The sequence below is a fragment of the Arachidicoccus terrestris genome (genome assembly GCF_020042345.1).
Taxonomy (GTDB): Bacteria; Bacteroidota; Bacteroidia; order Chitinophagales; family Chitinophagaceae; genus Arachidicoccus; species Arachidicoccus terrestris.
On record NZ_CP083387.1, the window covers coordinates 3,114,262 to 3,171,932 of the forward strand.

At 43.7% G+C, this 57,671-nt stretch carries 40 protein-coding genes and 1 tRNA gene (1 of these 41 running past the window's edge); 23 read left to right on the top strand and 18 right to left on the bottom strand.

The window, feature by feature from the left end; all coding sequences use genetic code 11:
- Positions 1–837 precede the first annotated feature (837 nt).
- Positions 838–1,923: a heparan-alpha-glucosaminide N-acetyltransferase domain-containing protein gene (locus K9M52_RS12110; protein WP_224068687.1), complete on the top strand. Its 1,086-nt coding sequence runs from the start codon at positions 838–840 to the stop codon at positions 1,921–1,923.
- 53 nt (positions 1,924–1,976) lie between these two features.
- Here the strand turns inward: K9M52_RS12110 and K9M52_RS12115 are convergent.
- Positions 1,977–2,050, bottom strand: a tRNA-Val gene (locus tag K9M52_RS12115).
- Positions 2,051–2,113: 63 nt separating this feature from the next.
- Here K9M52_RS12115 and K9M52_RS12120 point away from each other — a divergent pair.
- Positions 2,114–2,263 (top strand): hypothetical protein, encoded by a 150-nt coding sequence (locus K9M52_RS12120; RefSeq protein WP_224068688.1) that lies wholly within the window; start codon positions 2,114–2,116, stop codon positions 2,261–2,263.
- Positions 2,264–2,346: 83 nt separating this feature from the next.
- Positions 2,347–4,566, top strand: a complete 2,220-nt coding sequence (locus K9M52_RS12125) for an alpha-galactosidase (protein WP_224068689.1) — start codon at positions 2,347–2,349, stop codon at positions 4,564–4,566.
- A 75-nt stretch (positions 4,567–4,641) separates the two neighbouring features.
- Here the strand turns inward: K9M52_RS12125 and K9M52_RS12130 are convergent, their stop codons facing one another.
- The 4 genes from K9M52_RS12130 to K9M52_RS12145 form a co-directional block, all read right to left on the bottom strand.
- On the bottom strand, positions 4,642–5,865 hold the full coding sequence (locus K9M52_RS12130; RefSeq protein WP_224068690.1) for a glycoside hydrolase family 27 protein: 1,224 nt from the start codon (positions 5,863–5,865) through the stop codon (positions 4,642–4,644).
- A gap of 217 nt (positions 5,866–6,082) precedes the next feature.
- On the bottom strand, positions 6,083–8,239 hold the full coding sequence (gene dcp / locus K9M52_RS12135; protein ID WP_224068691.1) for a peptidyl-dipeptidase Dcp: 2,157 nt from the start codon (positions 8,237–8,239) through the stop codon (positions 6,083–6,085).
- A gap of 82 nt (positions 8,240–8,321) precedes the next feature.
- Positions 8,322–9,134 carry a DUF2490 domain-containing protein gene (locus K9M52_RS12140; RefSeq protein WP_224068692.1) on the bottom strand — a complete coding sequence of 271 codons (813 nt, stop codon included), beginning with the start codon at positions 9,132–9,134 and terminating at the stop codon, positions 8,322–8,324.
- A 155-nt stretch (positions 9,135–9,289) separates the two neighbouring features.
- Positions 9,290–10,129: a DUF1266 domain-containing protein gene (locus K9M52_RS12145; protein WP_224068693.1), complete on the bottom strand. Its 840-nt coding sequence runs from the start codon at positions 10,127–10,129 to the stop codon at positions 9,290–9,292.
- 308 nt (positions 10,130–10,437) lie between these two features.
- Here K9M52_RS12145 and K9M52_RS12150 point away from each other — a divergent pair, with 308 nt between their 5' ends.
- The 11 genes from K9M52_RS12150 to K9M52_RS12200 all read left to right on the top strand — a co-directional run bounded on the left by K9M52_RS12150 (position 10,438) and on the right by K9M52_RS12200 (position 28,344).
- A complete protein-coding gene (locus tag K9M52_RS12150; protein WP_224068694.1) occupies positions 10,438–11,523 on the top strand; it encodes a lactonase family protein in 1,086 nt (361 codons plus the stop codon).
- Between the two features lie 67 nt (positions 11,524–11,590).
- Positions 11,591–12,157, top strand: coding sequence for a hypothetical protein (locus K9M52_RS12155; RefSeq protein ID WP_224068695.1), 567 nt, complete (start codon positions 11,591–11,593; stop codon positions 12,155–12,157).
- Positions 12,158–12,371: 214 nt separating this feature from the next.
- Positions 12,372–13,205 carry a polysaccharide deacetylase family protein gene (locus tag K9M52_RS12160; RefSeq protein WP_224068696.1) on the top strand — a complete coding sequence of 278 codons (834 nt, stop codon included), beginning with the start codon at positions 12,372–12,374 and terminating at the stop codon, positions 13,203–13,205.
- Positions 13,206–14,063: 858 nt separating this feature from the next.
- Positions 14,064–16,988, top strand: coding sequence for a SusC/RagA family TonB-linked outer membrane protein (locus tag K9M52_RS12165; RefSeq protein WP_224068697.1), 2,925 nt, complete (start codon positions 14,064–14,066; stop codon positions 16,986–16,988).
- A gap of 19 nt (positions 16,989–17,007) precedes the next feature.
- The gene (locus K9M52_RS12170) at positions 17,008–18,501 is read left to right on the top strand and encodes a RagB/SusD family nutrient uptake outer membrane protein (RefSeq protein WP_224068698.1); all 1,494 of its coding nucleotides are present in this window, start codon (positions 17,008–17,010) and stop codon (positions 18,499–18,501) included.
- A gap of 16 nt (positions 18,502–18,517) precedes the next feature.
- The gene (locus K9M52_RS12175; RefSeq protein ID WP_224068699.1) at positions 18,518–20,134 is read left to right on the top strand and encodes a carbohydrate-binding protein; all 1,617 of its coding nucleotides are present in this window, start codon (positions 18,518–18,520) and stop codon (positions 20,132–20,134) included.
- 24 nt (positions 20,135–20,158) lie between these two features.
- Positions 20,159–21,208 carry a DUF5007 domain-containing protein gene (locus K9M52_RS12180; protein ID WP_224068700.1) on the top strand — a complete coding sequence of 350 codons (1,050 nt, stop codon included), beginning with the start codon at positions 20,159–20,161 and terminating at the stop codon, positions 21,206–21,208.
- Between the two features lie 33 nt (positions 21,209–21,241).
- Entirely contained in the window at positions 21,242–24,463 is a 3,222-nt protein-coding gene (locus tag K9M52_RS12185) for a SusC/RagA family TonB-linked outer membrane protein (RefSeq protein ID WP_224068701.1), read from the top strand.
- A gap of 18 nt (positions 24,464–24,481) precedes the next feature.
- Complete coding sequence (locus tag K9M52_RS12190; RefSeq protein WP_224068702.1) at positions 24,482–25,969, top strand: RagB/SusD family nutrient uptake outer membrane protein; 1,488 nt, start codon at positions 24,482–24,484, stop codon at positions 25,967–25,969.
- A gap of 33 nt (positions 25,970–26,002) precedes the next feature.
- Positions 26,003–26,716, top strand: coding sequence for a fasciclin domain-containing protein (locus K9M52_RS12195; protein WP_224068703.1), 714 nt, complete (start codon positions 26,003–26,005; stop codon positions 26,714–26,716).
- Positions 26,717–26,730: 14 nt separating this feature from the next.
- Positions 26,731–28,344 (top strand): DUF5008 domain-containing protein, encoded by a 1,614-nt coding sequence (locus tag K9M52_RS12200; protein WP_224068704.1) that lies wholly within the window; start codon positions 26,731–26,733, stop codon positions 28,342–28,344.
- Between the two features lie 13 nt (positions 28,345–28,357).
- On the opposite strand, the gene K9M52_RS12205 is transcribed toward K9M52_RS12200, so the two are convergent.
- The 4 genes from K9M52_RS12205 to K9M52_RS12220 all read right to left on the bottom strand — a co-directional run bounded on the left by K9M52_RS12205 (position 28,358) and on the right by K9M52_RS12220 (position 32,655).
- Positions 28,358–29,284 (bottom strand): alpha/beta hydrolase, encoded by a 927-nt coding sequence (locus K9M52_RS12205; RefSeq protein WP_224068705.1) that lies wholly within the window; start codon positions 29,282–29,284, stop codon positions 28,358–28,360.
- Positions 29,285–29,323: 39 nt separating this feature from the next.
- On the bottom strand, positions 29,324–30,298 hold the full coding sequence (locus K9M52_RS12210) for an alpha/beta hydrolase (protein WP_224068706.1): 975 nt from the start codon (positions 30,296–30,298) through the stop codon (positions 29,324–29,326).
- Between the two features lie 383 nt (positions 30,299–30,681).
- Positions 30,682–31,590, bottom strand: a complete 909-nt coding sequence (locus K9M52_RS12215) for a S66 peptidase family protein (protein WP_224068707.1) — start codon at positions 31,588–31,590, stop codon at positions 30,682–30,684.
- 15 nt (positions 31,591–31,605) lie between these two features.
- Positions 31,606–32,655, bottom strand: a complete 1,050-nt coding sequence (locus tag K9M52_RS12220; protein WP_224068708.1) for a S66 peptidase family protein — start codon at positions 32,653–32,655, stop codon at positions 31,606–31,608.
- 226 nt (positions 32,656–32,881) lie between these two features.
- On the opposite strand from K9M52_RS12220, the gene K9M52_RS12225 reads away from it, so the two are divergent.
- Complete coding sequence (locus K9M52_RS12225) at positions 32,882–33,892, top strand: LacI family DNA-binding transcriptional regulator (protein WP_224068709.1); 1,011 nt, start codon at positions 32,882–32,884, stop codon at positions 33,890–33,892.
- A gap of 76 nt (positions 33,893–33,968) precedes the next feature.
- Here the strand turns inward: K9M52_RS12225 and K9M52_RS12230 are convergent, their stop codons facing one another.
- From K9M52_RS12230 to K9M52_RS12250, 5 genes are all read right to left on the bottom strand, one after another.
- Complete coding sequence (locus K9M52_RS12230) at positions 33,969–36,359, bottom strand: ATP-dependent helicase (protein WP_224068710.1); 2,391 nt, start codon at positions 36,357–36,359, stop codon at positions 33,969–33,971.
- A gap of 225 nt (positions 36,360–36,584) precedes the next feature.
- Positions 36,585–37,049, bottom strand: coding sequence for a hypothetical protein (locus K9M52_RS12235; RefSeq protein ID WP_224068711.1), 465 nt, complete (start codon positions 37,047–37,049; stop codon positions 36,585–36,587).
- Complete coding sequence (locus K9M52_RS12240) at positions 37,042–37,401, bottom strand: phage holin family protein (protein ID WP_224068712.1); 360 nt, start codon at positions 37,399–37,401, stop codon at positions 37,042–37,044. The genes K9M52_RS12235 and K9M52_RS12240 overlap by 8 nt, the downstream gene beginning before the upstream one ends.
- 12 nt (positions 37,402–37,413) lie before the next feature.
- Positions 37,414–37,686, bottom strand: a complete 273-nt coding sequence (locus K9M52_RS12245) for a YtxH domain-containing protein (protein ID WP_224068713.1) — start codon at positions 37,684–37,686, stop codon at positions 37,414–37,416.
- Positions 37,687–37,836: 150 nt separating this feature from the next.
- On the bottom strand, positions 37,837–38,826 hold the full coding sequence (locus K9M52_RS12250; RefSeq protein WP_224068714.1) for a beta-ketoacyl-ACP synthase III: 990 nt from the start codon (positions 38,824–38,826) through the stop codon (positions 37,837–37,839).
- Between the two features lie 206 nt (positions 38,827–39,032).
- On the opposite strand from K9M52_RS12250, the gene ruvA reads away from it, so the two are divergent.
- Both ruvA and sov read left to right on the top strand, forming a co-directional pair.
- A complete protein-coding gene (gene ruvA, locus K9M52_RS12255; protein WP_224068715.1) occupies positions 39,033–39,626 on the top strand; it encodes a Holliday junction branch migration protein RuvA in 594 nt (197 codons plus the stop codon).
- Between the two features lie 105 nt (positions 39,627–39,731).
- Complete coding sequence (sov, locus tag K9M52_RS12260; RefSeq protein ID WP_224068716.1) at positions 39,732–47,039, top strand: T9SS outer membrane translocon Sov/SprA; 7,308 nt, start codon at positions 39,732–39,734, stop codon at positions 47,037–47,039.
- A 15-nt stretch (positions 47,040–47,054) separates the two neighbouring features.
- On the opposite strand, the gene K9M52_RS12265 is transcribed toward sov, so the two are convergent.
- Positions 47,055–48,035 (bottom strand): DMT family transporter, encoded by a 981-nt coding sequence (locus tag K9M52_RS12265; RefSeq protein WP_224068717.1) that lies wholly within the window; start codon positions 48,033–48,035, stop codon positions 47,055–47,057.
- 109 nt (positions 48,036–48,144) lie between these two features.
- On the opposite strand from K9M52_RS12265, the gene K9M52_RS12270 reads away from it, so the two are divergent.
- A complete protein-coding gene (locus K9M52_RS12270; protein WP_224068718.1) occupies positions 48,145–48,597 on the top strand; it encodes an Lrp/AsnC family transcriptional regulator in 453 nt (150 codons plus the stop codon).
- Between the two features lie 363 nt (positions 48,598–48,960).
- On the opposite strand, the gene K9M52_RS12275 is transcribed toward K9M52_RS12270, so the two are convergent.
- Both K9M52_RS12275 and K9M52_RS12280 read right to left on the bottom strand, forming a co-directional pair.
- On the bottom strand, positions 48,961–49,599 hold the full coding sequence (locus K9M52_RS12275) for a response regulator transcription factor (RefSeq protein ID WP_224068719.1): 639 nt from the start codon (positions 49,597–49,599) through the stop codon (positions 48,961–48,963).
- Positions 49,592–51,532, bottom strand: a complete 1,941-nt coding sequence (locus K9M52_RS12280) for a sensor histidine kinase (RefSeq protein WP_224068720.1) — start codon at positions 51,530–51,532, stop codon at positions 49,592–49,594. The genes K9M52_RS12275 and K9M52_RS12280 overlap by 8 nt, the downstream gene beginning before the upstream one ends.
- A 350-nt stretch (positions 51,533–51,882) precedes the next feature.
- Here K9M52_RS12280 and K9M52_RS12285 point away from each other — a divergent pair, with 350 nt between their 5' ends.
- Positions 51,883–52,515 carry a hypothetical protein gene (locus K9M52_RS12285; RefSeq protein WP_224068721.1) on the top strand — a complete coding sequence of 211 codons (633 nt, stop codon included), beginning with the start codon at positions 51,883–51,885 and terminating at the stop codon, positions 52,513–52,515.
- Positions 52,516–52,821: 306 nt separating this feature from the next.
- Here K9M52_RS12285 and K9M52_RS12290 read toward each other — a convergent pair whose 3' ends face one another.
- Positions 52,822–53,292, bottom strand: a complete 471-nt coding sequence (locus K9M52_RS12290) for an Lrp/AsnC family transcriptional regulator (protein WP_224068722.1) — start codon at positions 53,290–53,292, stop codon at positions 52,822–52,824.
- 185 nt (positions 53,293–53,477) lie between these two features.
- Here K9M52_RS12290 and K9M52_RS12295 point away from each other — a divergent pair, with 185 nt between their 5' ends.
- The 4 genes from K9M52_RS12295 to K9M52_RS12310 form a co-directional block, all read left to right on the top strand.
- Positions 53,478–54,527, top strand: coding sequence for a PLP-dependent cysteine synthase family protein (locus tag K9M52_RS12295; protein WP_224068723.1), 1,050 nt, complete (start codon positions 53,478–53,480; stop codon positions 54,525–54,527).
- Positions 54,528–54,559: 32 nt separating this feature from the next.
- A complete protein-coding gene (locus tag K9M52_RS12300; RefSeq protein WP_224068724.1) occupies positions 54,560–55,015 on the top strand; it encodes a protein-disulfide reductase DsbD domain-containing protein in 456 nt (151 codons plus the stop codon).
- Positions 55,016–55,038: 23 nt separating this feature from the next.
- The gene (locus K9M52_RS12305; protein ID WP_224068725.1) at positions 55,039–57,063 is read left to right on the top strand and encodes a protein-disulfide reductase DsbD family protein; all 2,025 of its coding nucleotides are present in this window, start codon (positions 55,039–55,041) and stop codon (positions 57,061–57,063) included.
- A 256-nt stretch (positions 57,064–57,319) separates the two neighbouring features.
- Positions 57,320–57,671, top strand: the start of a protein-coding gene (locus K9M52_RS12310) for a mechanosensitive ion channel family protein (protein ID WP_224068726.1). 587 nt of this gene lie beyond the right edge of the window; only the first 352 of its 939 coding nucleotides appear in the window; its start codon is at positions 57,320–57,322; its stop codon lies off the right edge, out of view.

Below are 57,671 nucleotides of genomic sequence, written 5' to 3' on the forward strand. Positions count from 1 at the left end.
ATAATTTTTGAATTTGCCGGAAAATAACGATGGGTTGGAGTTGCTTGCCAGCTGCTATTTCTGCTAAATGCCTTATGACAGCGTGGTATCTTCTTGGGAAGTAACCTGATTTTCAGTTGAATAATCTATATGTGTCTTCTTTGAATTGCTCCAGAAGAGTGGGGTTTAAATCAAAGCTTTTTTTCAGGCTAAATAAAGTAAATAGATCTCGAGAGTAGCGTATTAGAAGTGTATTCACAGGAATGTCGATCGTGTCGATAGGCTTGTTTTTAGTCAATGAGAACCTGCAGGTGAATGAATCCAGTGTTTCTGGCGTATATGCTATCTCGGTTGGTATACCGGCGGAATTTAGGTCTATTTCTAGTTCAATTGGAAAATCAGGCTCCTTACCGATTTCCAGTTTTGACCTCTCTGCATTGGTGCCTCTATATAAGATTTGAAAGCTAAATTTTGCATTTGGGGGATTGATGTAGCTATTAGACATAATCTGACTTGTTTTTATAAAATAAATAATTGATTACAAATCGAATGTTCATTCGTTATGTTGTCAATAGGATATGTTATAAATGGAACAGGCCGATATTCTCATAATATCAATATTTCAAATAAAAATGATAGATGTCAAGTGTAAGCCCTATTTTTTATGCATTATTGCAGGATTAATAGTGGTACTAAGGTAATAGTTTTTTCTTAACTGGAACTTTTTTGTGGATGTCTAATTTGCTTTGATCATTTCAACTTTGGTTAATCCGACGTCTGTTGGAAGTGGTGTTAAGCATCTATGTTTATTTATTGATTACAAGTTCATACAATTTATTCACGTTAAAGATTCAGCTAATGAAACCAAGAAATTTAACCATAGATATAGCCAAAGGCCTTGTTGTTTTGATTATACCGGCTACACATGTTATACTGTATTATAGTACACAGGCCGTCCGGCAGGGGGTGTTGGGCAGTGTTTTAAGATGTTTTTCAGAAGGTGTAGGAGCGCAGGTATTGATGTTTTTGCTAGGGTTTTCCTTTTTTTTGGGGCGAGATAAATCGGTAAAGTTTATCTTTAAAAGATCAATATCTATATTTCTGCTGGCATACTTATTGAATTTTATTGGGTTCGTGTTACCTACAGCCTTTGGCTTAATGCCCGATTCTTTTTTTAGTTACTATAGATTGCAAACAGGGGTATTCGGGGTGATCGACCTATTAATGGTTGGTGCCATATTTCAATTTGCTGCGATTAGTTATTTAGTCTGCGGTATTTTACATCATTTTCGAGTCAGATTCGGTTTTGTGTCATTTTTCACAATGATCGTTTTGGCCATATCTCCAATGGCCTGGGGGATTCGGTTGGACAACTTCTTACTTGATTATGTACTGAAATTATTGAATGGCTGCCCTCCGGCTGTATTTTTTCCCTTCTTTCCCTGGGGGGTATATCCATTATTGGGCTATATATTTGGAATATTATTTAAGAATATGCCGACAGAGCAGTTTTATAGAACAACCATGATCACTGGAGTTGTTTGTGTCATCATTGGCATTTCAGGCGTTCAAATAGAACCCAGGTTCTTTAATATGACATTTTATCGCCTTGGGCCGGCCGGTACCCTCTTGCATTGCGGTCTGGTATTACTTTGGCTGAATATGTCCCATTTTCTTGCAGCTAAATTGAGGAAAGGAAGGTATTTTCTGTTTGTTGTCTATTGGTGCAGTACTCATATTACGGCTATTTATCTTATTCAGTGGGTATTAATATGCTGGCTATTCCCGTTTTATGGATTTATGAAGTTGGATTCAATAGAAACTTTGAAAGCGATCATTGTTATTTCCGGGTTGACCGTTTTATTGGTCGCAGCTGCGGAGTTTTATAAAAGAAGTAAGACTGGACGCAAACGGGAGAATATTGCATCCACGCCAGTTTATTAGGTTGCGGTAAGATTCACAATAAAAAACCCATGCATCGCATGGGTTTTTTATTGTGAATCTTACTGGATTCGAACCAGTGACCTCTACCATGTCAAGGTAGCGCTCTAACCAACTGAGCTAAAGATTCTTGAGATTGCAAATGTAGGGTAATTATTATGAAAAAGATCATTTACATTCAATAAAATTTAATTTGAGTTTTATAGAACAGCATGGCTATTTATTGGAGACCGGGATGAATGATGTACCTGGCTATGGTGGGAAGGTTTATAGTGTGATTTTACTATATTACTATGGATCGGGTGGAGATGGCATATCAAGGGCATTTCTTTTTATATTTTAGAAAAGTGGAAAGAAAATGTATCTATTGAGGATTATCCATTAATTTAGTAAATTCATATATTTTGTTAATATAATATGTTTGTTATGATCAACATTCCTTCAGGCAAGGGTACAAAGCTTCGTATGTTTGTGTTCCTGTCGGTTCTAATCTCAATATTTTTTTATTCAACCACTAAGGCTCAGGTAATACCCATAGAAACCGACAGTTCGGCAATGGTATTATTTGTTACGAAAAACAAGGAGGTAAGGCTACGTTATTTTGGACAAAAGCTTAATGATGTAAAAGAGTATGAACAATTCACTGGCCAGTTACATCAGGCATCTGATCCCAGTGGCGTAGCTGACGCGGTATATTCTTCTGCGGGTTCGCGTAATTTTTTTGAGCCGGCAATAAGTGTCATTCACGCCGATGGAAATACCTCACTTGCACTAAGGTATGTTTCAAGTGACGTTAAAAGGATATCAGCAGATATTGAGGAAACGCAGCTCCTTCTCAAAGATCCTGTATATGATTTTAATGTTAAGCTGGTATTTAGAGCCTACCGGAAAGATAATGTGGTCGAGCAATGGTCCGAAATTACGCAAAATGAAAACGGTGCCGTTAGGTTGAACAAATTTGCTTCTGCCAATTTGTACTGGTACGGATCATCTTTCTGGCTAAAACAATATCATGGGGATTGGGCAAGGGAAATGCAGCCGGAGGTCACAAAGTTATCTCACGGCATTAAAACACTGGATACCAAATTAGGTACAAGAGCAGACCTGTTTCAGCCACCCGTATTTATTATTTCAGCTGATCATAAACCGATGGAAGATCAAGGGGAAGTTATGTTGGGATCAATTGAGTGGAGTGGTAATTACAGGGTAGACCTGGAGGTCGATAACAGGAATAATCTTCGCATTATCGCGGGAATGAACAATGCGTCATCTTCTTATGAGCTGCAACCTGGAAAAACCTTCAGAACTCCCAGATTTTTATACACTCTTTCCCAGCAGGGAACAGGTCAGGCTAGCAGAAACCTGCAATCCTGGGCCAGAAAATATAGGATATTAGATGGAGAGGGAGGCCGCCTGACATTACTGAATAACTGGGAATCCACTTATTTTGATTTTAATGAAGAGAAACTGAAGAATCTTTTAGGAGATACAAAGAAGCTGGGCGTTGACCTCTTTTTATTAGATGATGGATGGTTTGCCAATAAGTATCCCCGAAATGACGATCATGCAGGATTAGGTGATTGGCAGCCCAACAGAAAGAAGTTACCTAACGGGATTCAGGCTGTTGTGAAAGACGCAGACAAAAAAGGCGTTAAATTCGGCATTTGGATTGAGCCGGAAATGGTCAACCCCAAAAGCGAATTATATGAAAAACATCCTGACTGGGTCATTAAGCAACCTGACCGGCCAGAGTATTATTTCCGCAATCAGTTGGTACTCGATTTGAGTAACCCCAAAGTCCAGGATTTTGTTTTCGGTATTGTAGATTCATTATTTATCAAAAACCCATCGTTAGCTTATATTAAGTGGGACTGTAACTCTGTTATTTATAACGCGTATTCCGCTCATCTGAATCATCAGTCGGAGTTGTATATAGCGTATGTTCGGGGCCTGTATAAGGTACTGGAAAGAATTCGAGCAAAGTATCCTCAAGTTCCTATGATGCTTTGTTCCGGCGGTGGGGGAAGAGTTGACTATGCAGCGCTGAAGTATTTTACAGAGTTTTGGCCAAGCGATAACACTGATCCGCTTGAACGTGTATTTATGCAATGGGAGTATTCTTATTTTTACCCAGCCATTAGCATGGCTGCGCATGTCACTAATTGGGGCCGCCAACCGATAAAATATAAAGTGGATGTAGCCATGATGGGAAAGTTAGGATTTGACATACCAGTTAGTAAACTAAAACCCGAGGAACTCAGCTTTTGCCAACAGGCTGTTCAGCAATACAATAAAGTAAAGGATGTCATCTGGCATGGAGATCAATATCGGCTGATAAGCCCCTGGAATCATGACTTCGCCTCCCTTATGTATGTCGACAGAAAAAAGGATAAAGCCGTGATATTTAGTTATCTGGTGTCTAATCGTTATGATGCGGGGAGTGAGCTTCCGGTTAAATTCAAAGGCCTTAACCCCGATCAACGATATAAAATTGAGGAAGTCAATTTGTATAATGGTGCGAAGTCCTCTATTAACGATAAAAAAGATAATACTTACTCGGGTTCTTTTCTAATGAAGGCCGGGTTCAATCCAGTTGTAAACTCCAGAAGGGCAAGCGTCGTACTTGTAGCAACTGCCGTCAATTAATAATCAAAGACATATTGTGAAACAAATGAGCCGGTTAGGGAATTTCTAGCCGGCTCATTTACTTGGCAGAAGAGACTATTTTGTCAATTTTAGAACAATTGTCTCGTGTGGTTTTATCTCATAAGAAAGCCTTGACTGGTTTTTCTTTACTTCACCGGTCCAGACGTTTAAGGTTCCATATTTGCCCGCTAATCCGATTTGTTCCAGGCTGAGTTTATATTTTCTGGTAGTGGAATCGGTGTTTAGAATACCTAGCGCATACGCCCCATCAGTCAATGGTTTTAAATATACCTGCCAACCTTCTTTATTGATCTTCCTTTCGGCTTGTTTGCCGAGAGGATCTTGATCAATGGCAAGAATTTCCTTATTGGTTAGGATTCTTTTCGTAGCAGCGTTCATATTAGTGACATCACAGGTAATCATTAATGGTGCAGCCTGCAGGCACCAAAGTGACATTTGCGATTGATATTCGATATCGTTACAACCGACCCCGCCTAAATCTCCCGAAGGGCCCTTACGACCATATAAGCCAACAACCAGCATATCAGGATCATTCCATGCACCCGGATGGGCGTATCCGGCCAGGTCCGCATTTCTCTGCGCTGCATCCAGAATGCCGATGCCACCCTTAGGAGTGCCCGGCGCATCATTGGCGGCTGCCCATTTATCCCGGATATCCCCGTCTATTCTCCACAGGTTACCTCCGACACTTGAGGCCCATGTCCAGGGTTGTCTGCCACCCCATTCACAGATACCGAATACGATATCCCTACCTGAGTTAGTAAGAGCATCAGCCATTTTCTTATAGCGTTTTCGAGCTGTTTCTTTATCAGGAGGTGCTCCGCAGTAGTCGTATTTAAGATAATCAATTCCCCACGAAGCAAAAGTTTTAGCATCCTGTTCTTCAAAATGAAGGCTTGCGGTATAACCGGCACAGGTAAGCGGTGCAGCGTCAGAGTATATCCCTAGCTTAATGCCTTTGCTATGGACATAATCTGCCAGTGATTTAATTCCGGAAGGGAATTTTTTAGGATCAGGAATAATATTATTTCTATTATCCCTGCCGCCTTGCCAGCCATCATCAATAAAAATATAATTGTATCCTAACTGAACCAGGCCATTTGCCACCATTGCGTCAGCAATGGAACGGACATCGTGCTCCGTAATATTATCCGCATAAAAATTCCAGGTCATATAGCCCATTGGCGGGGTAGGTGCAAGTTTTGACCGTTGGCCGAATCCAATAAGACTGATACAGGACAGCATGAGTCCAAGTAGCAGCACTTTCGTTTTTTGCATTGTTTTGAGTTGAAATGATGAGTTGAATATTAGATTAACAGGTAAGACATAAAGTTATTTATTTTTCCTTACAATGCGGCCTTAAATCCAAAATATCAGTTGCAACGTCTTACAATAAATACGTTTCGGTATTTGTTCTCATTGATTGTATTGACGAAAAAGAGGAGCCATGTTGATTTAACTGCTCCTCTTTTTTTAGCGCTCTTTGTGTCAACCGCTATTCCAATAATCCTCTGTTTGCTTCCATGGGTTTGATGCTGGGTGCCTGGCCTCTGAAATCGCGATACAGCTTTTCCAGATCTTCGGTATTGCCCTTGGAAAGGATCATATCCCTAAAACGCTGGCCATTTGCCCTGGTCAGACCGCCGTGCTCTTTAAACCATTCAAATGCATCATCATCCAGCATTTCTGTCCACAGATAAGCATAATAGCTGGCAGCGTAACCATTGCCCCAAATATGTAGAAAATAGCTGGACCGGTAACGGGGTGGTACTTGCTGCATATACAAGCCAGTTTTCTGTAAAGCATGTACTTCAAAACTGTCTACATTCTGCAAAGGGGCGTCGGCTTTTAATTTGTGCCATTGCAGATCTAACGCGGCAGCAGCTAACAGTTCGGTTAGCATATAACCCTGGTTGAAAGTACTGGCCTTTTTGATTTTATCCACCAAGGCCTGTGGAATGGTCTGCCCGGTTTTGTAATGCACCGCATAGTGCTTAAGTATAGATGGCTCCAATGCCCAATGTTCATTAAACTGAGACGGAAATTCGACAAAGTCCCGGGCTACATTTGTCCCTGAAAGACTGGGGTATTGCTGGTCCGCAAAAAATCCGTGTAATGCGTGTCCAAATTCATGGAACATTGTAATCACATCATCGAAGCTAATTAGTGCCGGTTGACCAGGCGCTGGTTTGGTAAAATTGCCCACATTATAAATAACCGGTTTGGTGCCGAGTAATTTTGACTGTGTAACCAGATTGTCCATCCATGCACCCCCGGATTTATTGTCTCTTTTAAAGTAATCACAGTAGAACAGGCCCATCGGTGTTTTATCTTTGTCAAACAGCTCAAATACCCGCACATCTTTTTGATAGACCGGTAAGTCCTTTCTTTCTTTGAAAGTAATGCCATAGAGCTGAGTGGCTGCATAGAATACGCCGTCTTCCAGTACCTTATTGAGCTCGAAATATGGCTTGACTTCATTTTCATCCAAATCATATCTTGCCTTTCTGACTTGGTCGGCATAAAAATCCCAATCATAGGGCGTCAGTTGAAAGCCTCCATGCGTGGAGTCTATGACTTTTTGAATATCGGCAGCTTCTTGCTGAGCTTTTTTAACGGAGGCGGGAACCAGACTGGCGAAAAACTCATCTACTGCTGCTGGGGTTTTAGCCATCTGATCTTGTAATTTCCAGGCTGCATAACTAGGGTAACCCATTAAAGCTGCCTTTTTTGCCCGGATTTGGGCAATGGTGGCGATGGTTTTACGGGTGTCATTACTGTCGTTTTTCTCTGCCCGGTTCCAGGAAAGTTCAAAAAGTCTTTCTCTCGTGGACCGGTTCGTCAATGAACTCAACGCAGGTTGCTGTGTTGTGTTTTGCAAAGGCAACAGCCATTTGCCATCCAGATCGGCTGCCTTGGCATCTTCTGCCGCGGCGGCAATAGCTCCATCAGACAATCCGGCTAATTCATCTTTGCTATTGGCTATGTAAGCGCCTGCTTTGCCTGCGGCTAGTAATTGATTGGTAAACTTGGCACTGAGAGAAGCCTCCTGTTCATTGTATTGTTTGAGCTGAGTTTTATCCGCCTCAGATAACTTGGCTCCTGCCAAGACAAACTCCTGATAATAATAATCTACTAATCTTTTCGACTCGGCATCCAGATTTGACCGATCCAGATGGTCATGCACTGTGGAAATTCTATCAAATAATGCCTTGTTCAAATAAATAGCATCTTGATGGGCTGCTTGCAGCGGCGCCAACTCTTCCTGGGTTTTCTGTAGGTAATCATTAGTGTTTGCGCCTGTAAGAAGATTAAATATATTCTTGGCCCTTTCCAGTAATTTGCCACTTTGCTCCAGAGGAACGAGGGTATTTAAAAACGTGGCGGAATCGGGATTGTCGGTGATTTTTTTGATTTCCTCCAACTGCCTTTTCATACCCTCAATGATGGCTGGCTTAAAATCTCCATCTTTGATTTTTGAAAAGTCCGGTGTCTGATAGGCGAGTGTGCTGGCCTGTAAAAAAGGATTGTCTTTTGTTAATGTGTCCACTATAGGCTTATTTTTTGTTCGCTGGCTATTGTTTCCGCAGGCGCTCACTAGCAATATGGCTGCCGCCAGAGGTGCCATTGAGATCTTAGTTATTTTATTCATGCAATTGGATTTTGCTTTTCTTAGAAAGGATGAAAATACAACATTTGCAGTAAATAATAACAGCTGTTTGTTTTCAGATGCTTTAGAAAATATCTTTGAAGACGATATCGAGTCCGATATGGTGCATGGAGTAGGTGGGGTTTTTCTCTGTCAGGTTATTCATATATCCGATTTCGGCATACAGAGGCCAATTGTCCGGCGCGTATCGGTAATAAGCGCAAAATCTGCTGTCGTCATAGAAAAAGCCAGTCCATTTCGAATGGCCATTGGGCTGCGTTCTTTCATTCTGAAAAAGGCTTTCTGCAGAAAGAATCAGAAAATGCTCTTTATTGGAGGATAGAGGTACTGTAGATTTAAGTTTAAATCTGGCTCTCAAGGCATGTCTTGTATCATCTGAAGCATATACAGGTAAAAAGAATTTTCTGAACTCTGGCCGAAAATCCAGGTTCCACTTAGTTTTACCTGTTTTCCAGCCATAAGCAAACTTGCCATAGAGCCTGATCTCCCTTTTTGCACTTGGGTCAGCTTTGTGATAAGGAGCACCGTCTGTATAGAGATATTGCTCCCTGTAACTGAGTGCGCCGGTTATACTAAAATGGTCAGATAGTTTCCTTTTCATCTCTTCATTTAAAATTAGCATGGAAGGTTTTTCAAAAAGAGAATAACTGCCATGAGGGTTACTCATAAAACCATAACCCACATAAGAGACAGACTGCCAGGCTTTGTTTTTTCCAAAGGATTGATCCAGGCCTATTGCCATCCAGGATGCCAGCCGGGTATCACTTAGCCCTGGAGGAGAAATCTGTGCGCCAGCTTTTTCAGACATACAAAGCCCGATAAGGAAAAGTGCAATAAATCGCGAAAGGAGATTGTCTTTTTTAATTAATATTTCCATATTGTTTTAAATAATACATGTGCGGGTATTTTCCGGAGCGGTAAAAATAAGCAATTCTCTGCAGAGAAGCTGATGACTCAGGTATAAAACAAATCCGGCTTTCAATTTTAAAAAACCGGATTCTGAAAAATGTTTACTGCTGCTTATGGCGGTAATCAGAGTGGCATGTAAGAATACATGCTATAATGTCCCTGCAGCATGCCTTTGATGGCTGTTCTGTATACCTCATTCTCGGATTTTGCAACACCTGAAAACTCACGACCCAGCATAAAATCACTAAAATATGTCGTCCAGTTTTTATAGTGCTCTTCCGCGATCTTAAGCTGCTCCATGATCAGGGATTTGCCATTGACTGCATCCACGTATTCTGCTGAATATCCCAGATTAACAATATACACATATAACCCGATGTTCCAGGCTTTGATGCCTGCCGGAGAGAATTCTTCATAATGATCCTTGACAAATTGTAGCAGGACATCACTGCCTTCCGGTAGGTTGTTGGCTTTCAGGTTGATGGATTTAACATTGGCATTTTTGCCTCCGTTGGCGTCCAGGGCTTTTTTACATATTTCGAAATGGGCCTGGAAGCCGCTATCTTTTAAATTATTTAAAAAGAGGAAAAAGTCGTGCTGGCTATTAATCTGGAACCAGTTGGAAAGCGTGTTTCTGGAATCCACCTTTTCATTTGCCGAGCGGGCAAACGGGAAAACCATCGTTTTGTGATAAGCACTGTCAAGCAATGTGAGAAACGGTGCCTTGGAATGATCCTGATTAATCAACGTTTTAAGTTTTGTCTCAAACTTCTCCGGACCTCCGTAACCTTGCACGAAGTACACCCCTGAAAGCATAAAGCCCTTTAAGGTGTCGTCTTTAATCTGGATGTGGGTGGTCTGCGTGCTTTGGTCCTGAGAATCCGTATGTTGGTCATCTGGCCCACAGCTGATAAAAGCCGCCAGTATGGAGAATCCCCATAAACAAATGATAAGATGTCGCATAGAAATAAAATTAATGTCTGTCAAATGTGGCAAATATCCCTCTTCAAGGGCATATAAAACGGCAAAATATGTTATTGTTTTTTTAATGTGATTAATGCTTGCAGTTCTTACATTTCATCTTTTGATTAAGTATCAAATAGATAGACTTTTGCAACGTACCAATTATCTTAATTATTTGCACCGAATACAACTGAAAAAGGATAATTTTGATGCCTATTTAAATCATTTCATTTATGTGGAAGCTTTTTAAAATTTGTTGTTTAGCGGTGATCGCTATGATCACTTTACAACGTTGTCAATCCAAGGAGATGAGAGAAAACAAGTTTTTTTTATTGGTAGGGACCTATACAAACGGAAATGCGAGTGAAGGAATATATGTATACGACTTTGATGACACAAGCGGCCGGATGACAGAAGTGTCACATACCAACCACGTAGCGAATCCATCCTATATGGCATTATCTGCCAATGGTAAATATCTCTACGCAGTTAACGAGAATACAGATGAAAGTTCAAAAGGAATGATCTCTGCATTTTCATTTAATGATAAGACCGGACAGTTAGATTTTTTAAATACTCAGCCGACCAATGGGGATGCACCATGTTATGTGTCGATTGATTCATTGGGGAAAAACGTAGCTGAAGCCAATTATAACGGCGGTAATTTTTCTATTTATAAAACAGATACCAGCGGCAAGCTCTGGCCTGCTACTCAGATTATTGCTCACAAGGGTACGAGTGCCAATAAAAAAATACAAACACAGTCTCATGTTCATTCTACTATATTTTCTCCTGACCAGAAATATTTATTTGTCTGTGATTTAGGTAATGACACGCTGTATCAATATCCTTTTCAAATCAACAATCTCTTACCTGTAGATGAAGCGGGTGCTGTTAAGTATAAAATTCCTGCCGGATATGGACCAAGACATATTGCCTTTTCTCCGAATGGTAAGTCTGCCTACCTTTTAAATGAATTAGATGCCCAGCTCATGGTTTATCGGTGGGAGAATGATTCTCTGACCTATTTACAGACACTTGCCTCCACGACCGTTGAGGATACGGCAAATGCAGATAAAGGCTCCTCTGCTATTCGCGTTTCTCCGGACGGCAGATTCGTTTATACCTCTAATCGGGGAAAAGCCAATGATCTGGCCATATTTGCTGTGCAGCCGGACGGTTTATTGAAAGAAGTCGCTCATCAGGCGACCGGTCCTCATCCCAGAGACTTCATTCTTGACCCTACTGGGCATTTTTTACTCGTCGCTTCAAGGGATGATAATACAGTTAGAGTATATAAAAGAAATGTTGAAACTGGACTTCTTACACAGACACCACAAATGATCACACTGCCTAAGCCGGTCGCCCTGCTATTTGCTAAAAAAAATAAGTAGCATTAGGAAAAAATAATGTACTTTGAAAGGTAGAATTTCAATTGTTCACTTTTAATTCTTTAAAACAATGTTAGATGAAATTGTAAACCTGATCAAAAACGCCACGGGTGAAGCAGTACAGGCGAACCAGGACGTTCCGAATGAAAAAGCTGGTGCGATAGCAGAAGAGGCTTCTCATTCTATTCTTGGAGACCTTGAAAACGGGCTGAAAGGAGGAGGGGTATCCGATATACTTGGGATGCTCAGTGGGAAAAAAACTGACGTAGCAGGTAACGCGACTACTCAACAGATGTCAGGCAACCTGACCAGTAAATTAACTGAAAAACTGGGCCTTAGCCCTTCTGCCGCCAGTTCTTTAGGCGCTTCTATCATTCCAAGTGTTCTGAGTAAGCTGACAGGTAAGATCAATGATCCAAATGATAGCAGCCTGGATCTGCAGGGTATTGTCAATCAACTGACGGGTGGCAAGACCGCAGGCATTGATTTAAAAAGCATGCTGGATAAGAACGGTGATGGCGAGATAAATCTGGGCGATGCCATGTCCCTTTTTACCGGAGGCAGCAGTAACGCAGCCGGCCAACAGGAAAGCGGCGGCGGAATTCTGGGTAAGCTAAAAGGAATGTTTGGAGCTTAAATAAAATAAGCTTCTGGAACAACCCTACCAATAATACTGGTCCGGTATCGGAAATAACAATCTAAAAATTTTGTTATGGAAGTGCCGGATTTTCTATTTGTGCCCTCAGAAAATGGATATCTGTAAAATATTTCAAAGAATTTTAGGGGGTTTGTAAATTAACTTATAGCTTTAAGCCAATAATTAAAACATCTAATATTTAAAGGACATGCGCATGGTAATGAGTCATCTGCTGGCGAAAGCAGCACTTACACTCTCAGTAGTAGCCGTCTTTGCAAGTTGTAAAGGCGATGGGGCAAAAGAAAAAAAAGAAGCACCTGTTAAGGACAGTGTCCCCACAGTTTTGGCACCTGGATCTTCTATTAAACTCGATCCGGCAAAAAAATATATTTTCCTTACCTGGGATGATGGCCCTCAGCCTCCCGGAACCATTAATTGCGAGGAGATATTCAGAGAGGAAGGAGTAAAGGCGACCTTTTTTATGGTAGGGTTGCATCAGTTCAGCGCGTCAAGAGCAAGAATTGTGGACACCATCCGTAACAGCTATCCGCAATTTCTCCTGGCGAACCACAGCCATTCTCATGGCTTCAGAGATCATTACCGAGAGTTTTACTCCCATCCCGATAGTGCAATGCAGGATATTTATACAGCTGAAAAAGAGTTGAAAGTACCGGTAAAAATTGTCCGCCTTCCTGGCATGAACTCTTGGGTTGAGAATGGTAAGATACAGGGACCGAACTCCTCACTGGAAGTATGTAAAAGACTGGGAAGTGCAGGTTATAATGCAGTTGGCTGGGATGTAGAGTGGCGTTTTGGAAGACACTCTGTTCCCGTTCAGGGCGCTGAACAAATGGCTCATGAAGTCGAAGAAAAGTTTGCCAACGGAACGACTTATGCTGCCAACGCAGTGGTTATTCTGGCACACGATCGAATGTTCCGGGATCAATATAAGGACAGCCTGCGTAAGTTTGTCCAGATACTGAAACAGAATCCGGATTATGTATTTGAGACTATTGATCATTACCCGCTGATCCAAAAGGGTAAGTAATTGTATGCTTCAACCCCTGAGTAAGATTTAACAACGACCGGGAAAATCATATATAAAGGCATATGCTCTAAACAAATAGAAGGCATATGCCTTTTCTTTATACAGCTGCTTCTGACCCGGCGGTTTATGGAAGACGTCATTGCCGCCCTTGGCATTTAGAATCCGGTGTCTATTGCTTATGGATGAATATCTCCTCTTTTATCATCTTCGAATTGTGCTTCCAGTTCTATGCTTTTATGTAGTTTTGCACATTTATGGAAACTAAACGAAACTTTAATGTAATGATTACTACCTATCAGATTTCAGTTTTTAATTACCTGTAACATTATATATTGTAAATACTTAATTACCATGTAATTATATGTATCTGTATTAAATTGTCATATATACACATATCGAAAGATAAAATAACAAATAATTCATAAATTGATCCTCCAAATTGCGGATTGCGTATCACCATATCTGACGGGTGTAATAAGTATCTTCGATTAAGCTTATTTTATACTAATAAGTATTTGATATACAATATATTTTTTAATTCTATCTCCCTGAAATTAAATTATACAAGCTCGCAGGGCAGTTCCCTACACCTTCACCCATTTACAATTGGTTCCGTTTAGTAAAATTTTAATAAAAGCTTACGTAATATAACCTAAAAGTAATAATAAGTTAAGGCTATATTAATAATAATTAAATTTTTTTGTAAAATTTTTCGAAATACGACACATATATTGTTATATTTGTTTTTCGATGCTTTCGATTTGTTATTTTTTTAATCAAAATTCGACTACTATGAGTCAAAGGTGTTTTCGATTTCTCCGGGCTATAGGCTTCTTCCTAATTTTTATTGTTTGCACATTGAACAGCAGTAAAGGGCAGGTTTTGTTTACACACAATGACAGCGCTAAAAGTGATTTTGACAGCACAGTCTGGCTAAAATATTATAAACTGAGTGCAAGGGATACTGTCGGCTTTTTTCCCAATAACGAACTTTATCTCTTAGAAGGGGGCGCATCCTCTAAAGTTGATATGCGCGCGTTAGGCGCTGTACCCTACAGTGATATCAATCAAATGCTGGACGGGCGCGCAACGGGTATCAGCGTAATGATCCCCACAGCAGAACAAGGCAAACGCAACGGGGCACTGATAAGGGGATATTCCAACCTGTTATTAAATAACGGGGATGTGATGACTGCCCAACCCACTTATTTATTGAATGGAGTTCCAATTTTACTTGACCATCCTTTTGCTTTTGATATACAGCGCTTTGATAATAACAGACTAGGAACGGAAAATAATTTGTTATCCTTAATCAATCAACAGGATATTAAAAGTATTACAGTACTAAAAGATTTTGAAGCCACCGCTAAATACGGCCCATTGGCCGCTGCGGGTGTTGTTAATATCGAAACCTATGGACCTCGTTCCGGCTCATTGCAAGTAGACGTAAATGCGCACATGTCTTATTCCCAGGCGCCGGATATCCAGACGGTCGGCGGTGCCTATGTAAGAGATTTTTTAAACCCCTTCTATGAGAAATATGCCGGAATTCAGCAGTTGCAGAATTTTCCGGCTTATCTGGCGGACTCAGCCAGGTCCGAATATTATGGTCCGTCAAACTGGGACGATCTGTATTTTAAAGATAGCTGGAGCGATGGGATACAGGCGGCCATTTCAGGCGGATCCAGGCTCGCCAACTTCCGGTTTTCTGTAGGGCAGACTTCATATCAGGGCGTCAGAGACGCAACAGGGTTCAATCGCTACACAGTAAACTTTGGCATTAATATTATGCCCCTCCATAATCTGCTTATCACAACTTATTTGTCTGGCGCGACAATGGGGCGAAAAAGAAACCGTTTCATTCGGGACCGGATTGTAGATGAGGATTATGTATTGAACCTGGAAGCCCCGCCTTCGCCCAACAGTAGTTATCTCAGCAATTATTATTTTAATTTAAACCAGTCCATCGACAATAACAGAAACAATAGCATTAATGTCCTGGCCAACGTGCAATACAGCTTTAGCAACAGTATAAGAGTGAATTCTCGTATGGGGATCAATTATATACAAAATTTCCGGGATCTTTTTATTCCCTCAACAGTCAATGACGGCAATAATTTTTCTTCCAATTTTGACGGCTTCAATAAGGCGATCGTCTGGGACAATTCTGTGAACTTCGATAAGATCTATAAGAATAGGCATCACTTGACAGCCGCCTTGGGTATGTATACAGAATGGGACAAATGGGATTACAAGTATGGCAAAGCTTACAAAGGTAAAAGTGATTATATAAAAATCTACCAGCCGGGTGATGATGACAATCATGAAAGCACTTCAAATAATTTTCGACTAACCGCTAATGCCATAGATCGCATACAATCGAATCTGGCATCACTGTATGGCAATTTCAAGTACAGCTATGACAGTAAATACGAAGTTGGGGTGTATCTGAGACGCGACGGCAGTTCGAATATTCCCGCGGCAAACCGTTGGCTACTCTCTCCGACGGTCAGTGCTGCCTGGGTATTGTCAAATGAAGACTGGCTCAAAAGCGCTGCACTTTCTTTATTAAAACTTCGGGCCAGTATGGGAAGAGTCGGTAAATTATTAGCCTATGACTATTATAAAGCAGGGCCGATTTACGATGTGGAGATAGGCTGGAATGGCAATCCCAACCTTTCTACATATAATGCCTTTCCCGTATTGAACGGCTCTTATGAATTGGGGTATGTTTCCCGGGACATTGAATGGCCTTATGTTGATCAGTTGAATGTCGGTGCAGATATCGGCTTTTTAGAAGACCGGCTGAACATTTCTCTGGATTTTTATAATAAGTCATTTAAGAACTTACTGCTAAAAATGCCCGTGATGGAGGAGAAAGGTTATACCGGTGTCGTCAAAAATGGCCTTCAGATAGATAATAAGGGGGTCGAAATTACGATTGATGCCAAGATCATTGACCAGCGTCATTTTGCCTGGCAGTCCACCTTTGGAGCTTCTTCCAATAAAAATAAACTGGGTGCATTACCCAATCATTACCGGGAAATCATTATCGGTGATCGCTATTTTAAAGTCGGGCAGCCTGTGGATGCCTATTGGTTGTTGCAAAACAAAGGTATTTATGCAGAGGAAGGTGAAGTCCCAGTAGATCCGAAGACGCATCAGAAACTATCTTATCAGGGCTTACCTATTCATGCCGGTGACCCCAAATGGATCGACACGAATGGCGATTATGTTATAGATGATCATGACAGAGCGCTGAAAGGCTCCCCTTCGCCGGATATATTTGGCTCTTTCTCCAATAGGCTTCGATATAAAAAAATAAGCCTGGAATTCCTATTTAAATATTCCTTCGGTGCTGAATTGATGGATGAAGCGCAGGCGTCGGCTTTTGATTTTGCTAATAGGGATGGCTCAGATAATCTGGAGGGAGTTAAAGAGATTAATTTCTGGCAGGTACATAAGGGCAATTACGGCGAAATTCCCTTATACAATCCCTGGAGCACAGTCAATCCTTATCAGGTTAATCAAGATCTGTTTTTAAAAGACGCCTCTTTTATCAAATTGAAAACAGTGACACTTACCTATCAGTTTAGTCCAAAAGCATTACAAAAGCTGGCTATTAAAAACTTAGATGTTTATGTGACTGCTCAAAACCTATGGATGTGGTCACCCTATAAGGGCGGGGATCCGGAAGCGGTAAGCTATTTTGGATATACGAACGGGTACTATAACTGGTCCTATCCAAAGACCTTCACACTGGGCTTTAATTTAAAATTTTAATCTAAATAAATTGACTGATATGCCTGGAAAATATATTTATAGATTACTGATGGCTGTCGCTGTGGTTGTTTGCCTGGGATCCTGCAAGAAAATGCTGGACGTGGAAAGTCATCGTGCTGTCGCAGAAGAAAATATGTGGCAAACGAAAAATGATGCCTGGGCCGGAAGTTTTGCCTGTTACGGTTTAGTGAGAGCCGCGCTGGTAAATGAAAATGCCTATTGGGTTTACGGGGACCTGCGGGGCGGTGATTTTACAATCACTAAAAGAGGTGATTTGCAAGCGGTAACCGAAAGTAAACTGACTTCCAATTATACAACAATGGACCAGTGGCGGGACTGGAGGCGGTTCTATGCGGCCATCGATCAGTGTAATGTGTCTATTGAGAATCTGCCTAAAGTACCACAGCGAGATTACAGGTACTCCAAAAGTGAAATGAAACTGGATTTGGCGCAGGTGCGGGTATTAAGGGCGTTTCTCTATTTCTATATGGTGCGGGTATGGGGGAACGTCCCTTTCTTAATCCAGTCAGGGGATAGCGACTTTCAGAATATTGCCAAAGCAGATCAGAAGACCATCTTGGACTTTTGCGTTAGTGAAACGTTGGCAGCTTATAAGGATTTACCCTGGCGTTATAACGGAGAATTCCCGGAGGCACCTGGTGATTACAGAGGACAGGGAGAATCGCATTTTGCAAGTATTGCTGTAACTAAAGGAATTGCCCTGACTTTAATAGCGCATATTTACGCCTGGCAGCATAACTATGAACAGGCAGCTGTTTATTGTGATCAGGTTGTCGATAATCAGAAGAATACTACGTATGCATTTGTAACAACAGATGTGCTTACCAAGTTAGACGGTGTTTTCAGGGGCCGTGGAAGCGCGCATAATATTTTTCAGCTGGATTTTAATGTGGACCATGCCGAATACTCAACCACCGGCCAGTTGGAGGACTGGACTTTAAGGGAGCCGCATATACCAAAGAAAGAGTCAGAGATCTATGTCTCCAAGGATTCCATCATAGATATTTTCAATGAATCTGGTGATAACAGAGAGGACTATTATTTTACCAGAATGGATGAGGAGCATCCTGAATTTTATAAACTCAAACAAATCAATTCGATAATGACGAATCCGCCGCTCAGGTTCTATACATCGGCAGTCGTAGTTTTCCGGTATGAAGAACTGTTTTTATTGAGAGCGGAAGCGCGTACAGCACTTGGTAGAATCGACGATGCCATTGCTGACTTAAACCTCGTCCGTGCACAAAGGGGCCTACAGCCATTGGCAAGCCCTCAGTCTAAAGAAGATCTTGTTAATTATATCCTTCAGGAAAGAAGAAGGGAGCTTATGGGGGAAGGATGGCGCTGGTTTGATTTGGTCAGAATGGGTAAAGTGAAGGATTTTACCAGTCTGACCCAGGAAGATATTGACAACGGCGCGGCGTATTGGCCGGTATCTAAGTCAGCCCTTCAACAAAATGGTTTATTGGAACAGTTAAATTATTGGAAATAAGCTAAAGGCTTTTAAGATGAAAAGATTAAACAACAAATGGGTCTTATGCGTTTTATTGTTCGGCCTGGCCTGTGGATGGGGCGCCTGCAGAAAGGATTTGAACCCATATGAAAACGGGGAGCTCTCTAAAAGCGTGGATCTAACGACCTATGACTTTTTGAAGTCACAGAATGGACTTTATGATAGTCTCTTACATATCGTCGATCTGATTGGGTTGAGAGATACTTTGCAGAAAGCTGAAGTTACATTCTTCGCACCGCAGGATTACAGTATCATTAATGCGATGCATAATCTGAATATTGCCCGAAAGCTAAATGGTGAAAATGGGAACTGGACAATTGACAGTGTTCGAAAGGGCACGTGGGATACCCTGCTTCATAGATATCTGGTCAAAGGAATCGTTGATCTGGATTCCTTGGATTATGCAGATGGAGTGAACCTGATTACGCCATACGGCTATCAGATGAATGGCAAAACGGTTACGCTGAATGCGTCAGGCATTGTTGGCGGAGGTTCCAAGGAAATTCAGTTGAGTGATAAGAATAACTCCAGATTCGTTAAAGACTGGGTGAGTGCAGTGACCCGAACTGTGAACCTGAAGACAAAAAATGGCTTGTTGCATGTACTCAATACCCGACATGTATTTGGCTTTTCCTCTTTTGTGGACAGTGTTTATCCGGTTTTGAGAAGGCCTTTTCTTGGTGTGTATCAGGTAATCCCGGGAAAGATAGAAATGGGGTATTATGATGAGGGCGGTGAAGGTATCGCGTATCATGATGCGGATCCTGCCAATAAGGGAAAGGTGAACTTCAGAACCAGTGAGGGCGTTGATCTGGATAATTGCAGTGATGGATTGTACAACATCGGATATAGTACACCGGGGGAATGGCTTAAGTTCTCCGTTAAAGTATTGAAGACCCAATCCTATATATTAAAGCTTTCTTTGGCATCTCCACATTCGGATGGTTTCGTTCGGATCGAAATGGATGACCAGCCTCTCAGTGGCTCTGTCGCTGTGCCCAAGACAGGTGGATATCAGACTTGGGAAACGGTCGTGGTGGATCAGCCTTTTGAATTGAAGGAAGGTATTCATACCATGGAGTTCTATCTGGAGGCAGGCGCTTATAATGCGGCCAGGTTCGGTTTTGTACCTGCTCAGCAATCCCCTTATTACGATGACCCACTCGAAATCCCAGGTACAATTAAATGTCATGAGTTTGATAACGGAGGGGAAGGAACCGGCTATCATGATAATGATCCCAGAAACAGGGGAAGTGCCAGGCTTGATATCCGGTTTTTCGAAGGTGTTGATATGGAAAAATGTGTAGAGGGAGGATATGACATCGGGTATACTGCTGCAGACGAATGGATTGCTTATAGTGTAGATATTAAAAAAGCAGGACGGTATCTGGTTAAAACAAGAGTGGCATCTCCTAAATCTACAGGCTCCTTCCATCTGTCCCTGGACGGAAACGACTTGACTGATGAGTTAATGATCCCCAATACAGGCGGCTACCAGAATTGGGACAATGTGGAAGCTGAAGTGTCACTTCCTGCCGGGCGGCATGTATTGAAGTTCCATTGTGATAATTCGGGTTTTAATTTCCAGAAACTGGAACTCTCTGCACTTTAACATTAAAAAAGATAATTGAGTAATATGAAATCATCAAACCGAATCCATTTTACCTGTCTGGCTTTGCTGGTTCTCTTTATAGGGATGACGGCTAGCTGCTATAAGCGTGGCCTGCCGGAAGTAAAGGATTACATGAGTAAGGATATGACATTTAAACAGACATCCTTTTTTGTTAACCTGGGAAGATCGAATGTTTTTACACAGGTGTTCAATGCAGACTATTCTACCGAACCACTAACCTTTAAGATTCAGAATGTCCGCCATTTTGACGGCAGCCCCGCTCCTGAACTTTCCGCCTTTTCCAAGGCCATGTATTGGGATGATTATTTTACCGGTAAGGAAAATTCCATTGCGGAAATTGACAAGAAGCGACACGCTGAAAATCGCCCGTTGCTGGATATACGTGAACATTCAGGCGAAGTATTTTTCTGGAATACGGATTCAACTAAAGTAAAACCCGGCATATATTTCTTTGACGTCAACGTATCCAATGAGGCAGGGTCTCATCTTTTCGAAAAACTGATTTTGAACGTACGGTTACCACATCCTTATGAGCCATTTGAGTTTGATGACTCTACCGGGCTCAGGCTTCCGGATGCGGAAGGCGGTATTGTTCATCCCTCCACAATGAATGGTGCGGTGGATGAGCTTGAGCGCAGCTTACCTGCTGATAGCGTGAATGTGTATTTTCATAAGAAAGGCACTCAGAAAAATTCGGTCACCTTTAAGTTTTATGACCAGGATTCTTTACCCATCTCTCTGGCCAATTATAATATGACTGAGTGGGATAGTCTGCGTTTTACCAGCGCCACGACGGGCGACTTCGTGTTCCCTTTTGCATTTAACCGTCAGTTCTCTGCTGATAGCATGTCTGTGACCTATGATGTGACCAATCCATTTCCGGTATTGGCAGATGTCGGATCGGATAAGGCCAGTATAAGCTTTAAATATAATCGCGTCTCTTTTGGCCAACGCGTCAATTCTTCCATCGGGCTGACTTTTGCGCTCTTCGAGCCCGGGCAGTGGGAGATCGTGTTTAAGTATAAGCTCAATCCAAAATTTGAAGACGATTAGAAAATAAAGATGAAACCACATTGAACTGTTACTATGAAAAGAATGAAAAATATATTGATGGCCTGTTGTAGTTTGCTGATGCTGATCAGCTATAGCCAGCTTTGTGCTCAATCCTCAGAAATGGAGTTGTCGGGCACCGTCCTGGACGGCGAAAAGCATGAGGTACTTGGTGGCGTCAGCATTGTGAACGTCACTACGAAGAAAACAATTGGTTTAACAACCGATAAGGGCGCCTTTACTGTCAAAGTGAAGGAAGGTGAGCAGATCCGTTTCAGTTTTATCGGCTTTATGGATAATATTATTACGGTTGAGAAAAATAATATAACCGTCCTTTTACAGCCATCCAGTAATGCGATCAAAAATGACGTTGTAGTCGTGGGGTATCAGACAAGAACCAAGGAAACCGTAACAGGAGCGGTTTCTATTATCTCCGGTAAAGATTTACAAGATGTGCCGGTGGCCAATGTGGAGCAACTCTTACAGGGTAAAGTAGCCGGTATGAATGTTCAGAATCTGACGGGTGCTCCGGGCTTCAGCGGCTCCGTCTCTATCAGAGGAATCTCACAACTAAGTATTTCAGGCAGCGGAGACCAGGCCCAGCTGGCCAGCAACAACCCGTTGCTCGTCATAGACAATGTGCCTATTGATTATGATGGAGGTGTGACGCAATCTATGTTACAACCGGGGGCGGCGACCGGTCCTCTGGCCCTTATTCCACCGGAAGATATACAGTCCATTGAGGTATTTAAAGACGCCCAGGCAGCCTCACTATATGGATCCAGAGGGGCTAACGGCGTAATTGTCATTACAACCAAGCAGGGAAATTCGCCTACCCCGGTCATTAATGTAAATAGCAGCGTCTTTGTCAATTTACCACCTCAACTCAGGCCCACCTGGGGTGGAAGTATGGAGCGCGATTACCGGCTTTATTCGATACTCAATTATAGCAGGGATGAACAAACCGTCAGGGATCTATTGGATAGTTACCAGTTTCTGACCGATAGTTTAAACCCTTTTTATAATAATTCAACTGACTGGCAGCGTTATTTTTACCAAACAACCATGAATACAAATCACAACGTGCAGGTCAGCGGGGGTAATTCAAAACTGAACTACAAGACCAATTTGGCTTATCAATTGAACCAGGGCGTTTTAAAAAATACCGGCTTTGAGAAATATAGTCTGAATATGCAGCTGAACTTTATGCCGACGGAGAAATTACGGGTGGGTGCGCAGCTATTTGGTGCGTTGGGGCAGAAGCAAAGAGGCAACGGAGGTGGCTTGACCAATAATGGGGCAGGAGACGCCTTTACCTCTTCTTTATATCCTTCTCCGTCTCATTTTATCGGTATACCCAGGTTAGAGGGATACGAAAATAATACAGATGATAACAGCACCATAAATCTGAGGGCCTATTTAAAAGTTGATTATGAGATAATCCATAACCTCCGGTTAAGTTCCACAACGTCTTATGATTATTATACAGATACCCGTGACCGGTTTAAACAGGCCTTTACCAACAGTAACCAAACCATGCTATATGGTTACATCGGTAGAAGAGATGAGCTGAATACCCGTAATGGGATTAATTACAGCTTCAATACTGACCCTGAGGACATGAGTAATGGCCATAACTTTTATATCAGTGCCTATAATGAAGCCAATATAAGAACCAATAATATTCATATCAGAGATGTCCGCAATGGCCCCAGTGATTTTTATTGGGGCCCCAGGGGATATTCGCCGCGTTTTTACCCGGGGAACCACTATAACGATGCAGATGGCATCAATGACAATGGTACACATGCATCCATGCTCTATCACGCCTTATCCTGGGCCGGCGTATTCTCTTATAATTATAAAACGAAGTACGTTGCGGATTTATCCTACCGCATGGATGGTAACTCTGACGCAGGCGTGAATAAACGCTATTCTTCCAATCCTGCCATTGGTTTACGCTGGAATATTGAAAAGGAGCCTTGGATGCAAAAGCTGGATTGGCTGGATTACGGATCTCTCAGAGCGACTTATGGTATTAATAACCGTTCGACTGCCACTGTATTAAACACCCTGGGATTCTATCAGATCTATGCGGATTATAATAATCAGGCCGCAATTGGCCCCGATTTCAGCATTTTACCTAATCCCTATCTGGAACCGGAAAAATCTTATCAGTTTGATATCGGAGGAGATGTAGGCCTACTGGACGGTCGTATCACAATGACTTACGATACTTATTATAAAAAGTCATATAATATTGTCCGGGACTTCTATCTGCCGGATATTACGGGCTATGATAAGGTGCAGGTCAATGGTGGCAGCCTGGTCAATTACGGTCATGAACTGGTACTGAATTTCCGGCCTTTTGTCTCCAAGACACTGGAAGGATTTCAATGGTCGATCAGTCTGAATGGGGCCATGAATCATGGCGTTTTAACAGGGCTGCCAGGTGATATAACGCTTTATCGCCAGCATGACGAGACCTATAATCAGGACTTTATGCTGCAGGTAGGCCGTAACCCGATCAGTAATTACCTCTATCAGTTTGAGGGCGTTTTTCAGAACATCTCAGATGTACCTGTTGATCCTGTTACCGGTAAACGGATCAGATGGCAATCCGGAGGGATTCATTATTTCCAGGCAGGAGATCCGATCTGGACGGATGTGAATGGAGATTATGTGATCAGTAGCGGTGATGACAAGTTCATCGTAGGAAATCCTGATCCGATATTTACCGGTGGTATTTCCAATACCGTCAGTTATAAGAATTTTTCGCTGAATATCTATATGTCTTATCTGGCAGACAGGACCTTACTCAATAATGCGATGGCCAAACGGCTGTTTGACCTGAGGTATCCGGGTCTGGACGCAGATGATTTAATGGGTAACTTATATAATTTAAGCTTATTGGATATCTGGAGTGTTTCCAATCCCAATGGTACGTATCCTGGCATCATAGATTACTATCACAACAGGGAATCCGATGGTTACCTGCCTGATCAGACCTTGTTCTCTGAAGATGGGTCTTATTTTAAAATCAACCAGATCACACTTTCCTATCGCTTTCAGGGATTCAGGTTTATGAAAAAAGCCGGTTTACATGCATTGAGTGCTTACACGACTTTATATAATGTCGGTATTTTCTCCGGGTATTCGGGCCCCAATCCTGAAACTGTCAGCAGATTGGGCAGGGATGATATAAACGGATATCCTGCCGCATTAAGCTTTACGGTAGGGATACGGGCACAGTTTTAATTCGCTAAAAAGATGATTATGAAACGAATATTTTTATATCTGAGTATCGTTTTCTGTATAGGGCTTACGGCCGCATGTACAAAGTTTCTGGAGGTAAAGCCGATCGATAAGTTTTCCGGTGAGGAATTCTGGCGTAACCAGGCGGATGCCGAGAAAGCCGTGAATAGCTGCTATGCCTTACTCTATAAGAAGATGAACGCTTCACCGTTATATAACAGCCCGGATATCCGGCCGGGCAACTGGTTTTTGGGAAAGAAGTATAATTTTATTGCTTTTGCTACGAATCATTTGAATAGCACGGACCTGAATTATCAGGACAATTTCGCGGATCCGCGAAGCAGCTGGAAAACATTCTACGAATGTATCGCTGCCTGTAATCTTTGTATTAGCAGAATTCCGGAAATTGAGGATGGTGGCTTTAGTCAGGACGCCAGAAAGTCTTTAATCGCTGAAGCCCGCTTTGTGCGCAGCTTTGTTTATTTTGAACTGGTCCGCCTTTATGGAGACGTGCCATTGCACAATGATGCTTATGCTATGGATAATACGCCAAGAGTGAGCATGGTCCGGGTATTAGATACTTGTATCGCCGATCTGGAACTGGCAGCGCCAAATTTGCCGATCGCATACGCTGATCCAACCAATAGAGCAGTGAAGGCGACCCGGGGTGCTGCCTATACCTTGATGGCCAATATGAATATGTGGCAGGCCGGCTTTGATAAATCAAATGAAAAAAAATATTGGAAAAATGCGGTTGAAGCGACAAAGCGTGTAATGGATCTGAATGTTTACACGCTGGTTCCATATGACGAGATGACCAGTACTACTTTGTTCAAGGGGCGCTCAGAAGAAGGGATTTTTGAAATATCTATGAATGCCAATTATGGTAATACAGCCACCCGCATTATCGCTCAGTGGACACTGCACCGCCCTGTGCTTCCGACCTCTACCACGCTGTATGGCGGCTTGGGCAGTGAAATTGTCTATACCAGGGAATTTCTGGATAAGCTCTTTCCGTCTGGCCAGTCAGATCTGCGTTTTACGCTCTGGTTCGATGATCCATATTGTACTCTGAATCCACAGTCTGCTATGTTCATGAAGTTTATGCCGATTGACGGGGAAAGGAATTTTGATAATAATTATATCATATTCAGGTATGCAGGGTTACTGTTACTCAGAGCAGAGGCGCTGGCAAAGCTGGGCGGGAAGGACCAGGAAGCGATAGAACTGCTCAACAGGATTAGGGACAGGGCAGAGACTCAACTATATACCGGAGGTGGCGGGCCCGCATTGGTGGATGCGATTTTCCTGGAGCGGGAAAAAGAGCTGCTATGCGAAGGACATAGATGGTACGATCTGGTACGGACAGGTAGAGTCCTTGACGCCTCGCAGTGTGAGAACCACCTGACCAAAGCTGATTTTGACCAGGGTGCCTGGACCTGGCCGATACCGGCAAGTGCTATTAAAAGCAATCCGATGATCACCCAGAACCTTTACTGGAATAAATAAAAGCGATATCAATATTAATATAAAGAAGGTAGTATGAAACATAATTATAAGTGGCTTTTCTTCATCTTTTTCCCTGCTTTTGTGGCCATAGTGTTTACCGCATGCAAAAAGGACTATTATGTAGATGGAGGATTGGCCGAGGCGCACTATGACGGATCCATTTATGACTATCTGGTCTCCAAGCCATATCTTTTTGACAGTGTTGTCCAGATCATTGATCTGGCTGGCTTGAAAGACGTCCTATCCAGCGACACTGTTACGTTCTTTAGCCCGACGGATGAGTCGATCGGAGAGGCGATGGAGGCACTCAATAAATACAGATATTCAATCGTAGAAGATTCCGTTCATATGGAAGATATCTCTCCCGAGGTCTGGAAGAAGTTCCTTTCAATGTACATTCTGGAAGGGAAGTATACCGCCGCTACTTTCCCAAGGGTGGATCCTGATAATATCTTTTCCTTTCCGGGCATCAATTACGTTATGCTCAACGGATATGTACTCAATATAGGTCTGATCTATAATGATTATGGAGGAGCAGAGGCCGTCGGCGCCCGTATCCTTAATCTTACAGACATTACCTACAATCCTAACGATTATAAAGAAGATCCCCGTATACAGGTAATGACCTCTGACATACAGCCCAATAATGGCGTCCTGCATGTACTAAAAAGCAAACACTTACTTGGGTTTAGAGGCGGGGAGTTTACCCGGGTGGCTGAACAGTATTTATTGATGGAAGGTAAATAATGAAAATCAAGACAATGAAGAGATTAAAGATACATAAACTGGTGATCTGGTCTGTTATTTCTATAGTTACTTATAGTGCCTGTACAAAAGATGTGGGCAGTTCCAGTGGTGAAGACCCGTATAAAGAAGTGATTCTTCCCGATATATCATTTGTAGAGGACGGGGTCAGTCCCGCCCAGGGAAATATTGGTGATACCATTCGGCTGGCAGGAGCTGGCTTTTTGGAACACCAAAAAGACCTGACGATACTTTTTAATGGTGAACCGGGTATTATCAGTAGTGCCACGGATAGTACGGTAGATGTAATTATCCCGGAAATGGCCGCCACCGGGGCGATCACTGCCAAGGTGAAACAGCAATATTTTTTCGGCCCTTTCTTCAGGGTCAATGGTGCCCTGCAGATGGATACCATATTTCCCGGTTTCAGGGGCGGCAAAGGGGTCATCAGAACTATTATTCCTGTCGATGATGATAAATTTTTGATCGCCGGCCGTTTTACGGATTATGACAATTCCAATATCGCCGGAGGGGTTAACAGAGTGGCATTGATCAATAGGGATGGTACGCTCAATAAGAATTTCAAGTATGGTTATGCAACAGGTGCTTCTTCGGCTGTCTATACGGCGGTGCGCATTGAAGAAGATGCAAAGTACCTGGTGGCAGGTGGCTTTAGCAAGTATGGGGATATTACCAATATGAACAGCATCGCCAGGCTTAATTTTGACGGGAGCGTGGATTCTTTACCAAGGCCTGTCCCTTCAGGGGATATCGTATGGGCATCGGCTTTAAGAGGTGGCGTGGACAAATCTATTACTCAGCTGCATTTATTGCCGGACAAGAAATTTATAGCACTCGGAAATTTTAGATATTATGTGGAGATGAATTACAATCTGACATCAACAGATGGATTTGATTCCACCCATCTGGACTCTACCCTGGTCAATTATATTGCCCGTTTTAACGAGGACGGCTCCTTAGATACAACTTACCATTTTAACCAGGAAAAGCACTACGGCATGGAAACTGTTAATGGTACGATCTCCGGATCCATACTACTGCCGGACCAAAAGCTGCTCATCGTGGGAAATTTTACAAAATATGATGGCAAGACCGTCAACCGTGTCGCAAGGCTGAATCCGGATGGTTCGCTGGACGAAACTTTCCATTATGGTAGTGGAGCAGACAGGTCGGTTACTGCCATTACCGCTTTGAAGGATGGCGGATACCTGTTACTGGGAACCTTTAATAATTATGACGGGCATCAGGTCGCCCATGCTGTAAAAATAAATGATCAAGGTAAATATGACCCATCCTTCGATATTGGTAAAGGAGCCGATGGGTTCATTTACAGGGCATTTGAACTAAGCAATAATGCAATTCTTATCTCGGGTACTTTCCGGCTATTTGATGACCGGATCTGTAATAATTTTGTAGTTCTCAATGCTGATGGCAGTTTCCATAAATCTTTGAATTCTACCGGAGGATTTAACATCGGCATGGATGCGGTGTCTGGGGCGATCTCCGATGTCGTTGAATTAAAAGATGAGAAAAGCATCATTATCGTTGGCAATTTTGGGGAGTTTGATTATCGTGCAACCAACAATATAGTTAAGTTGAATTATGAGTAGGGGAATAGAGTAACTATTTTGTCAAAGACCGGATGATGCCCATTTCTGTCAGCCACGCTTCGCAAAGGCTGGTCCATAAGTTAGTTGAACCAGGATTATTTCTCAGTGCGATACTATGCCCGCCGCTTGGGAACGCGTGAAAGCTCACAGCAACGTGCTTTTGAAGAAGTGCTTCATAATATAGAAGACTGTTTATGGGATTGACGGTCTTGTCATTTACGGCATCAACGATAAAACAGGGTGGAGTGGTCTGTTTTACTTGTAGCTGGAGGGAGAATGCTTTCTGAAGACTGTCCGGTGGATTTGGCCCCAGAAGATTGCGGATGCTACCCTTATGGGCATATGATGTACTCATGTCTATTACGGGAGAGACCAGTACTGTAAAATCTGGTTTAAACGGATATGCATCCAGCGAGTCATTGATCTTAGATACATCTCTTTCCAGCGTACTTGCGGCAGCTGCCAGATGGCCTCCTGAGGAGCAGCCCATAATACCTACTTTATGTGGATCTATGCCCCATTTGGGCGCGTGGGCTCTGACGAATCTGATGGCACGTTGCGCGTCCATTAACGGGGCAGTTTCTCTTTGAATCAGATCGGGCGAGTTGGGTAGACGGTAATTGAGTACAAAGGCGGTAATGCCCATGGTATTGAACCATTTCGCCAGTTGAAGGCCACTGATCACATAGGCTAAGTGGGAATATCCTCCGCCGGGACAGATGACTATGGCTGCCCCCTGATTCTCCTGACTGCCAGGGAAAAACCCATACAGGCCGGGCGTCATGACGCGATATACACGCTCATTGGCAATACTGTCTTTAAGTGGTAAATGCTTTGAATTCGGAATTTTTCCATGCGGCCATATTTCAAAAAATTGCTGGCCGTTTACGGTGTGGCCGAAAATTAAAAGAACAAGCGTGATGAGAAATGATCGTTTCATTGGATGATATTAATGAGATAGGCAGGTGATTAACCGGCACTATTCAGCGTAGATATTATGTAAAAAAGTGGTGACATCAGTTACGACTTTTGAAAACCACGGCCTATACAGGCAAAAGGAATGCGGCGTATTGGGAAATTCAATGATCTGTACGGCAACTCCCTTTTTATCCATTAGCGCTTTAAAATCATCTCTGCCCGCATGCATTCGCTGTACTGCACTGTTTAGGAATAAGAAAGGGACGGTGTTGTTGTCAGCATAGCTTAGCGGTGATGCTGCCGTCCAAAGATCCAGGCGCTCCGTCCTTGGATAACCCAGCCACCAGGCAGAAGCGCCTATTTTTTCCGGATGTTTTGTTTCTGAGGCTTCCGGGTGCACAAATGACAGGGTTCCGTCAATATTGATCACCGCATTTACTTTGCTGGACATACCCGGATTGCCTTGCGTCCCTTCGAACTTTTCCAGCCCGCCGGTCATTCCGATAAAGGCCGCCAGTTCGCCGCCAGCAGAGAATCCAAGAACACTGAGTTTGCCCGTATCAATGTGGAACTGGTCTGCTCCGGCTCTTAGCCAACGAATAGCTGCCTTCAGGTCGTAAACAGCTGCAGGAAAAAAAGCTTCAGTCGATAATCTGTATTCTACGGTAAAACATGCGAACCCTTTTGCGGCCAGATGCTGGGCCAATGCAATGTGCTGCGATCTGTCGCCAGAACGCCAGCCTCCGCCATGTATAATTAAAATGGCCGGGTTAGGCCTGTTTCTGGTCGTGCCAGGTAAAAATGCATCGATGTGTAGCTTTCTGTCGCCAAGACTTGCATAGACGAGATTTCTGGATTCAGCGACCCCTTCGATACTGGAGTCTGGGACCAACTGTATAAAAGGGTAGTGTTTTAGGTTTTTGATATAGTCTGAGTGGCTGGAATACGATGAATCTTTTATGCCCGTCAGCCATTCCTTATGTTGCTGCTGTGCCTGGAGACAGGGTATATGCAGGCAACTAAGAAAAGTAAGCATAATAAGCCGGATATTGCATTTTAACATCATGATCAATGGTTTCAGCATAGAAATTCGCTAACTGCCAGGCGGCGACTAATACAATGTAGGGCTTTTTGAGGATAAGTATCCGTAAAACGCACGGGATGTACAGTCTTTTCTCTGAAAATGCAAAAATCTGCCAATGACCAGGAAAATAATTATATGGACGGTTCAGTCCGCATTTTGTTTGGAGAGGTTTCTTTTCAGCAGAGCTGCATTTTAGTAATGCTCAACGGGCCTTTGATTAAAAGCAAAGGCTTGCCACTGCACCGGATTTGTCAGACAATACGGCCATGCGCTCCTTGAGGTATTTAGGGCGAACGATTTACAGTAGTATAGTAATAAGTTTTGTCCGTTTACGATCACCTGATTTCTGTTAAAGCTACCAGGTTTCCGGTGATATTTAAATGATGCTTCACCCCACACTTAAAAGTAACATTAGCACCCTGGTGGCCCACGGGAATATTAAAGGCAACCGGCAGTCCTTTGGGAATGACATTTTTGATCATCTTTTCTAATGTCTGGCCAAAGGGACGCGTGGTATCTTTGGTAGAAGAAAAATCCCCTACCAGCAAGCCACAGATTTTGTCAAACCATCCTGCCCTTTTCAGTTGCCATAGATACCGGTCTATTGTATAGAAATGCTCGCCGACGTCTTCCATAAACAGGATTTTACCCTTCATGTCAGTTGTAGAGCGCGAGCCAAGACTATGCGCCAGTAAACACAGATTACCGCCGATAAGTTCCCCGGCAGCACTGCCCGTTATATTGGCCCGACCCGGAGCAAACCGGTAGTTGGAGATATTTCCCTTAAGGGCCTTTCTTAAATAAGTAAGATAACTGGCATCTTCCTCTTTCATGAAAGCGGCTGCCATAGGTGCATGTAGGGAAGCTGCCTTGACCTTAGCTTGCAAATGCAGATGCAACAGTGTAATATCGCTATAGCCAATGATCCATTTTGGATGCTTCTTAAAAAGCTTAAAATCCAACATGTCGATGATCCGGCTCATTCCATAACCCCCTCTTGCGCAAAGTATGGCATTGACTTCTTTACTATCCAGCGCTGCCTGTAAGGATGCAGCACGCTGCAGGTCTGAACCTGCGAAATAGGTGCCCGTATCAAAGCCTACAGTAGCCGGGTCCGCGTTGACCTTGTAACCCCAATCTTTGAGTGTCTTTATGCAGTCTGTTGTTTTGTCTATATCGATATAACCTGAAGGGCCTACTATGGCGATCAGATCATTTTTTCTAAGTGGAGGAGGGATTAACATACAGTGTTTTTTTAATCAGGATTCGGTGAGCGTGGTGCCGACGGTCGTCACATCGAGCCTGTGAGGTACGCCACATTTGAGGGCGTAGTTTTCTACAATATGACCTACCGGAAAATCAAACGTTACAGGGAAAGAATAGTCTTTCACCTTTTCCATGACCAATTCGTAGATAGACTTATTGAGTTCATCGCTGGGGTTGCGTTGCGGTGTGCGGATCATGGCTCCGATAATAAGTGCTTTCAGATGTTTTAACGCTCCGGTACGACTCAGGTTCCACAACATTCTGTCCATATTATACAGGTATTCATGCGTTTCCTCCAGAAATAGAATTTTGCCTGCCGCGTTTAAAGCAGATTGTGTACCGGACAGGTTCTCAATGGTGCGCATATTGCCGCCGATCAGTTCGCCTTCTGCTCTACCGGTGCGGTTCATCGGATTGACAATACTTTGATAACGCATCTTCCTGGTATGCATAAGGGCATGCCGTATGGAATCAATAGTAGCTTTCTGTTGCTCAGTTGCTTTATCCCAGTGGTCAGGGAAGCTGTTGCACATTTTGGAATGCAGTGAAGCCATATTGTAATTGCGGGCAATATGGCAGTGAAAAACCGTTGCATCACTAAACCCGATGATCCATTTGGGATTTTTGACCAGTCCTGAAAAGTCGATCCGGTCGATAATTCTTACAGCTCCGTAGCCACCGCGGGCGCATAATATAGCCTTAATGGACGGATCGTCGATCATTTGCTGGAAATCAGCCGCCCGCTGTATATCGGTTCCTCCGAATGTCCCGTCTTTGAGTCCAATGGTGTGGCCGGTTTTATAGGTGAGTCCCCAGGATTTGAGTTGAAAGATACAAGGTAGCAATTCTTTATAGCGTATATGACCAGAAGGACTGGTAATACCGATACAATCTCCCGGTTTAAGATAGGGTGGAACAATAGACGGGGTGTCGGGGGAACTGCTGCTCAAAGAGATGTTGTTGGCGGCGAATAAAGCTTTCCTGCTCAATAAAGAAAAAGGCAATAAGGTCCCCGTGGTCCGTAGAAATTTAGATCTGTCCATGAATTGACTTAACTTTTCTGTTCTTAACTAACTGATATCATAGGGGTGAAGGTAATGAAAATTGTGGCTGATTTTTCCCTTTTCGCTTCCAAGCCTTTCAGTTACAGGCATAAAAAAAGAGCTGAGATCGTTTATAAAGAAGGTTTGGCCAATTCTTATAATGCATTTACGCAAATTTGCGTATCTTTCGCCATCCAACTGAAATCTCCAAATTTTTGCGAATCGAATGAGTAAACAAGCCACCATTAAAGAAATAGCCAAGAAATTAGGCGTATCCATCTCTACGGTATCCAGGGCGTTACATGATCATCCCAGTATTGGACTGCGTACAAAAATGCGGGTACAGGAAGTGGCTAAGGAAATGCATTATGAACCCAATCAGGCGGCTATTCAGTTTAAAATGGGTAAGACTTTCACCTTAGGGGTCATCATACCTGAACTGACGGAGAACTTTTTTTCGCAGGCGATCAGCGGTATCGAAGATGTCGCTTTTGAAAATAAATATAACGTCCTTTTTGGCCAGAGTCATGATGATGTAGAAAAAGAAAAGGAGATTCTGGCTACGTTTATCAAGAATAGAATCGACGGTCTTTTGGTGTCTTTATCCAAGTCTACACGCAATATCGACCATTTTCAAAAGCTGGTTAACTATAATATCCCTGTGGTCTTTTTTGACAGAGTACCCAAGGAGGAAGATATCTATGCCGTTTCCTGCGATCTTTTCAAAAGTTCGATTAAAATCGTTGATTTTCTCTGGGACCAGGGCCACCGGCATATTGCCCTTTTGAAAGGGCCTCAAACCCTGACAGCCACCAATGAAAGAATGCGTGGATTTATGGAAGGCCTTAGCCGTAAAAGGGCTAAGACAGATCCTTCCCTGTTTTCCTCTTCTGATCTCACCAAGGAAAGCAGCTGGAATGCCATGAAGGATATTCTGTCTCAAAAAAACAGGCCAACTGCGGTGATCGCCTTTAATGACTATGTGGCACTGGATGCCATGCAATACGTTAAAAAATATACAGATCTGGTCATTAATAAGGATATCTGTTTTGTCAGTTATTCGAATCTCCCTATGCGTACTTATCTGGATACCCCCCCGCTGGTTTCTATCGAGCAATTTCCTTATGAGCAGGGCAGAAAGGCGACCGAGATGTTGATGGCGGTTATGAATGGTGAAACCCTGGATACTAAACAAATCGTTTTGGACGGAGAGCTAATCGCGCTTCAGGAGGAATAGCGTTTTGTGCTGACCCATCAACAACAAAGGGACCGAAAGGTCCCTTTGTTGTTGATGGGTCAGGCAGTGTACTCAATTAGAGAATTCGTAACTTGGCATAGTTTAGCATAATCTTCTTTTCACCGTTGGTTTTAAAATCGACCGTCGCGATCCTGTTGTGTGCCGCTCCCTCCATCTTCAAAACGGTCCCAAACCCGAATTTCAGGTGTTCTACCTCCATGCCTTCCTGCAAGCCGCTGGTATCACTGGGGATAAAGTCGCCTTTGGGTACATGCACTGTGACTTTGGGCTGTGGCGGTGCCTGGGTAGGTAACGCTGTCGTTTTATAAGGCTGTTTCTTGGCAGGAGGCGGCCCGTACCTGCGGGTAGCGGCCGCATCATTGGCAGTACTGCGGCCAAATCCGTTGCCGCCAAAACGTCCACTTTGTGAAAAACCCGCTCCGTTGCCTGTTCCGCCGGAATAACTTTTATCAATGTAATCTTTTGGCAGCTCGTCCAAAAAACGACTGGGGTCATTGGAAACCACATTGCCAAAGCGGTATCTGCTATTCGCATGGGTCAGCCACAGCTTTTCCTTTGCCCGGGTGACCGCCACATAAAACAACCGGCGTTCTTCTTCCAGCTCTTCCCGGGTGTTAATGCTCAGACCGCTGGGGAAGATGGATTCTTCCACACCGCCTACAAAGACGACCGGGAACTCCAGCCCTTTGGCCGCATGAATGGTCATTAGTTTAACGACATCGGCATCTTCTTTTTCATTGTCAGCATCGGTGAGCAGGGTGATCTGCTGTAAATACAGGCCAAGTGTCGTTGCATCTTGAAGTGTTTGTTCCGTAATCCCTTCCTGAACGGTTCCCTCCTCGTCAATCTGAGATAAGTTTTCCTGCTGATCGGTCCACTCTTTTATAGAATTCAGTAATTCCTGCACGTTTTCATAACGTGCCAGGCCTTCCACAGTCTTGTCATTGAACAGCTCTTTCACCAGACCTGTATGTTTTCCGACCTCAAAAGCAATCTCATAGGCATTTTTATGCGCCTGCAGGGATTGAAAATATTGCATCATGGTCAGGAATTTCTTGATCGCTTCCAGGGCGGCTCCTCTAAGTCCGGTTTCGCCGGCACGCATAAGTACTTCCCAAAGGGTTACATTATTTTCATTGGCGATTGTCTGGAGTTTCTCCATCGTGGTCTTCCCGATACCACGGATAGGATAATTGATAATTCTTTTCAGGGCTTCTTCGTCCCGGGTATTGGCAATGACTCTGAGATAGGCCACAAAATCCTTTATCTCCTTTCGTTGATAGAAGCTCAGGCCGCCGTATATCTTGTAGGTAATGCCGCCTCTCCTGAGGTTCTCTTCATAGGCGCGGCTCTGCGCATTGGTACGATAGAGAATGGCAAAATCATTATTATGATAATGATTGCGCAGCTTTAATTCCTGGATCATGGTCGCTACATACTTGCCTTCGTCATTGTCTGTCATCGTCGCAACAACTTTGATCTTATCTCCCTGTTCTTTATCTGTCCACAGGTCCTTTGGGATCTGCCCTTTATTTTGCCGGATGACCGTATTGGCCACCTCAATAATATTTTTTGAACTGCGATAATTCTGTTCGAGTTTAACGACTTTTACATCATCGTAGTCTTTTTGAAACTGCAGAATATTCTCAATGGTTGCGCCCCGGAAACTGTAAATACTCTGTGCGTCATCACCCACGACGCAGATATTCTCATGGGCGGCGGCCAGTAGTTTGGTGATCTGATACTGGACTGCATTTGTATCCTGGTACTCATCGATCAGGACGTACCGGAATTTATGCTGGAATTTTAGGAGCACCTCCGGGAAGGTATTGAGCAGCTCATACATTTTAAGCAAGAGGTCATCAAAATCCATAGCGCCGTTCTTATAGCAGCGGTCTGCATATAGTTTATATATTTTGCCGATGGCCGGGCGGTTGTTACGCTGGTCTTCCTGTTGCAGATAGTAATCTTCCCCGTATTCCAGGGGGCCGATAAGGGAGCTTTTCGCCTGAGAAATACGCCCCAATACAACATTGGGTTTATATTGTTTCTCATCGAGTTCCATTTCCTTGACGACAGCCTTGATAACGCTTTTGCTGTCATCAGAATCATAAATCGTAAAGCTGTTGGGATAACCCAGCTTGTGCGCTTCTCCTCTCAATATCCGGGCAAATACGCTATGAAAAGTGCCGATATAAAGATTGCGGGCTTCATTGTTGCCCAGCATTTTCTCGATACGCTCTTTCATTTCGGCGGCGGCCTTATTGGTAAAAGTAAGAGCCAGTATATTAAATGCATCCACGCCCTGAGCCATCAGATGTGCGATACGGGTTGTCAGTACCTTGGTCTTGCCGCTACCCGCGCCGGCGACGATCATAAGAGGTCCGTTGATATGTGTGGCTGCTTCGTATTGTCTTTCGTTGAGTCCTTTTAAATAATCTTGCATAGGGACTGCAAGATACCAAAAAATCACCATGGAATTAGCTATATCTATGGGAACCCAATATGAAAAAAAGGAAGAATTTTGCCAGCCAGTTTGAAACCGTTAAGATTCAAAAAAACGTCCTTATTATTATAAATATGTATCGTTATAATAATAAGGACGCTACTTTATTTCTGAAGCGGAAAGTTAATTTTTCACAGCGACCACTTTCTATTTACGGCCGCCATATTATGCATCTTTTGTCCGCTCTATTTCCACTTCTGTTTTATGAACAGGGTCAGCTTTTGCCTGGTGTGTTCGTTTTTTATCTGCCTGCTTTTGCGCCTGCCAACCGGCAAAGAATTGCATCACTGCCTTGGCAGTTCCCAGAAAGCTAAGTTGACGCAGCACCGTTGCCAGTCCTTTTTTAAAACCGCCCCCACCTTTCTTGCCTGCAATAATGGCAGCCACCAATCCCCCTACCACAGTCTGAATTGTAGAAAAGGCTTTATCGGCCACTGTTGCTTTTTTAAACAAAGGTATCACAGATCCTAACGAGGCTTTAACCGCCTCTTTAGGTATCGATTTAAAGTCTTCCTTTAATGCGGCCTCTCTTTCCCTGATCCTTCTTTTTACCGTCCTGATTTCCAGGTCGATGTCTTCCAAACTGTTGATATGGGAAAGATCCACCTTCTGATTGCGTAAATTAATCATCGTCTTCTTTTTTATCCAGGACTGTATCAATAATACTGCTGATGATCTTGCGCATTAATCTTTTCCTGTATACGATGGACAGGAAAAAGACCAATATAAATAGCAGCGTCACAATGCCGAAGCCCGCATAATAGGAATCCAGCAAGTGTCCCAAAAAAAATCCAAGCATAATACTGATAAACAATACGATAAAGGCAGAAAGAATGGCCAGGAAGGCCATGCCTACCATCTGCACGATCAGTGTAGAGATCTTTTTGACAGATTTTAATCTAAGCAATAATAATCTGTCCTCTACATATCCTTCTATTTTATCACGGTATTCCTTAAAAAAACTGCCAGATTGTTCTTCCATAAACTACTGATTTTAGGAGAAAATCTCCTCCAGATCGTACATGTCTTCTTTTTTATTACTTCCTTTCAGATCAGCAATAAAATCGCGTCCTTTATTCGTCCATTTTTCCAGTTTCTCATCAAAATTTTCCAGACCGGTTTTCAGGTCATCTGTAGCCTCACGGACAACATTTTTAAAATTCTGAATAACCGTCTGCCCTTTGTCTCCATTTAAGAAAGAAGTAACGATCGCACCGGCTGCGGCACCCAATAAAAATCCTGACAAAAATTTCTGATTATTCTTCATAAAGTAATATGTTTTTAAGTAATTGGCATTCAGTTTAAAACAAGTTTCATACCAATTGTGAATTTACTTACATATTGGCATTCGACAAAATAAAAGCAGCTGTACTTTTGAAAGTGCAACTGCTTTTTATGGTTTCGTTTAAGATCCTCGTTAATAAGCCCATTTGACATAAGTTGCCCCCCAGGTAAATCCGCCACCGAAGGCAGCCATGACCAGTTTGTCGCCTTTCTTTAGTTGTTTTTCAAAATCCCAGAGACAAAGCGGGATCGTACCTGCGGTCGTATTACCATATTTGTGGATATTAATCATCACTTTTTCTGGAGGTAAGTTAATTCTTTCACGGGTCGCATCAATGATTCTCAGGTTAGCCTGATGGGGTACCAACCAGTCGATATCCTCTCCTGTCAGATGGTTCTTCTCCAGCAGTTCCTGGCTCACATCTGCCATGCCTGTTACCGCAAACTTAAAAACATGTTTGCCTTCCTGATAGATATAATGTTCCCGGGCGGCCACTGTTTCGATAGTGGCCGGACGAAGGGAGCCGCCTGCTTTCATATGCAGGTGTTTGGCGCCAGATCCGTCACTGCGTAAAATAGAATCCATCACGCCCACATCCTCCGTTGTCGGTTCGAGTAATACAGCGCCCGCGCCGTCGCCAAAGATAATACAGGTTGTTCTGTCCGTATAATCTACGATGGCGCTCATTTTATCGACACCAACAACCAAAACTTTTTTGTTTTTGCCGCTCTCAATGAGCGCAGTGCCCATATTCAGGGCATATAGGAAGCCGCTGCAGGCAGCGCTGATGTCAAATCCATAGGCATTCTTTGCTCCGATCTTATCACCGATCAGGTTGGCGGTAGAAGGGAAAACCATGTCTGGCGTTACGGTGGCACAAATGATACAGTCAATCTCCAGCGGATCCAGCTGTTTTTTTTCCAGAATTTGCCCAATGGCTTCCACCGCCATATCACTGCTGGCTTTTGCCGGGTCTTTCAGTATCCTTCTTTCTTTAATGCCTGTTCTTGTCGTAATCCATTCATCGGTTGTATCAATGATCTTTTCCAGGTCGGCGTTCGTGAGTCTGTCCTCTGGTACGTAACCTCCTACCGAGGTAATTGCGGCGCGTAATGTATTCATGAAATATCAGTTATTTCGAATAATGTTTTCGTATTACAGTAAAAAATAATGGTCAAAAGTAACCCAAAGTGATGACATCTGAAAATCTGGAGATCTAAGCGGTTATATTTTAATAAAATATAATTTATTTAAATCTATATCGATTGTCGCTTTTATGCTATTTTTGGAGCTGTTGGAGGATTAATAGCTTTTTAAAACTTATAACTATGATCGCTTTCGTCAGAGGCCGTTTTGTACATAAAACGCCCGCTAATGTCATTGTTGACGTTGGCGGCGTCGGTTATGACCTGCAAATCAGCCTGAATACCTATTCCGCTATTAGCCAACAGGAAGAAGGTCAGTTATTTACCCATTTACATATTACGGAAAACGCGCATACTATGTATGGTTTTGCGGACCCGAGTGAAAAAATGCTGTTTTTACAGCTGATCTCTGTTTCCGGCGTAGGCGCTTCTACAGCCCGCATGATGTTGTCCGGTATGAAGCCGGAGGAGATCATCAGGGCCATTGTTCAAAACAGTGCGACAGAACTGGAAAAAATAAAGGGGATTGGCAAGAAAACGGCGCAGAGGCTTACACTGGAACTCAAAGATAAACTCGCTAAACTCCATGATCAGCAACTGATGGCCGGCATGGAAGCGGTGGGCAGGTCTATAGAATCTGACGCCCTGGATGCGCTCGTGGCATTGGGTATCAGTAAGCCGATGGCGGAAACCGCGATCCGTAAAACGCTGAAAGGCGCAGGTGATACCGTGCCGGATCTGGAAAACCTGATCAAATTATCGCTTAAGAATCTATAATCCTGCTTTCAATAAATTAGCTTATCTGATTATACTTTCAAGGCTAAAATTCCGTTTTAATACTTTGGCAGAGATAAATTGGCCAAGATTAGTGAGAATCCAGCTTTGAGTATTAAATATTATAAACTTCTCTATCGATTATTATGGGTAGCCGTTATCCTTATGCCGGCTGCTTTGCGACTTAGCGCGCAGTCGCTGGCGGATTCAGCAGGCAGGCCCTTTTATCCTTATCCCATTCATGATTATTACAGATACCGGTTTACCGACCCGGGGCGCTCAAAAAACGTTTTTGACCAGGACCGGTTAAGGGACACCGGTTTTTTTAAGACCTATGTCCGTTATGATAGTATCACAGGCAAGTATATCTATTTTAAAAAGGCTGATTCTTTAAGGCAGCCCTATCGCGGCAATATCCAGATCAGTAAAGAAGACTTTTTACACCTGCAGGGAGACGTACAGAACAGAGAACATTTCTATCAGCTTTCCCGTTCGCTGGATTTGCTCAATTTTAAACAGCCCCGTCCTAAATCCAGAATAGATTCTACACTTTTTAACCGCATCTTTGGTTTGACTGGAGATGGCAAGAAAGTCGATGTAACGCCCCAGGGCAATGTTGATCTGTCGCTGGGATATGAAGGGCAGAATATTCAAAACCCCACGCTTTCAGAAAGGGCCCGCAAGACGGGAAACTTCAATATCGATGCCGGCGCTAATTTAAACTTACTGGCAAAGGTCGGCAGCAAACTCCTGCTGCCGATTACCTATAATACGCAGAGTACCTTTGAGTTCAACAATCAGTTTAAATTAAAATACGTGGGTAAGGAAGATGAACTCCTGAAACTGGTTGAGGCAGGAAATATCTCTTTTGACAGTAAAGGGACGCTTATGCCCAGTATCCAGAACCTCTTTGGTGTCAAGGCGCAAATTCAACTGGGTAAACTTTTTGTAACAGGCGCCTTTGCCAATAACCGGTCTGAAAGGCAGTCCATTACCTTGCAGGGAGGAGGACTTGCCCAAAAAGTGAACATTTCCCTGGGAGACTATGATGAGAACAGAAACTTTTTACTGGGTAATTATTTTGAAGCGCATTTCAACGAGGTTATGCACGACCTGCCGGTTGTCAAAAGTCAGGTCAGGATACTTAGAATGGAAGTCTGGGTGACGAATAAGACCGGTGCCACCACAAACGTCCGCAATATCGTGGGGCTGATGGACCTGGGAGAAAATACGCCCTACAACAGCAATATCCAATCACTGCACTCCTATAATGGCTTGCCCGATAACGGTGCGAATGATTTATATTCATCTATTTTATCAGGCGGGCAAACCAGAAATCCTGCATTGGTTACATCCATTCTGCAGGCCAGGGGGCTCCAGCCGGTTCGGGATTTTGAGAAGACTTACGCCCGTAAACTGGACTCCACTGAATATACCTATAACCCGCAGGCCGGATTTATTTCCTTAAATCAGCAGTTATCTCCTGATGCGGTACTGGCGGTTGCATATCAGTATACTTTTAACGGTAGAACCTATCAGGTAGGAGAATTCTCACAGGATGTTGCCCTGGATTCTACCCAAGGTGTTCAGAAAGTTCTGTTTCTGAAGTTGCTGAAGGCGACTGCTCAACAAGTCAGGCTGCCGACCTGGAACTGGATGATGAAAAATATTTACTCCCTGAATGTCGGTGGCTTGCAGTCAGATCAGTTTAACCTGAATGTTTATTATAAGGAGCCTAGCGGCGGTACTAAAAGATATTTACCTGATCCTTCAGGTGCGGTTAAGGGCAAATCGATCATTTCTGTATTAGGCGCAGACCGGCTGAACGCCCAAAATGACCCTGCGCCGGACGGGCAGTTTGATTTTGTCGACGGTTTTACGGTTTTACAACAACAGGGGAAAATTATATTTCCTGTATTGGAACCTTTCGGCAGAGATCTGGATTCTCTGGCGTACCCGGGCGTGGATCAGTCGGTTAAAGATAAAGTAATCTATTATGCACTCTATGACAGCATAAAAGCTATTGCAAATACCTACGCAAATCTGGACCGGTTCGTTTTGCAGGGGACAGTTAAAGGCAGCTCCAGCTCACAGATCAGCCTTGGTGCTATGAATATCCCGGCCGGATCAGTAACGGTTACCGCCGGCGGACGCATGCTGGTGGAAGGATCGGATTATACGATTGATTACAATCTGGGGATGATCCAGATTGTTAATCAGACCATTTTGAATTCAGGTACGGCCGTCAACGTTCAATTTGAGAATAATGCCAATCTGGGCGTTGCTCAAAGGAACTTTATGGGCCTTAGGCTGGATTATCTGGCCAGTGATAAATTTTTTATCGGTGCCACCATGGAGAAGCTCACCGAGCAGCCCTATACGTTTAAGACGAATTATGGAGAAGATCCGATCAATAATACAATGTTCGGCGTGGATTTTAGTTACCGGTCTGATTTTCCGGGTCTGACAAAGTTACTGGACAAGATCCCTTTTTATTCGACTACGGCGCCCAGCTCCATCAATGCTTATGGTGAGGCGGCTGTGCTTAAACCGGGGCACGCTAAACAGATCGGCTCGGGGTCTGACGGCACCGTTTATATTGATGATTTTGAAAGTTCAGATAATCTTTTTGACCTGCGCTTTCCGTTTACTGCCTGGGCGCTGGCCTCCACGCCGGCGGGTAACGGTTTATTCCCTGAGGCGACGCTCAACAATAACCTGGATTATGGAAAGAACCGGGCGCTTCTTTCCTGGTATAATATTGAACCTACGTTGCAGGACAGGACCAATTCCAGTAACCCGCTGCATAAGAACCTTTCGGAGTTGAGCGATCCGCGTGTACGACCGGTGTATGAGGGGGAACTGTTCCCTAAACAAAGCGTACTGTCGTCGGCTTTACAGTCGACGACCTTTGATCTGTCTTATTATCCGACTGAGCGAGGCCCTTATAATTTTTCCAGCCTTGCGGGTGACATTGACCGCAATGGAAAACTAAGCCGGCCCGCCGACCGGTGGGGAGGGATCATGCGATCGCTGGATCAGACGGACTTTGTCACCAGTAATGTGGAGTATATCGAATTCTGGTTACAGGATCCCTTTATTATGGATCCGGGTAGCACGGGAGGCAAACTGATCTTCAATCTGGGAGATGTGAGTGAAGATATCCTAAAAGATGGCAAGCGGCTTTACGAAAACGGGCTCTCTACCCCCAATACACCGACCGCGGTGGACAGCAGTTCCGTATGGGGCGTAAGTCCGGTCAATCCCATTCAACTGACTAATGCGTTTAATAATGTCGCCAACGACAGAATACTACAGGATGTCGGTTTTGACGGTATGGGAGATGATGCAGAAAGGCGAAAACATAGTATATACCTCCAGACCCTGGCGGAAAATTTCGGAACGGCTTCTCCGATCTACCAGCATGCCTTAAAAGACCCCTCTGCAGATGATTATAAATGGTATAGAGACGGTTCCTATACAGCCGGCGACGGAATTCTGGCCCGGTATAAATATTATAATAATACGGAAGGGAATTCTCCGGTGGCCGGTACCAATGGCAGTGGTGCATCTGCTGCGGTGATGTATCCGGACAATGAAGATCTTAACGGTGATAATACCGTGAATGAAACGGAACAGTATTTTGAATACGACCTGAATCTCAAACCGGGCATGAGTCTGACAGACCCCTATATCGCGGATGTCAGAACGATCACACCAAAGCTGGCCAATGACAGCACGACCAAGGAAAAATGGTATTTGTTCAGGATCCCGATTAACTCTTTCACCGGTAAAGTGGGCAATATTGCAGATTTTAAATCCATTCGTTTTATGCGGATGTATCTGACAGGTTTTAACGATTCGGTGACACTGCGTTTTGCCCGCCTGGGACTGGTACGTAATAACTGGCGGCCGTTCACCTATAACCTGGATACGACCGGTTCTTACACCTCATTGCCGCAAAATAGTACGACAGCGCTGACCGTCCTTTCTGTCAATACGGAGGATAACAGTGAAAGGCTGCCGATCCCCTATAAAATGCCGCCCGGTGTCCGGCAACTGCAGTCAATCATGGCGGCCGGCGGTGCCTCTAACGGATCTGTATACCTGGAAAAAGAACAATCCATGAGCCTGCATGTAACAAATCTCTTGAAAGGAGACGCAAGGGCGGTCTTTAAAAACCTGCAGCTGGATCTCAGGCAATATGGAGAGCTTTCCATGTATTTGCACGCAGAGTCGCTTCCGGGCAGCCGCCAGGTAAGCAATGGTGAGCTTACCGCTGTGATACGTATCGGACAGGATTTTCTGGATAATTATTATGAAGTGAGAATACCGCTGCAGGTGACACTTCCCAGCGCGACAGCCACTGCGGAACAGATCTGGCCGGAGCTCAATCATCTGAAGCTCGCGCTTCAGGACCTGGTTGCCTTAAAGCTGCGGCGTAACAGTAGCGGGCATCCCATTAACGAGATCTACCGGGAGGGGGTAAAGGGTGAGACCTATTCAGTTAAAGGGAATCCGAACCTCGGTGAAGTTACCAGCCTGCTTATCGGTGTTGAAAACACAGCAAGCGCTCAGCCGGCTAATTTTGAGGTCTGGACCGATGAACTGGGATTATCAAAATTAAATGAGCATGGCGGTTGGGCCGCCTTAGGCAGGGTCGATTTACAGCTGGCCGATCTCGGTTCTGTGAGTCTGTCAGCCAATACGTATTCTGCGGGTTTTGGGTCACTGGAACAAGGCGTGAATGAAAGGGCAAGGAACTCTATGATGCAGTTCGATGCTTCTGCCAGTATCGATGCGGGTAAGCTCCTGCCGGAAAAAGCAGGGATTTCCATTCCGGTCTATGCGAGTTATAACAGAACGGTACTGACGCCCGAATACGATCCTTTTGATATGGATGTGCTGCTGAAAGACAAGCTTAGGAGCTATCATAGCCAGAGAGAAAGAGACTCCGTTAAACGGATGTCTCTGGATCAGACAACCAGTAAAACCATTAGCTTTTCCAATGTACGATTCGGGCGTCCATCCATGAAGCCTAAGATATGGGACCTGAGCAATTTTGACTTTTCTTATACCTTCTCCAGCATCGATCAGTCGAGCCCGCTGATCGCTGAAAACAGCATTAATAAATATTTTGCCGGGCTGGGCTACACTTTTAACGGAAAGCCGCATTTTATTGAGCCTTTCAAGAGGCTCATCAGGAATAAAAGCCCCTGGCTGGAGTTTATCCGTTCCTTTAATATTAATCCTACACCTTCGCTGCTGAGTTTCAGAACCACGATAGACCGGCAGATGGGCATTTACACACCCAGGGCCATTAATCTGTATGATCCAATGGCTACAACAGATACTGCGGAGACCACCTTCGACAAGTATTTCAGGATGTCCAGAGATTATAACCTTAACTGGAATCTGACCCGTAGCCTGAACCTTGATTTTACGGCCAATAACCTGTCCTATGTGGATGAACCCTATGGTTACCTGGATACCAAGGCAAAAAGGGATTCCATGTGGCATAACTTCTGGTCCGGCGGCAGAAATACGCAGTATTCCCAAAAAGCATCCCTGTCCTATAATCTTCCTTTTGATAAGTTGCCTTTTGCAGACTGGATCTCCATGCAATACAGTTATTCGGTGAATTATGACTGGGTGGCGTCCAGCCTGCTTTCCAGATCTCTGGGTAACATTATTGAGAATGGCAACAGTTCTAACCTGAATGGACAGCTGGATTTTCGCAAACTTTATGACAAGTCTCGTTTTATCAAGGCGGCTCTGGACACAACGCGCACACCTTCTCTCGCAGACTCGCTTAGGCCGGAGGACCAAAAGAAGCTGGATTCACTGATTCAAAATCTACCGAAAAGGAAAGCGGTCATAAAGGGACTGAAGGGAAGAGAACGCAAGCTCGCCCTTCGAAACTGGCGAAATATGAAAGCAGCGATCAAAGAGGCTAAAATCGCTTTGCGCAAAAAACAGGTCGTCAGAACCCATAAAGCCGTTTCGGCAGTCGTGCGTTTACTTACAATGATCAAGAGTGTCTCCATTACGTATTCAAGCGGTTACTCCAGCAGATTGCCAGGGTATATGGACAGTACAAAAGCACTGGGGGAGAACTGGGGCTCCGGACAGCCGGGACTGGGTTATATTTTTGGCAAGCAGCCTACCAAAGCGTGGCTGGAAGCCAAGGCAAAAGCACATGTATTATCTACAGACCCTTATTTTAATGATCTTTATCGCCAAACCTATAATCAGAACATCAATATCAGCGCGCAGCTTGAGCCCGTACCGGATCTGGTCATTGATCTGAATCTGATGAAATCGTTTAATAAGGATTATTCTGAGTTATTTAAGGATACTGCCGGGACTGGCAATTTTGAACATTTAAGCCCGTACAGTGCAGGCGGGTTTACGGTATCTTATGCGGGCCTGCATGGCTTATTCGAAAAGCCGGCGACCGGACAAGTGTCAAAGAGCTTTCAGCGCTTTTCTGATTTCAGGCAGATCATTTCCAGAAGGCTGGGCGCGCACAATCCCTATTACGAGGGTGCAGTCGATGCAGATGGTTTTGCCACCGGCTACGGGCGGTATGCGCAAAATGTACTGATTCCCGCGTTTCTGGCGGCCTATACAGGAAAGTCACCAGAAACGATCGGACTGGTCGGGGAGGAAAATAAAGATATTAAGACCAATCCGCTGGGAGATATTTTCCCAATGCCCAACTGGAATATCACCTACTCTGGTCTCAGCAGGCTGGGTTCTTTGTCAGATATCTTGTCGAATGTTACGATCAGAAGCGGTTACAACGGAACCTTATCCATGAACAGTTTTACGAGCTCCCTGAATTTTCAGGACAGGTTAATGCGGGGTATGCCTTCCTTTATTGATTCCATTTCGGGTAATTATGTGCCTTATTTTCTAATCCCCAATATTACGATCTCGGAAAGTTTTTCTCCACTGATAGGAATAGATATCACTTTTATGAACCAAAGCAATATCCGGTTTGATTATTCAAGAACCCGGCAATTATCACTGAGCCTGATAGATTATCAGGTCAGTGAAGTCAGCTCCACTGAATATTCACTGGGTTTTAACTGGACACGCCATAATGCAAAATTGCCTTTCCTGCCCAAACCTAAAAAGAGTGCGGATGGCGTCGGCAACGACCTTACCTTCGGATTAGATCTGGCGATGAGTGATCAGCTGAACTCCAGTACAACGCTGGATCAGACCAATAACTATAGTACCGGTGGTCAGAAAGTGATCTCTATTGCGCCTTCCATTAACTACGTGCTGAATAATCGTATCAACCTGAAGTTCTTCTTTAACCAGACCCGTAATATCCCCTATGTGTCTACCACACCACCGATTGTGATGACCAGTGCCGGTCTGCAGATCAGGATGTCTTTGCAGTAACTTCTTTTCTACGTATTATTTTCTTTTCATCCGGCGTGAACGCAGGAATACCAGATCCCTCATCCTTAAAGGTTGCTTTGTGGGCAGGCCAGATGGTACACGGGATCTGGATCCACCGGTGCTGAGCAGGAATACTGTGGATATAATACATAAGCTGCCGATCCAGTCAAGGAGTTTGAAGGAAGTTTGCAACCAGTAGACAGATAATAAAGTAGCTGCAAGGGGCTCAGCAGATGCCAGAAGGCTGGTCATCTGTCCGCCGATGCTTTTTACGGAAGCCATATATAGTGTAAAAGCGATCAAAGTACCAAATACAATGATAAAGACAGCACTTAACACTGCAAAGATATCCCACTGTCCGTCAGCCTCCCAGGGAGCATGCACAAAACTAAATAAGAATCCTCCGATGAGCATCGCCCAGCCAATCACCAGGCTGGACTTATAAGTATGTAATAGCCGAAGGGGCTGGAGTGTATAGACTGCCAGGGCGACGGCAGAGGCCAGACCAAAAAATAAGGCGGCTTTGGAAATGGCCAGCTCTCCAAAATTACCATGCGTAACCAATAATAAAGTACCGAGTGTGGCCATAAGAATGGCAAGGAGTGTTCTTACTGCCGGTAGTTTCCGGTATTTGACCGCCAGAAAGATAGCGATCATCACGGGGCCGGAATATTGTAATACGGTCGCCGTTCCGGCATTGGAATGCTGGATCGCCGCAAAGTAAGTGTATTGGACGGAGACCATACCAAAGATGGCAAAAGTGAATAGGGCAATGCTGTCTTTTTTAGGCCGGAAGATGGTCAGGAGATCTTCTTTCTGGAAAAGGGCGGCATATAATAAAAGTAATATCCCTGAAACCAGCATGCGTACCGTGATCATCCATTCAACACTGACGCCCCGCACTTGGAATAAGAACTGGCCAAAGGTGCCGGAAAACCCCCAGAAGATGGCGGCCAGAATAGCCATAATAAAGCCTTTAACAACGAATTTGTTCATGTCGCAAAATGATGATTGAAGTTTCTGGATGCAAAATTCTATTAATATCGTCAAGCTTTTTGCTTAATTTTAAATCTATAAACGCAATTTTGTTGCATGTTAGATATTTATGGACCCATTTGACAAGCAGATACTCACCATCCTGCAAAAGGATAACCAGACATCGCAAAGAGATATCGGAGCACAGATAGGCCTGTCTGCCGCTGCGGTGCAGCGCAGAATCAAGAAAATGCGGGCTAGTGGTGTGATCAGGGCGGACATTTCCGTATTGGATAGAGAAAAGACGGGTAGCCCCATTACACTCATGGTCGAAATCTTCTTGGAGAGCGAGAAAATTGAACAGATTGATGCACTTAAGAAAAAGTTTCTGGCGACCCCTCAGGTTCAGCAATGCTATTATGTCACCGGTGAGTCTGATTTTGTGTTGATCATGGTGGTAAGTTCTATGTCAGAATATGAGCAATTGACACGGACACTGTTTTTTGGGTCGCAGAATGTACGCAAGTTCAGGACGATCATTGTGATGGGCGTGGAGAAGCTGGGATTGGAAATACCTGTTTAACTGTTTCACTGCAACGATATTTTTATAATTATCTCAGAAAATAGCTGCCCGCGATCTCGCGGTTTTTTGCAGGAACCGAAAGATAGGCTAAATATTAGTAATGGCTATGAAGAAAAAGAATAGTCAGGGAGTTGCGATATGGAATATTTCACTTAGATCACCTGTAGATGCTTCCGTATATCTGGCGCTTGTCTAATTTACATTGGCCCACAATAAAGAATAAATGGCACTCAAAATTACTTTTGGCTCCGTATAAATTAAAAAAATGCTGAACGCTTGTAAGCGTTCAGTTTGCCCGGCAAAAAATCCTGTAACTGGTAAGATGGTTAACGGAATTCCAGGGACCAGGCCCAAGCGATCTTTTCAGATTAACTCCCGTTTGACGGCTTCAGCAATCAGTTCCGCCACATTTTTGACCTGTAGCTTTTGCAATATATTTTTCCGGTGATTCTCGATGGTGAATTTGCTAAGAAACAAGGTTTTGGCAATCTGTGCTGTGGTGTTTCCGGCAGCTATGAGCGCTACAATTTCTTTCTCACGTGCAGAAAGCCGTATCGTTTGGGTTGTCAGAACCTGCCTTTTTTGGGCCTCCAGTATACTTTGCACTTCTCCACTTAATGCCAGGCGCCCTTCAAGGGCCTCCTTAATGCAATGAATGATCTCCTGAGGTGGTGTACTTTTTAGAATATAGCCCTGTACACCCCCTTCCAGCATACGGAGTACCGCACTTGGCTCGTTATGGTTGCTGAAAACAAGCACCACTATACCCGGCGACAATGCTCTGATTTTATCGAACAGATCCATCCCGTTTATATCGGGCAGGGCAATGTCAAGCAAAATAATTTCCGGTTGGTTGTCCTGGAGAAAATCCAACAGTTGCCGGCCGGTCGTGAAGCGCCCGGATACTTTAAATGCTTTTTCACTGTTCAGTAAATTTATCAAACCATCCAACACAATTGGATGGTCATCTACCACCGCTACAGTTCTTTTCGTTTCAGACATTTAGTTGTATGTTTATAGATGTGCCTTTTGCTCCGTCAAGTGAACTTATATCAATACTCCCGTTCAGATAGCGTACGCGGCTTTCGATATTTTCCACGCCTATGCCCCCGTTTTGTTTCGGCGCTTGTTTGTCCAGACCAACTCCATCGTCCTCTACGGTGATCAAAAATATACTAGTCTGGACCGCGCATTGAAAAAAAACGCTTGTGGCATGCGCGTGTTTTATGATATTGGAAAAAAGTTCTTGAACAATTCTGTAGATCATGACCTGCTTGTCGAGTGCTATAGACTGGCTCAGGTTGATAAATTTCTGCTCGACGTCTATGCCGGCTGATTCCAACATGTGACAGAGATCTTTGAGTGCGGTTTCAAGACCCAGCCGTAACAGCATCTCAGGCATCATATTATGTGCTATATGCCGCAATTCCCTGATAGATGAATCTAACTGATTGACGGCATTGACAATACCATTGTTGATGCCCGCCTTCGTTGTGTCTCTGGCCAATACGCCCAAGTTCATTTTAATGCCGGAAAGTGTTCCTACCAATCCGTCGTGCAGATCGCGGGCAATACGTTCGCGCTCTGTTTCCTGTGTACTTAGCATTATTTCGGCCATCTTTATTTTTTCTTTCTGGGCCATATTACGCTTATTGGTGCGGTAAAGTATAAAAACAATACCGAGAACAATCAGTAAAAACAAACAGCCCGTACTAAGGAGGATATTGGCCAGTCGCTGATCTTTTATATGCAATGATATTTTTCTCTTTTCTGATTCCAGCCTGATTATCTTTTCTTCTTTCTGCGAGGTTCTTAATTGAGTTTCAAGTTCCTTTATTTTCTGGGCGTCCTGGCGAAACTGGACACTGTCCTTGAGCTGGTTGTAGCGCCTGGAATAGCTGTAGGCTGCCTTATAATTCCCCATTTCGAATGAAAATTCGGACATATTCTGGATGGCTGCGATGGCCGCCTCAATATATCCATCCTCCATTCCCATCCGGTAGATATCTTGCGCGGCTGCTTTGGCCTTACCGTACTGCTTTTTAGCTGCGTTGGCGTCACGGATGGCTTCGTAAGCCAGGTACTCATTTTGCCGGTCATTATATTTTTTCGATGCTTCCAATGCATTGCCGGCGGCGACCAGTGCGCTGTCCGGTTGTTTGATTCCTGAGTAATACATGGCCTTGTATGCGTAGAATTCTGGCCAACGTCTGCTGTTACCATATCGATGAAGCGCTTTTTCTGCTTTGTCCAGGTAGCGCTTTTGCTCTCTGAATTTTTTCAGATTATAACAAACCACTGTACCGTTCAGATAGGCCAGTACCTGCAGACGTGTGTCGCTCCCGGGTATATCGGCCAGCGCCACGTCCTGCAGCATGTAATCGTAAGCTTTGTCGTCCTGGCTCATCATGACGAAGCTGGCGGAGATATTATGGATCGTTAAATGATAGAGCCTTTTGTCTTGAATCTCTTTAATCAGTTTCAGATTTTTAATCAGAATTTTTACGGATTTTTCTAATTCTCCTGCTGTGGAGTAGGCGACAGCAATATTGTTATTGGCTGCAATCTTCAACTGCATTGCTTTGCTGCTCCGGTTCTCTTTGAGTAAGCCAAACACTTTATTCGCATACGACAAAGTGCTATCCAGTTTTCTGTCCGTTGAATATATAAGGCTTGCGTAGTTAAAGGCTTTCGCTGTATAGACGCGGCTGTTCGTTTTGCCGGCTGAAGCGAGCATATCTTTCATAATTAGCTTCGCACTGTCGATGCGGCCCACTTTTAAGTAGTTATCTATTAATTGCCCTCGGAGAGATATCCTGGCGGTGTCAGACGCAGTTTGAGCCAGAAGGTGAAAAAGACTGTCTGCTTTGGTATTTTTTTGAGCAATGGCGGTATTACAGGCCAAACAGACGGTACATACCAATGCCTCTATCAATATTATAATTTTTCTTATCAAGCTAACAAAAGGGGTTCTTCAGTGTTATAAAGTTAAATTATTATTCTGGCATAGATTCTTTTTTTTAAGAAAATGACCATTTACAGCTATTGGCCGAATATATTGAAGAGCATAGCTTTGCTAGGACCTTTAATTTAAAACCGTCGAAGTGTTGCCGCCAGATTTCAAGTGTAGGAACAGATGTTTCTGCGGCCGGGCCTTTTTGATATTGAATTATGAAGTGCGATAGCATAAACGTCTCATTATGGCCAACCCGTAGGGTTTGAGGTGATAAAACCATTCAGTATGACCAGTCATTAGTTAAGAACGCCGAGATAAAAATGTAGAAGATGAAAAAAGTATATTGTTTTCTTGTATTAGTTGTCTGTTGTATGGGCGCAATAGCGTCGTATGGCCAGTACAAACAGAAAGAGTATGAAAAATACCCTTTGCAGAAAATATTTCCCAGGCAATCCTTTGATTCCGTTGCGGCTAAGAATGCGTTGGCTGAGGGGGCAGTAACGATTGATGGCATTGCTTTTACGAGGCCAAAGAATAGTCTCGGGTTTAAGGCGCCACTTGCTGAGCGGATTAAGGCCAATCATATTACAGTAACGCTGTTTCCGTATACGCCTTATTTTGAAGAGTGGTATAACCTGAAAGAAAAGGAAGAAAATGTAAGGAAGAATAAGATTGTATATATGGACAGTATCGCTTACCGGTACCGGTTATACTGTGAGACCAATTCACGGGGAGAATTCAGCTTTCCTAAAATGAAAGCCGGTAAATACATACTGATGGGAACCTTGCCCTGGTCGTCGTCTGGCTATTACAATAAGTATACGGGAAGCGGTTACGGGTCCTACGGCGGGCAGGTGAATTATTATCAACGCCAGTATTATAGCGTCTCCCACAGTGATTTCCTATTGCGGGTAGTTGAAATTGAACCTGGTAAGCAGCGCGTTAAAGTAAGGCTTAAGTAATGCGTCACCTCATCCGCAACAACCTTGTTGAAATACCCATGTCTAGGCTTAGTGGTTGTATCGGGCAATTACAGACTGCTTCAGGCCGGTGCAACCACTTGCTTCCGTCAGTCCCGGTGCATAGATGTAGCTATTGTGCGGTAAGCTCAACGGTGCTGCCATACCAAAAAGCAATCTGTTATTCTGATACCATTTTGAATACCTTACAAAAAGTATAATGCCGGCAATGTATCGGTTCCGTCGTTTGCCCGATTTAAGGCGGGAAGTGGTTGTTGGTCAATTATTTATACTCCTATTGTTGTTTGCCTATAACTGATAGCCGAAATCGCTTTTGGCTTCGGACAAAATAAAAAAGCTTTGTACTGTCGTCACATTCGGTAGGGCGGCCAGCTTGTTCCGGTAAAAGTTCTGGTAATCATCCATGTCATTAATGGCAACTCTAAGGATGAAGTCAAATGCGCCCGTCATTTGCAGACATTCCAGCACTTCAGGCAGTTTGATAACAGACTGCTCAAACTCCTGCAAAGTACTGGAAGAATGGTTGTGCAGCAATACATGACAGAAGGCGACCAGATTCTTATTGATCTTTTTCCGATCCAGAATCGCCACAATCTTCTTGATATAGCCCTCCTTTTTCAGCTTCCGAATGCGCTCATGAACCGCCGCCGTGGATTTATTGACTTGTACCGCTACTTCCTTACTGGTAAGGGAGGCGTCCCGCTGCAGAATTTTAAGGATTTGCTGATCTGTCTCATCTAAAAATAACGCATCTGCCATTTGATCACTGATTTTATAGACAATAAAAATAAAACCCGTTAATTAAATTAACGCAATATAACAATAAATTTTATTAAAATGTTTAATGATATCAATAAATTTTATTGAATATGTGACAAGTATTTGTTGTTTTTATTGAAGGGTATAGCTTTGAATGATCAATCAAGATATGTTATTATTTATTTATGGAAGTGATCAGTAAAAATTACGGGCAAATGCAGGCCCGCTTAAAGAATCTCTGGCAACTAGTAGGTAATACACCTATGCTGGAACTGCATTATCAGTATAAAGGCAAGCCGGGAAGAATATTCGTAAAATGCGAACATTATAATCTGACGGGAAGTATCAAGGACCGTATGGCGCTTTATATAATGCACAAGGCGTACGAAACCGGAAGTATCCAACCCGAGGATACTATTATTGAAGCCACCAGCGGAAATACCGGCATTTCCTTTTCTGCCATCGGAAAAGGAATGGGCCATGAAGTAAATATTATTATGCCCTGCTGGCTGAGTAAGGAAAGAATGGATATTATAAGAGGCTTTGGCGCAAAGATCATTACCGTGACCAAAGAAGAAGGTGGGTTTTTAGGCAGTATTAAGTTAAGTGAAGAGATGGCTGCGGAAGGACGGGTATTCTTGCCAAAGCAATTCAGCAATATCTATAACGCAGAGGCCCATGAAAAGACAACCGCTCCTGAGATCTACCGGCAATTACAACAAATTAATCTGACGCCGGACGCCTTCGTGGCAGGAGTCGGAACAGGCGGAACCGTAATGGGAATCGGTAACTACCTGCGTGGACAGCACTCCTCTATTACGGTCCACCCACTGGAGCCCAGCGAATCTCCCACGCTAACGACAGGATATAAAACCGGAACTCACCGTATTCAGGGGATTTCTGATGAATTTATCCCTTCCATCGTACAACTCGATAACCTGGACGGGATTGTTCAGGCGGGTGATGGAGATGCGATCATTATGGCTCAGAAACTTTCTGCCCAGCTGGGTCTGGCTGTGGGTATTTCTTCTGGTGCCAATGTTGTCGGCGCCATTAAACTGGCAGAAAAATTAGGAAAGGACAGCGTGGTGGTAACGGTTCTGCCGGATAGCAATAAGAAATACCTGAGCACAGACCTGATGAAGGAGGAGCCGGTAAGAGAAGGTTATATTTCTACTGATACACAGTTTACAGATTATCAGCCTATCGCAAGGTTAGCAGCTCCTGTATTATAAAAATAAGATTACTTTATCTAAAACGAATAAAAATGAAAAAACTACTTACTGGATTGTTTTTAATGTTCTGCCTGGCGATGACGGCCACTGCTCAGCAACAAAACCCTGTTTCCTGGACCGCCGGTGCTGTCAAAGCAGCAGATGGATTATATAAAGTAACCATCACTGCCACCGTTACGGCTCCATGGCACATTTATTCGCAGTCAACGCCCGACGGCGGGCCGGTACCAACGTCGTTCAGCTTTAATAAGAACCCTTTGGTGTCCGTTACAGGTAAAACAGCTGAAAAGGGAGATCTGAAAACGACGCACGACAAGAACTTTGGTGTGGATGTCAAATACTACGGAGGAAAAGTTCAGTTTATTCAAACTGTCAAAGTTAAAGCAGGCGTTAAAACAAATCTAACCGGCGCGGTGAACTTTATGGTATGTAATGATACGGAATGCCTGCCACCCAGTTCCTGGGAATTCTCCGTGAAACTTAACTAGATAACTCTTTAGAAAAATCTTCCATGCGTAAACTTATAGTGGCAGTTCTTGCCTTATTATCTATACAATATGCTGCATCCGGCCAGGATGGAATTCACTTCAGGGATACGGTTGTCCGCATAAATGATTCTATAGCTGAATTGCAGATTTACGCCAGGCAGGATAAGGGTGTGGCGCTTTTCTCAACCAGGAAAGTAAATCCTGATGACGCATTTTTATCTGCTTTTACACCAGACAGTTCCATTGCCAAGTACTTGCATTCATCGGATGAGATAATGGAAGTAGGTACATTAGAAACGACTCGGGATGCAAATCTCGGAGCCACCTTACGTTATTATCTGGATAGTGTATGTTTTAAAGTGAAATTGCATATTCCGGCCTCAGAATCTGTTACTGTCAAAGGAAAGTTTACCTGGCTCGGTAAGGCGGGGGATAATTTCCCCTCAGGTGAGCAGGACATTGTGTTGCCCCTGAAAAGTGGGACTGCCAGTCAGCAAGTGGCAACAGCAAAAAACGGTAGCGCAACGGCAAATCTGGCCGGTGCGACTACTCAGGAGGACTCCATGCTGAAGATCTTCTGGCTTGGATTGTTGTTTGGGCTGGTTGCAGTATTTACACCCTGCGTATTTCCACTGATTCCGGTAACGGTTAGTTTCTTTTTAAAAAGAAGTAAATCAAGGGCAGAAGGCATCCGCAATGCCCTGACCTACTCTATATCTATCATCCTGATCTATACGATACCCACTTTTGTGCTGACAAAGGTATTTGGAGATAGCATCATGTATACGATTGCGACCAGTGCCGTTGCCAATATTATCTTCTTTGTAATATTCGTGATCTTTGCGATTTCTTTTTTCGGAGGTTTTGAGTTGACCCTGCCCAGCAGCTGGGCCACTAAAGCGGATGCAAAAGCTGCCAAGGGGGGCATGCTAGGCACTTTCTTTATGGCGCTTACCCTGGTGATCGTTTCTTTTTCCTGTACGGGACCATTTATCGGGAGTCTCCTGCCACAGGTGGCGACGGCTAATTCAGCTCAGGCAGGGCTGTCTGCGGTTATGGGAATACTTGGACTCAGTGTCGGCCTGGCGATTCCATTTTCCTTGTTTGCCTTTTTCCCGTCGATGCTGCATGCGCTCCCTAAAAGCGGTGGCTGGCTGAACAGCGTTAAAGTGGTATTCGGGTTTATCGAGTTAGCCATGGCCATGAAATTCCTGTCAATGGTAGACCTTATCTATGGGTGGCATTTACTGGACAGGGAGATTTTCCTCGCGATATGGATCGTACTGGCCCTGCTCACAGGTTTTTATCTGCTCGGAAAACTTAAATTCTCTCATGACAGTGATCTCAAATATATCAGCATACCCAGACTCTTCTTCGCTATCTGTTTTTTGACATTTGGCATGTATCTGATTCCCGGGATGTGGGGAGCACCGCTTAAATCCATGAGTGGTTTGTTGCCGCCACCCAGCACACAGGACTTTGACCTGAATCAATTACAGTATAAAATCGAGGATATTCCCGGCTCAGGAGGGGAAGCGGTCAGCAGCGGCAGCCCGGCTAATCCGCCTAAGCTTTATACAGATAAATTGCATATGCCGCTCGGCTTAACGGCCTATTTTGACCTGGCGGAAGGGATGGCTGCAGCCAAAGCCTTGCATAAGCCGGTGATGCTGGATTTTACGGGCCATTCCTGCACCAATTGCCGGAAAATGGAAAATGAGGTATGGAGTAACCCGGACGTACTAAAACGGCTGAAAAAAGATTTCGTTATTATTAGTTTGTACACCGATGAAAAGTCGCCGCTGCCCCCCGAACAGGTGTATACCAGTAAAAATGGTAAAACCATTGCGGATGTCGGTAGTAAAAATCTCGATTATGAGCAATCTAAGTTCGGCTTGATCTCTCAACCGCTGTATATGTTTCTGGATCTGGAGGGCAACCCGCTCAGTGAAGAACGTTACGGATATGATCCGGATATTCAGAAGTTCATCCATCATTTAGATAACGTAAAACAAACCTTTGCTGCAAAAGAAGAAAAGATCAATTAAAGGAGATAGCAATAAATCATAAAGTTTCTCATGTACCTAAGAAGGGGGCTGTAGTCTTGCAGTCCCTTGTTTATTACCGGATATATGTTTCATCAAATTGTAGTCTGTACTATCTTGCTATAATACCAGTTGTCGGAAACCTGCCAATGTAATTGAAATAAAAAATATTTATATATTTGTATCAGCGCATAAAATTCTGATTAGGTATACAATTATGCTTTCATGTATTGGAAACCGAAAAACATCCAGTAGCGTTATGATCAATTTTATTCTATTACAAGGTGCCAGCGATCTTGGGAAGTCAACCACGGAAGAGGTCATCAATGGTATAAAGGGGCTGGGCAAGTGGGGAGATATGGGTATGGCGTATTTACCCAAGATCATTGGCGCCCTGTTGGTTGGTTTTATCGGTTACTGGCTGATTAAATGGGTAATGCGCCTGTTCATAACATTTTTGCGAAAACGGCATATAGATGAATCACTGCAGACTTTTCTTTCTTCCATAATAAAAATAAGTTTTATTGTTCTTTTGGTGCTGATCATTATCAGTATACTGGGCTTTGATATTACCGGCGTTGCGGCATTGCTGGCAGGCGCTGGCTTTGCAC

Bases quoted from the DNA above. Each gene is read 5' to 3' on its own strand.
- K9M52_RS12245 (WP_224068713.1), bottom strand. From the start codon at position 37,686: ATGAAGAATAATCAGAAATTTTTGTCAGGATTTTTATTGGGTGCCGCA.
- K9M52_RS12265 (WP_224068717.1), bottom strand. From the start codon at position 48,035: ATGAACAAATTCGTTGTTAAAGGCTTTATTATGGCTATTCTGGCCGCC.
- K9M52_RS12225 (WP_224068709.1), top strand. From the start codon at position 32,882: ATGAGTAAACAAGCCACCATTAAAGAAATAGCCAAGAAATTAGGCGTA.
- K9M52_RS12195 (WP_224068703.1), top strand. From the start codon at position 26,003: ATGAAACATAATTATAAGTGGCTTTTCTTCATCTTTTTCCCTGCTTTT.
- ruvA (WP_224068715.1), top strand. From the start codon at position 39,033: ATGATCGCTTTCGTCAGAGGCCGTTTTGTACATAAAACGCCCGCTAAT.
- K9M52_RS12150 (WP_224068694.1), top strand. From the start codon at position 10,438: ATGAGAGAAAACAAGTTTTTTTTATTGGTAGGGACCTATACAAACGGA.
- K9M52_RS12235 (WP_224068711.1), bottom strand. From the start codon at position 37,049: ATGATTAATTTACGCAATCAGAAGGTGGATCTTTCCCATATCAACAGT.
- K9M52_RS12155 (WP_224068695.1), top strand. From the start codon at position 11,591: ATGTTAGATGAAATTGTAAACCTGATCAAAAACGCCACGGGTGAAGCA.
- dcp (WP_224068691.1), bottom strand. From the start codon at position 8,239: ATGAATAAAATAACTAAGATCTCAATGGCACCTCTGGCGGCAGCCATA.
- K9M52_RS12205 (WP_224068705.1), bottom strand. From the start codon at position 29,284: ATGAAACGATCATTTCTCATCACGCTTGTTCTTTTAATTTTCGGCCAC.
- K9M52_RS12130 (WP_224068690.1), bottom strand. From the start codon at position 5,865: ATGCAAAAAACGAAAGTGCTGCTACTTGGACTCATGCTGTCCTGTATC.
- K9M52_RS12125 (WP_224068689.1), top strand. From the start codon at position 2,347: ATGATCAACATTCCTTCAGGCAAGGGTACAAAGCTTCGTATGTTTGTG.
- K9M52_RS12295 (WP_224068723.1), top strand. From the start codon at position 53,478: ATGGAAGTGATCAGTAAAAATTACGGGCAAATGCAGGCCCGCTTAAAG.
- K9M52_RS12190 (WP_224068702.1), top strand. From the start codon at position 24,482: ATGAAACGAATATTTTTATATCTGAGTATCGTTTTCTGTATAGGGCTT.
- K9M52_RS12270 (WP_224068718.1), top strand. From the start codon at position 48,145: ATGGACCCATTTGACAAGCAGATACTCACCATCCTGCAAAAGGATAAC.
- K9M52_RS12180 (WP_224068700.1), top strand. From the start codon at position 20,159: ATGAAATCATCAAACCGAATCCATTTTACCTGTCTGGCTTTGCTGGTT.
- K9M52_RS12240 (WP_224068712.1), bottom strand. From the start codon at position 37,401: ATGGAAGAACAATCTGGCAGTTTTTTTAAGGAATACCGTGATAAAATA.
- K9M52_RS12210 (WP_224068706.1), bottom strand. From the start codon at position 30,298: ATGCTTACTTTTCTTAGTTGCCTGCATATACCCTGTCTCCAGGCACAG.
- K9M52_RS12160 (WP_224068696.1), top strand. From the start codon at position 12,372: ATGGTAATGAGTCATCTGCTGGCGAAAGCAGCACTTACACTCTCAGTA.
- K9M52_RS12185 (WP_224068701.1), top strand. From the start codon at position 21,242: ATGAAAAGAATGAAAAATATATTGATGGCCTGTTGTAGTTTGCTGATG.
- K9M52_RS12305 (WP_224068725.1), top strand. From the start codon at position 55,039: ATGCGTAAACTTATAGTGGCAGTTCTTGCCTTATTATCTATACAATAT.
- K9M52_RS12215 (WP_224068707.1), bottom strand. From the start codon at position 31,590: ATGTTAATCCCTCCTCCACTTAGAAAAAATGATCTGATCGCCATAGTA.
- K9M52_RS12230 (WP_224068710.1), bottom strand. From the start codon at position 36,359: ATGCAAGATTATTTAAAAGGACTCAACGAAAGACAATACGAAGCAGCC.
- K9M52_RS12300 (WP_224068724.1), top strand. From the start codon at position 54,560: ATGAAAAAACTACTTACTGGATTGTTTTTAATGTTCTGCCTGGCGATG.
- K9M52_RS12170 (WP_224068698.1), top strand. From the start codon at position 17,008: ATGCCTGGAAAATATATTTATAGATTACTGATGGCTGTCGCTGTGGTT.
- K9M52_RS12200 (WP_224068704.1), top strand. From the start codon at position 26,731: ATGAAGAGATTAAAGATACATAAACTGGTGATCTGGTCTGTTATTTCT.
- K9M52_RS12175 (WP_224068699.1), top strand. From the start codon at position 18,518: ATGAAAAGATTAAACAACAAATGGGTCTTATGCGTTTTATTGTTCGGC.
- K9M52_RS12110 (WP_224068687.1), top strand. From the start codon at position 838: ATGAAACCAAGAAATTTAACCATAGATATAGCCAAAGGCCTTGTTGTT.
- K9M52_RS12220 (WP_224068708.1), bottom strand. From the start codon at position 32,655: ATGGACAGATCTAAATTTCTACGGACCACGGGGACCTTATTGCCTTTT.
- K9M52_RS12250 (WP_224068714.1), bottom strand. From the start codon at position 38,826: ATGAATACATTACGCGCCGCAATTACCTCGGTAGGAGGTTACGTACCA.
- K9M52_RS12285 (WP_224068721.1), top strand. From the start codon at position 51,883: ATGAAAAAAGTATATTGTTTTCTTGTATTAGTTGTCTGTTGTATGGGC.
- K9M52_RS12145 (WP_224068693.1), bottom strand. From the start codon at position 10,129: ATGCGACATCTTATCATTTGTTTATGGGGATTCTCCATACTGGCGGCT.
- K9M52_RS12140 (WP_224068692.1), bottom strand. From the start codon at position 9,134: ATGGAAATATTAATTAAAAAAGACAATCTCCTTTCGCGATTTATTGCA.
- K9M52_RS12290 (WP_224068722.1), bottom strand. From the start codon at position 53,292: ATGGCAGATGCGTTATTTTTAGATGAGACAGATCAGCAAATCCTTAAA.
- K9M52_RS12275 (WP_224068719.1), bottom strand. From the start codon at position 49,599: ATGTCTGAAACGAAAAGAACTGTAGCGGTGGTAGATGACCATCCAATT.